The 57,671-nt window shown below is 62.5% G+C and carries 54 protein-coding genes (1 of these 54 running past the window's edge); 18 read left to right on the forward strand and 36 right to left on the reverse strand.

Features of this window, described 5'->3' with window-relative positions; translation table 11 throughout:
- Window positions 1–479: 479 nt before the first annotated feature.
- Window positions 480–1,757 carry a tyrosine--tRNA ligase gene (tyrS, locus tag ASU23_RS05595; protein WP_007736194.1) on the reverse strand — a complete coding sequence of 426 codons (1,278 nt, stop codon included), beginning with the start codon at window positions 1,755–1,757 and terminating at the stop codon, window positions 480–482.
- A gap of 19 nt (window positions 1,758–1,776) precedes the next feature.
- Window positions 1,777–2,385, reverse strand: a complete 609-nt coding sequence (locus tag ASU23_RS05600) for a DNA-3-methyladenine glycosylase (protein ID WP_003944023.1) — start codon at window positions 2,383–2,385, stop codon at window positions 1,777–1,779.
- An 86-nt stretch (window positions 2,386–2,471) separates the two neighbouring features.
- Here ASU23_RS05600 and ASU23_RS05605 point away from each other — a divergent pair, with 86 nt between their 5' ends.
- Genes ASU23_RS05605 through ASU23_RS05615 form a run of 3 tightly spaced genes read left to right on the forward strand, consistent with a single transcriptional unit; the run spans window position 2,472 to window position 4,572 of the window.
- A complete protein-coding gene (locus ASU23_RS05605; RefSeq protein ID WP_058037510.1) occupies window positions 2,472–3,206 on the forward strand; it encodes an ABC transporter ATP-binding protein in 735 nt (244 codons plus the stop codon).
- Window positions 3,203–3,958, forward strand: coding sequence for an ABC transporter permease (locus ASU23_RS05610; protein ID WP_003944033.1), 756 nt, complete (start codon window positions 3,203–3,205; stop codon window positions 3,956–3,958). The genes ASU23_RS05605 and ASU23_RS05610 overlap by 4 nt, the downstream gene beginning before the upstream one ends.
- On the forward strand, window positions 3,955–4,572 hold the full coding sequence (locus tag ASU23_RS05615; RefSeq protein ID WP_058037511.1) for a TetR family transcriptional regulator: 618 nt from the start codon (window positions 3,955–3,957) through the stop codon (window positions 4,570–4,572). Before ASU23_RS05610 ends, ASU23_RS05615 begins: the two co-directional genes overlap by 4 nt.
- On the opposite strand, the gene ASU23_RS05620 is transcribed toward ASU23_RS05615, so the two are convergent.
- From ASU23_RS05620 to ASU23_RS05685, 14 genes are all read right to left on the reverse strand, one after another.
- Complete coding sequence (locus tag ASU23_RS05620) at window positions 4,569–4,775, reverse strand: Trm112 family protein (RefSeq protein ID WP_003944045.1); 207 nt, start codon at window positions 4,773–4,775, stop codon at window positions 4,569–4,571. The genes ASU23_RS05615 and ASU23_RS05620 overlap by 4 nt on opposite strands.
- A 39-nt stretch (window positions 4,776–4,814) precedes the next feature.
- A complete protein-coding gene (locus ASU23_RS05625; protein ID WP_021334041.1) occupies window positions 4,815–7,796 on the reverse strand; it encodes an acyl-CoA synthetase in 2,982 nt (993 codons plus the stop codon).
- A 170-nt stretch (window positions 7,797–7,966) separates the two neighbouring features.
- Window positions 7,967–9,409, reverse strand: a complete 1,443-nt coding sequence (gene argH / locus ASU23_RS05630) for an argininosuccinate lyase (RefSeq protein ID WP_003944092.1) — start codon at window positions 9,407–9,409, stop codon at window positions 7,967–7,969.
- Window positions 9,410–9,412: 3 nt separating this feature from the next.
- The gene (locus ASU23_RS05635) at window positions 9,413–10,612 is read right to left on the reverse strand and encodes an argininosuccinate synthase (protein ID WP_007736221.1); all 1,200 of its coding nucleotides are present in this window, start codon (window positions 10,610–10,612) and stop codon (window positions 9,413–9,415) included.
- A gap of 47 nt (window positions 10,613–10,659) precedes the next feature.
- Window positions 10,660–11,139: an arginine repressor gene (locus tag ASU23_RS05640; RefSeq protein WP_007736224.1), complete on the reverse strand. Its 480-nt coding sequence runs from the start codon at window positions 11,137–11,139 to the stop codon at window positions 10,660–10,662.
- Window positions 11,136–12,086 carry an ornithine carbamoyltransferase gene (argF, locus tag ASU23_RS05645; RefSeq protein ID WP_021334039.1) on the reverse strand — a complete coding sequence of 317 codons (951 nt, stop codon included), beginning with the start codon at window positions 12,084–12,086 and terminating at the stop codon, window positions 11,136–11,138. The genes ASU23_RS05640 and argF overlap by 4 nt, the downstream gene beginning before the upstream one ends.
- Entirely contained in the window at window positions 12,083–13,282 is a 1,200-nt protein-coding gene (locus ASU23_RS05650; RefSeq protein WP_007736227.1) for an acetylornithine transaminase, read from the reverse strand. Before ASU23_RS05650 ends, argF begins: the two co-directional genes overlap by 4 nt.
- A complete protein-coding gene (gene argB, locus ASU23_RS05655; RefSeq protein ID WP_007736229.1) occupies window positions 13,279–14,202 on the reverse strand; it encodes an acetylglutamate kinase in 924 nt (307 codons plus the stop codon). Before argB ends, ASU23_RS05650 begins: the two co-directional genes overlap by 4 nt.
- Window positions 14,199–15,449, reverse strand: a complete 1,251-nt coding sequence (gene argJ, locus ASU23_RS05660; protein ID WP_058037535.1) for a bifunctional glutamate N-acetyltransferase/amino-acid acetyltransferase ArgJ — start codon at window positions 15,447–15,449, stop codon at window positions 14,199–14,201. The genes argB and argJ overlap by 4 nt, the downstream gene beginning before the upstream one ends.
- A gap of 20 nt (window positions 15,450–15,469) precedes the next feature.
- Window positions 15,470–16,540 carry an N-acetyl-gamma-glutamyl-phosphate reductase gene (gene argC / locus ASU23_RS05665; protein ID WP_058037512.1) on the reverse strand — a complete coding sequence of 357 codons (1,071 nt, stop codon included), beginning with the start codon at window positions 16,538–16,540 and terminating at the stop codon, window positions 15,470–15,472.
- Between the two features lie 38 nt (window positions 16,541–16,578).
- On the reverse strand, window positions 16,579–17,040 hold the full coding sequence (locus ASU23_RS05670) for a hypothetical protein (RefSeq protein ID WP_058037536.1): 462 nt from the start codon (window positions 17,038–17,040) through the stop codon (window positions 16,579–16,581).
- A 102-nt stretch (window positions 17,041–17,142) separates the two neighbouring features.
- Complete coding sequence (locus ASU23_RS05675; protein WP_054781544.1) at window positions 17,143–18,078, reverse strand: SDR family oxidoreductase; 936 nt, start codon at window positions 18,076–18,078, stop codon at window positions 17,143–17,145.
- Window positions 18,075–18,986: a bile acid:sodium symporter family protein gene (locus ASU23_RS05680; protein WP_058037537.1), complete on the reverse strand. Its 912-nt coding sequence runs from the start codon at window positions 18,984–18,986 to the stop codon at window positions 18,075–18,077. The genes ASU23_RS05675 and ASU23_RS05680 overlap by 4 nt, the downstream gene beginning before the upstream one ends.
- Window positions 18,986–20,305, reverse strand: coding sequence for an NAD(P)/FAD-dependent oxidoreductase (locus ASU23_RS05685; RefSeq protein WP_007736253.1), 1,320 nt, complete (start codon window positions 20,303–20,305; stop codon window positions 18,986–18,988). The genes ASU23_RS05680 and ASU23_RS05685 overlap by 1 nt, the downstream gene beginning before the upstream one ends.
- Before the next feature lie 56 nt (window positions 20,306–20,361).
- Here ASU23_RS05685 and ASU23_RS05690 point away from each other — a divergent pair, with 56 nt between their 5' ends.
- Window positions 20,362–21,423: an Lrp/AsnC family transcriptional regulator gene (locus tag ASU23_RS05690; RefSeq protein ID WP_058037513.1), complete on the forward strand. Its 1,062-nt coding sequence runs from the start codon at window positions 20,362–20,364 to the stop codon at window positions 21,421–21,423.
- Window positions 21,424–21,481: 58 nt separating this feature from the next.
- On the opposite strand, the gene pheT is transcribed toward ASU23_RS05690, so the two are convergent.
- The 6 genes from pheT to infC all read right to left on the reverse strand — a co-directional run bounded on the left by pheT (window position 21,482) and on the right by infC (window position 27,507).
- The gene (gene pheT / locus ASU23_RS05695) at window positions 21,482–23,968 is read right to left on the reverse strand and encodes a phenylalanine--tRNA ligase subunit beta (protein ID WP_003944026.1); all 2,487 of its coding nucleotides are present in this window, start codon (window positions 23,966–23,968) and stop codon (window positions 21,482–21,484) included.
- A 60-nt stretch (window positions 23,969–24,028) separates the two neighbouring features.
- On the reverse strand, window positions 24,029–25,099 hold the full coding sequence (pheS, locus tag ASU23_RS05700) for a phenylalanine--tRNA ligase subunit alpha (RefSeq protein WP_003944109.1): 1,071 nt from the start codon (window positions 25,097–25,099) through the stop codon (window positions 24,029–24,031).
- Between the two features lie 170 nt (window positions 25,100–25,269).
- Complete coding sequence (locus ASU23_RS05705) at window positions 25,270–26,100, reverse strand: RNA methyltransferase (RefSeq protein ID WP_058037514.1); 831 nt, start codon at window positions 26,098–26,100, stop codon at window positions 25,270–25,272.
- A 23-nt stretch (window positions 26,101–26,123) separates the two neighbouring features.
- Complete coding sequence (rplT, locus tag ASU23_RS05710) at window positions 26,124–26,513, reverse strand: 50S ribosomal protein L20 (RefSeq protein ID WP_003944011.1); 390 nt, start codon at window positions 26,511–26,513, stop codon at window positions 26,124–26,126.
- 63 nt (window positions 26,514–26,576) lie between these two features.
- Window positions 26,577–26,771: a 50S ribosomal protein L35 gene (gene rpmI, locus ASU23_RS05715; protein WP_003944043.1), complete on the reverse strand. Its 195-nt coding sequence runs from the start codon at window positions 26,769–26,771 to the stop codon at window positions 26,577–26,579.
- A gap of 43 nt (window positions 26,772–26,814) precedes the next feature.
- Window positions 26,815–27,507 (reverse strand): translation initiation factor IF-3, encoded by a 693-nt coding sequence (infC, locus tag ASU23_RS05720; RefSeq protein ID WP_003944008.1) that lies wholly within the window; start codon window positions 27,505–27,507, stop codon window positions 26,815–26,817.
- Between the two features lie 369 nt (window positions 27,508–27,876).
- Between infC and ASU23_RS05725 the strand changes: the two genes are divergently transcribed.
- Both ASU23_RS05725 and ASU23_RS05730 read left to right on the forward strand, forming a co-directional pair.
- The gene (locus ASU23_RS05725; protein ID WP_007736262.1) at window positions 27,877–28,245 is read left to right on the forward strand and encodes a DUF1844 domain-containing protein; all 369 of its coding nucleotides are present in this window, start codon (window positions 27,877–27,879) and stop codon (window positions 28,243–28,245) included.
- A gap of 1 nt (window position 28,246) precedes the next feature.
- Complete coding sequence (locus tag ASU23_RS05730; RefSeq protein ID WP_007736263.1) at window positions 28,247–28,663, forward strand: DUF1801 domain-containing protein; 417 nt, start codon at window positions 28,247–28,249, stop codon at window positions 28,661–28,663.
- 5 nt (window positions 28,664–28,668) lie between these two features.
- Here ASU23_RS05730 and ASU23_RS05735 read toward each other — a convergent pair whose 3' ends face one another.
- The gene (locus ASU23_RS05735) at window positions 28,669–29,379 is read right to left on the reverse strand and encodes a YafY family protein (RefSeq protein WP_058037515.1); all 711 of its coding nucleotides are present in this window, start codon (window positions 29,377–29,379) and stop codon (window positions 28,669–28,671) included.
- Window positions 29,380–29,459: 80 nt separating this feature from the next.
- On the opposite strand from ASU23_RS05735, the gene ASU23_RS05740 reads away from it, so the two are divergent.
- Window positions 29,460–30,167 (forward strand): alpha/beta fold hydrolase, encoded by a 708-nt coding sequence (locus ASU23_RS05740; RefSeq protein ID WP_030536734.1) that lies wholly within the window; start codon window positions 29,460–29,462, stop codon window positions 30,165–30,167.
- Window positions 30,168–30,238: 71 nt separating this feature from the next.
- Here ASU23_RS05740 and uvrA read toward each other — a convergent pair whose 3' ends face one another.
- Window positions 30,239–33,199, reverse strand: coding sequence for an excinuclease ABC subunit UvrA (gene uvrA / locus ASU23_RS05745; protein WP_024487477.1), 2,961 nt, complete (start codon window positions 33,197–33,199; stop codon window positions 30,239–30,241).
- 174 nt (window positions 33,200–33,373) lie between these two features.
- On the opposite strand from uvrA, the gene ASU23_RS05750 reads away from it, so the two are divergent.
- The gene (locus tag ASU23_RS05750; protein ID WP_054187410.1) at window positions 33,374–34,060 is read left to right on the forward strand and encodes an MBL fold metallo-hydrolase; all 687 of its coding nucleotides are present in this window, start codon (window positions 33,374–33,376) and stop codon (window positions 34,058–34,060) included.
- A gap of 28 nt (window positions 34,061–34,088) precedes the next feature.
- Here the strand turns inward: ASU23_RS05750 and ASU23_RS05755 are convergent, their stop codons facing one another.
- Complete coding sequence (locus ASU23_RS05755) at window positions 34,089–34,655, reverse strand: DUF2716 domain-containing protein (protein WP_230793111.1); 567 nt, start codon at window positions 34,653–34,655, stop codon at window positions 34,089–34,091.
- 245 nt (window positions 34,656–34,900) lie between these two features.
- On the opposite strand from ASU23_RS05755, the gene ASU23_RS05760 reads away from it, so the two are divergent.
- From ASU23_RS05760 to ASU23_RS05770, 3 genes are all read left to right on the forward strand, one after another.
- Window positions 34,901–35,833, forward strand: coding sequence for a DoxX family protein (locus ASU23_RS05760; protein WP_003944048.1), 933 nt, complete (start codon window positions 34,901–34,903; stop codon window positions 35,831–35,833).
- A gap of 132 nt (window positions 35,834–35,965) precedes the next feature.
- Window positions 35,966–38,248 (forward strand): ATP-binding domain-containing protein, encoded by a 2,283-nt coding sequence (locus ASU23_RS05765; protein WP_007728751.1) that lies wholly within the window; start codon window positions 35,966–35,968, stop codon window positions 38,246–38,248.
- Between the two features lie 83 nt (window positions 38,249–38,331).
- Window positions 38,332–38,793, forward strand: coding sequence for a DUF732 domain-containing protein (locus tag ASU23_RS05770; RefSeq protein ID WP_007728747.1), 462 nt, complete (start codon window positions 38,332–38,334; stop codon window positions 38,791–38,793).
- 1 nt (window position 38,794) lies between these two features.
- Here the strand turns inward: ASU23_RS05770 and ASU23_RS05775 are convergent, their stop codons facing one another.
- The 3 genes from ASU23_RS05775 to uvrB form a co-directional block, all read right to left on the reverse strand.
- Window positions 38,795–39,247, reverse strand: coding sequence for a universal stress protein (locus tag ASU23_RS05775; RefSeq protein WP_003944055.1), 453 nt, complete (start codon window positions 39,245–39,247; stop codon window positions 38,795–38,797).
- 188 nt (window positions 39,248–39,435) lie between these two features.
- Window positions 39,436–40,311 (reverse strand): hypothetical protein, encoded by an 876-nt coding sequence (locus ASU23_RS05780; protein ID WP_058037516.1) that lies wholly within the window; start codon window positions 40,309–40,311, stop codon window positions 39,436–39,438.
- A 45-nt stretch (window positions 40,312–40,356) separates the two neighbouring features.
- Window positions 40,357–42,519 carry an excinuclease ABC subunit UvrB gene (gene uvrB / locus ASU23_RS05785; RefSeq protein ID WP_007728743.1) on the reverse strand — a complete coding sequence of 721 codons (2,163 nt, stop codon included), beginning with the start codon at window positions 42,517–42,519 and terminating at the stop codon, window positions 40,357–40,359.
- 86 nt (window positions 42,520–42,605) lie between these two features.
- On the opposite strand from uvrB, the gene ASU23_RS05790 reads away from it, so the two are divergent.
- A complete protein-coding gene (locus ASU23_RS05790; RefSeq protein ID WP_054187412.1) occupies window positions 42,606–43,124 on the forward strand; it encodes a DUF402 domain-containing protein in 519 nt (172 codons plus the stop codon).
- A 4-nt stretch (window positions 43,125–43,128) separates the two neighbouring features.
- Here ASU23_RS05790 and coaE read toward each other — a convergent pair whose 3' ends face one another.
- Window positions 43,129–44,343: a dephospho-CoA kinase gene (gene coaE / locus ASU23_RS05795; protein ID WP_058037517.1), complete on the reverse strand. Its 1,215-nt coding sequence runs from the start codon at window positions 44,341–44,343 to the stop codon at window positions 43,129–43,131.
- Between the two features lie 159 nt (window positions 44,344–44,502).
- Here coaE and ASU23_RS05800 point away from each other — a divergent pair, with 159 nt between their 5' ends.
- Window positions 44,503–44,718 (forward strand): hypothetical protein, encoded by a 216-nt coding sequence (locus ASU23_RS05800; RefSeq protein WP_003944056.1) that lies wholly within the window; start codon window positions 44,503–44,505, stop codon window positions 44,716–44,718.
- A 179-nt stretch (window positions 44,719–44,897) separates the two neighbouring features.
- Here the strand turns inward: ASU23_RS05800 and rpsA are convergent, their stop codons facing one another.
- Window positions 44,898–46,385: a 30S ribosomal protein S1 gene (gene rpsA / locus ASU23_RS05805; protein ID WP_058037518.1), complete on the reverse strand. Its 1,488-nt coding sequence runs from the start codon at window positions 46,383–46,385 to the stop codon at window positions 44,898–44,900.
- 337 nt (window positions 46,386–46,722) lie between these two features.
- Between rpsA and ASU23_RS05810 the strand changes: the two genes are divergently transcribed.
- Window positions 46,723–47,568: a class I SAM-dependent methyltransferase gene (locus ASU23_RS05810; RefSeq protein WP_058037538.1), complete on the forward strand. Its 846-nt coding sequence runs from the start codon at window positions 46,723–46,725 to the stop codon at window positions 47,566–47,568.
- 3 nt (window positions 47,569–47,571) lie between these two features.
- Here ASU23_RS05810 and ASU23_RS05815 read toward each other — a convergent pair whose 3' ends face one another.
- The 4 genes from ASU23_RS05815 to ASU23_RS05830 all read right to left on the reverse strand — a co-directional run bounded on the left by ASU23_RS05815 (window position 47,572) and on the right by ASU23_RS05830 (window position 51,462).
- Window positions 47,572–48,333 carry an amino acid ABC transporter ATP-binding protein gene (locus tag ASU23_RS05815; protein WP_019748634.1) on the reverse strand — a complete coding sequence of 254 codons (762 nt, stop codon included), beginning with the start codon at window positions 48,331–48,333 and terminating at the stop codon, window positions 47,572–47,574.
- The gene (locus ASU23_RS05820) at window positions 48,330–49,286 is read right to left on the reverse strand and encodes an amino acid ABC transporter permease (RefSeq protein ID WP_019748635.1); all 957 of its coding nucleotides are present in this window, start codon (window positions 49,284–49,286) and stop codon (window positions 48,330–48,332) included. Before ASU23_RS05820 ends, ASU23_RS05815 begins: the two co-directional genes overlap by 4 nt.
- Entirely contained in the window at window positions 49,286–50,158 is an 873-nt protein-coding gene (locus tag ASU23_RS05825; RefSeq protein WP_156423106.1) for an ABC transporter substrate-binding protein, read from the reverse strand. Before ASU23_RS05825 ends, ASU23_RS05820 begins: the two co-directional genes overlap by 1 nt.
- 206 nt (window positions 50,159–50,364) lie before the next feature.
- The gene (locus ASU23_RS05830; RefSeq protein WP_039972997.1) at window positions 50,365–51,462 is read right to left on the reverse strand and encodes an isocitrate/isopropylmalate dehydrogenase family protein; all 1,098 of its coding nucleotides are present in this window, start codon (window positions 51,460–51,462) and stop codon (window positions 50,365–50,367) included.
- Here ASU23_RS05830 and ASU23_RS05835 point away from each other — a divergent pair.
- Window positions 51,428–52,003 carry a 2'-5' RNA ligase family protein gene (locus ASU23_RS05835; RefSeq protein WP_172827025.1) on the forward strand — a complete coding sequence of 192 codons (576 nt, stop codon included), beginning with the start codon at window positions 51,428–51,430 and terminating at the stop codon, window positions 52,001–52,003. The genes ASU23_RS05830 and ASU23_RS05835 overlap by 35 nt on opposite strands.
- Here the strand turns inward: ASU23_RS05835 and ASU23_RS05840 are convergent.
- The gene (locus ASU23_RS05840; RefSeq protein ID WP_058037521.1) at window positions 51,948–52,877 is read right to left on the reverse strand and encodes a DMT family transporter; all 930 of its coding nucleotides are present in this window, start codon (window positions 52,875–52,877) and stop codon (window positions 51,948–51,950) included. The two genes, ASU23_RS05835 and ASU23_RS05840, sit on opposite strands and share 56 nt — an antisense overlap.
- A 213-nt stretch (window positions 52,878–53,090) precedes the next feature.
- Between ASU23_RS05840 and ASU23_RS05850 the strand changes: the two genes are divergently transcribed.
- Complete coding sequence (locus ASU23_RS05850) at window positions 53,091–54,086, forward strand: helix-turn-helix domain-containing protein (protein ID WP_003944097.1); 996 nt, start codon at window positions 53,091–53,093, stop codon at window positions 54,084–54,086.
- A 74-nt stretch (window positions 54,087–54,160) separates the two neighbouring features.
- Window positions 54,161–54,532, forward strand: a complete 372-nt coding sequence (gene trxA / locus ASU23_RS05855) for a thioredoxin (RefSeq protein WP_003944106.1) — start codon at window positions 54,161–54,163, stop codon at window positions 54,530–54,532.
- Between the two features lie 58 nt (window positions 54,533–54,590).
- On the opposite strand, the gene polA is transcribed toward trxA, so the two are convergent.
- Complete coding sequence (polA, locus tag ASU23_RS05860) at window positions 54,591–57,338, reverse strand: DNA polymerase I (RefSeq protein WP_030536747.1); 2,748 nt, start codon at window positions 57,336–57,338, stop codon at window positions 54,591–54,593.
- A 303-nt stretch (window positions 57,339–57,641) separates the two neighbouring features.
- Between polA and ASU23_RS05865 the strand changes: the two genes are divergently transcribed.
- Window positions 57,642–57,671 carry the start of a branched-chain amino acid ABC transporter permease gene (locus ASU23_RS05865; protein ID WP_037126618.1) on the forward strand. It continues 1,281 nt past the right edge of the window, so 30 of the gene's 1,311 nt are visible here — the first part of the coding sequence; its start codon is at window positions 57,642–57,644; its stop codon lies beyond the right edge, outside the window.

The raw sequence follows: 57,671 nt of genomic DNA on the forward strand, positions 1-57,671 counted from the left end.
TGTCGGCAACCATTCAGACGGAAGAATGAACAATCACCGACGAAAAATACTCACACCACACACAAACCAACCAAACCCCAAGAGGCGGTTGATCATTCGCGGATGTGAAGTACCAAAAAAAATTTGGCACTGACATTCATCGACACACTGTTGAGTTCTCAAAGAACACGCACACACCATCACTTCAACCAGGTTGAAAGCTCCGGGGCAAGGGTTACAATCTTAGCTTGTTCGCTCCAAGGAAGCAAGTTCCCGCTGAGCGTGATTGTCTCCGACTTCGTCCAACCGCGTTTCCCCGGCCTGTCGGTCGGGGTTGGTGTCCATGTCGCTCTGACTTGGACAAAGTTACGCGAATGAAAACTGAGCGTCAAACGTGCAGGTCGCAGATGTTCGACAGGTTAAATCCGCTGGTAGCCCGCCCGGAGGCGGGCCACCAGCGGCCACAGGAGCCCCGCAAGACAACTGTGACCCCACACACGTCAGTTCGGAAGGATTCTCACGCCGGCGAAGTTGCGCTTTCCGCGCCGGACGACCAACCAGCTGCCGTGAAGCAGATCGGATGCGGTGGGCTCCCAGTCGTCGGCCGACACCTTCTGGTTGTTCACCGAAGCACCGCCCTCTTTCACGGCGCGTCGAGCGGCCCCCTTGCTCTCGCACAAGCCGCTCGTCACGAGCAGATCGATGATCGTGCGCGGCTCCCCCGGCGCCAATTCGCTGACCGATGCTTCTTTCAGCGCCGCGGCTAGCGTCGACTCGTCGAGTTCCGCCAGCTCCGCCTTGCCGAACAACGCCTGACTGGCGAGCTCGACAGCACGGGTGTTGTGTTCCCCGTGAACCAAGGTCGTCATCTCCGCGGCAAGTCGCTTCTGCGCTTCTCGCGCATGCGGCCGCTCCGCTGTTGCAGTCTCCAGCTCCGCGAGTTCGTCCGCAGTCAGGAAGGTGAACCAGCGCAGGTACTTGATCACGTCGGCGTCGCCAGTGTTCACGAAGTACTGGTACCAGGCGTACGGGCTGGTCATCTCGGGGTCGAGCCACAAACTTCCGCCACCGGTCGACTTTCCGAACTTTTTGCCATCGGCCGAGGTCACCAGCGGAACCGTCATTGCATGAACGCTTTCACCGTCGACACGACGGTTGAGTTCGACGCCGGCAATGATGTTGCCCCACTGATCGGACCCGCCGACCTGCAGAGTGCAGCCGAGATCGCGTCGCAAGTGCAGGTAGTCGTTGGCCTGGAGCAGCATGTAGCTGAACTCGGTGTACGACATCCCGTCCGACTCGAGACGACGCTTCACGGTGTCACGCGCAAGCATGACGTTCACGGAGAAGTGTTTACCGACATCACGCAGGAAGTCGATGGCCGACATCTTGCCGGTCCAGTTCATGTTGTTCTCGATGACCGCGCTCGTCGGCGAATCGTCGAAATCCACGAATCGTTCGAGCTGACCACGGATGCGACCTGCCCAGTCCGCGACGGTATCGGCGGAGTTCATCGTCCGTTCCCCGACGTCACGGGGGTCTCCGATCAGGCCCGTTGCACCGCCGGCAAGAACGATCGGGCGGTTGCCGGCGCGCTGAAACCGCTTGAGCGCGAGGAGCGGAACCAGGTGACCTGCGTGCAGGCTCGGTCCTGTCGGGTCGAAGCCCGCATACAACGTGACCGGTCCGGCCTCGAGATCTTTACGCAAAGCGTCGAGATCGGTTGATTGGGCGATCAGCCCGCGCCAGGTCAGTTCGTCGAGAATATTCTCAGTCACGGACTCGATCATCCCATCTTCACGAAATGACCGGCGCTCGCGGGCTTCGGCGATACGCGGACACCGCTCGCGAGTCCGGAATCCACAGGCGCCACGGAACCTCCGCCGCGGTACTGACCCCCACCCGCGGTCCACTGACCCATTCCTTCGACTCCCCCAATTCGAGCCGAATCCGAGAGGCAGGGTTGAACACGTCTGTTCCGTTGTCCGCCAACGTGATTGCGACAGAAGCACCGAGATTACCCGGCCCTCTGGCCCATTGGTGAGACGGCCGGTCCGGCGATCTCCGAGCAGACACCACATCGTGACCGGCCTCGATTTCGGCCGCTCGGAGCAGAACACCACCCGCGACACCATCCGGGCCGTACGAGATGTTCATACAAAAGTGCATTCCATAGCTGCGGTAGACGTAGAGACGCCCCGCCCGCCCGAACATCACGCTGTTCCGCGGCGTTCTCCCCCGATACGAATGTGCTGCCGGATCCGGCCATGGCCCGTCCTTCTCCCCTCCGTACGCCTCGACCTCGACGATCCTCAGCGAGATGTCGTCGACGGTCAGGGTCGAGCCGAGAATTGTCAGGCCCGCTTCCAACGGGTTCTCCACATTTTCCAAGGTCTCGATGCTCACCCTTCGATTGTGCCCACGCCGTTGACTCATCGGTCGGCCGAGTCGCATAATTCAACAAGTGATGAATTATTGAAACGAGGCGAACCGTGACCACAACGCCGGCAATAGACATCCGCGGACTACGAGTCATTCGCGGCAAGCACGAAGTTCTTCACTCGCTTGACCTGCAGGTATCAGCAGGATCGATCACCGGACTGCTCGGACCCTCCGGTTGCGGCAAGACAACCCTCATGCGCGCGATAGTCGGAACGCAGATCGTCGAAAGCGGTGAGGTGAGAGTCCTGGGAGATCGCGCCGGGTCCGTTGCCCTTCGCCGTCGGATCGGGTACGTCACCCAATCCCCCAGTGTGTACGGCGACCTGACGGTCACGCGAAATGTTCAGTATTTCGGCGCTCTGTACGGAAAATCCGGCGCAGACGTCGCAGCAGCGGTCGACGCCGTCGGATTGAGCCGATACGCCGACCAGACCGCCGCCGATCTGTCTGGTGGTCAACGCGGGCGAGTCTCGCTGGCTTGCGCGTTGGTGGCGTCACCTGATGTGTTGATCCTCGACGAACCGACCGTCGGCCTCGATCCGGTGCTTCGCGTCGAATTGTGGGAACGATTCGCTGACCTTGCTCGCAGCGGAACCACCCTGTTGGTCTCGAGCCACGTCATGGATGAGGCCGACCACTGCGCTGAGCTGATCCTGATGCGAGACGGGTACCTCCTCGCTCAACTCACACCCGATGAATTGCGCGCCAAAACCAGATGTGAACGGCTCGAGGACGCCTTTCTCGAGCTGATTCGGACTTCACCCGTCGGAGGTGAAATATCATGAGCATCAGGATCTTCGGCGCTACGACCGTACGCATTCTGCTTCAGCTCCGCCAGGACCATCGCACGGTGGCCATGATCTTGTTGGTCCCGTCGTTGTTGATGATTTTGCTGTATTTCCTCTACCAAGACGTCCCGACGCCACCCGGCCAGGTTTCGCTCTTCCAACGAGTGGCGATCACGATGTTGGGAATCTTGCCGTTTGTGGTGATGTTCCTGGTCACATCCATCGCCATGCAGCGCGAACGCAGTTCAGGAACCCTCGAACGCCTGCTCACCACACCGATGGGCAAACTCGACCTTCTCGCCGGATACGGGGCGGCATTTTCGCTCTCCGCCGCCGCTCAAGCAGCTCTCGCGTGCGCGGTTGCTTTCGGATTCCTCGGACTCACCATCGCCGGCAGTCTTGCCTGGGTCATCGTCATTGCAGTTCTCGGCGCAATACTGGGCGTTGCGCTAGGCCTGTTGGCCAGCGCATTCGCGAAGACCGAGTTCCAAGCGGTGCAATTCATGCCGGTAGTTGTGGTTCCACAGCTCTTCCTCTGCGGACTCCTGGTACCGCGCGACCAATTGCCGACCTGGCTCGAATGGATCAGCAACGTCCTCCCCTTGAGCTACGCCGTCGACGCACTTCAGCAAGTGTCGATGCATGCCGACGCGACGGGTCAGATGTGGCGTGATCTCGCCGTCATGGCGGGCTTCGCCGCCGCCGCACTCTCGCTGGCCGCGGCCACACTCGATCGCCGCACTCCATGACCGACAAGGACACGAGTCCTGCACCGATTCGTTCGGGGCGACGACCGGGCAAGTCGGAGACTCGCGCGCAGATCCTCGATTCGGCACGACGGGCGTTCTCCCAGAACGGTTTTCGACGAACAACCGTTCGATCGATAGCTGCGGCCGCTGACGTCGATCCGGCTATGATTCATCACCATTTCGGGAGCAAGGAGCAGTTGTTCACCGCTGCGATCGCGCTACCGATCGATCCAGCAAAGGTACTGGGACCGGTTCACACCTCCCCGACCGAAAACCTCGGCGAAAGCCTTCTCCGGGCGGTGATCGGGCTATGGGATTCGGAACATCAGCCGGCGATTCTGGCGGCTTTTCGATCAGCCATTTCCGGCGACGGATCGCAGCTGATCCAGAGCTTTCTGCTCGATGTCGTATTGCGCGACATCATTCCGCGGGTGGACACACCACCTGGTACCGGCTTGATCAGAGCGGAATTGGTGGCCTCTCAGATGGCCGGACTGCTTGTCACGCGATATGTGCTCGGACTCGAACCACTCGCATCATTGAGCTTTGACGCTTTGGTACCGCTGGTGGCTCCGAACCTCCAGCGGTACCTGACCGGTGAATTACCGATCTAGCCTTCAGCCCGCGCGAGCAACTTCTCGTGCTCGTCGTCCGCCACATCGCGTGCCTCGTCGATCAACAGAACGGGAATGCCGTTCTCGATCGGGTAGGCACGCCGCAGGCGCGGGTTGTAGAGCAACTCGTCCCCGACCAGCAACAGCGGGCCTTTGTCCTGGGGGCAGGCCAAAATGCTGAGCAACGTCGAATCAATAGCCACGTGAGTCCTCTCGAACCGATCAAACAGAATGTCCTCAGGCTACCGTGCTCCGGTGCTCACCCTCGTCGGCATCAACTGCGCGGCAATTGCCTTGGTCAGCCGCTTGTACGACTGCGACTCGGAATCGAGGAACCAGGTCCGTGGCCCCGGCGCCGGCAATCCGGCCGCAGCCAAAGCAGTGGAGCTCGGACGGTACGACGAACCCACCGGGATCTCGTCAACCACGTGCACGATATCCGGACGAGCGTCGAAAGCGATGCGCGAGAGGGCCTCTGCAAGCTCGGCAGAACGGAACTGCCGTCCCGGACGCCATGTCACGGCAGCGACCGCCAGCTGATGCGGCGCGTCACCGACTCCGTATGCGACGGCAAGATCCACCCGCGCCACACTCGACAACGCGTCGACGATCGGCTGGGTGAACACGGGACCGCGGAGCGTGGAAATGACCGTGTTCTTGTGGTCGATCAGCCAGTAGTCGCCGTCGGCGTCCCGGCGGAAGAGATTTTCGGTGGGAATCCACGAATCGCCGGCTTGGAAGAGACCTCGCATGGCTCCGCCCGAGAGATCGGCGGTGAATCCCGCGCGCCCGAGCAGCAATCCGACCTCGTCTTCGGCGCACTCACGGACAAATCCGTTTCCGTTCTCGAGGAGCCGACCACTCAGCGGGTCGTATGCCGCCAACCGCACCTGCGCACTACCCGGCAGTGGGCGCCCCTTGGAACCAACTTTGGAGCCTGCAACATTGGCAAGAATCACGTCGCCTTCGGTCGACGCATAGAACTCGAGTACCTGCGCGGGGTCGAACGCCTCCGTTGTCCGCTTCCACAGACCATGGGGCATGCCCGAACCGATGAACAGGCGGACCGGATGACTACCGTCGATGAGAAGAAGATCCTCGTCGAGTATCTCGCGCATCATCGACCACGTGTAACTCACGACCGTCACGCCGTAGCGGTGGATTTCCTCGACGAACCTCGCGGGGTTCAGTCCACGTGAGAGCGCAATGCGTGAGCCACCGGCCATGGCACCACCGATGGTCGCGAGCAGACTCGACGAATGATGGAGTGGTGCAAGGCAGTACACGGTGTCACCGCGATCGAGATCTGCCGCCGTGGCCGTGCCGAAGGCCGACAGTGCCCACCGGTAGTTGGTGATCTGCTTGGCCTCGAGCACACCGCCGGATTCCGCAAAGATGATGAAGGCGAGTTCGCGGGCGACACCGGGATCCGGTCGGTACCACCCGGGCAGATTGACCTTCGTCGGATCGATTTGTTCGAGATCGATCACGTCGTGTGACGGATCCACCTCGAGGCCACGGGCATCGCCGCCGCCGAGCACCAGTACCGGCCGACCGGTAACCACTGCAGCATCGACGTTTTCCGGATCGGTGATGATCCGATCGACCGACCCCAGCTTGACCGCCGCCGTTATGTCGGAGCCTGGCGGAAGCATGACCGCGACGGCACCAAGTCGCGACAGGGCCGCGATGGCCGCGAGTGCGCTGGGGCGGGTCTCCATCAGGACACCGACATGCGCTGCCGGACGCACTCCCACGGAGATCAATCCACGCACGACATTGTCGATACGCGCGTTGACCGCTTCATAGGTGTGCACGCGATTGTCGAAGAGGAAGCACTCGCCGTTCGGCGCCTTTCGACGCTGCTCCGCCAGCAACTGGCTCAGCGAGATCTTGGTGTGCGGCTGAATCTGGTTGAGTCGAGCCAGACGTGGCAACGCTCGTGCCGCTTCTCCCGACAATTCGAAAGTGCCGCGCAACGCACCGGCGGCAAGGTCACTGATTCCCTTGGTGACTCCTGCACCTACTTCAGCGACCGAGGCGACGGTGTGGATGATCCGATTGCTGATCGACACACCGGTCTGGTCTTCGAGGTCGGCGCCGTAGACCATGTTCGCGATACGGTCCGGGAGGGGTCCACCCGTCTCGGTCCACTGTACGAATTCACCGGTGGTCGGCCAGGTGTGATTGGCCGCAGTGGAACCGACAACCAAACCGAAATGGCCTGCACGCAAGGTAGATTCGTAGACCTTCGCCCGCGGAGCGGCTTGACTGATGCCTCGAACCGCTTGCGGCTGGCCGATGTCGTCGACCTCGCCGACGAATGCCAGGATGGGGCAGGTGATCTCGGCGAGCGAGACCAATTGATCCTTGATGACGAACCCACCGGTCATCATTCGGTTGTGCACGATGAACTGCTTGAGCAGTTCGGCTACCGCGGGCCCCGACCACGCGACCCAACCCTCGGTCGCGAGGAAGCGTCGTTGCTGCTCCCGCGGAAGCAACGCCTCCCGGTCGTGCAGTTGAAGCAGAAAGTCGACGCGCATCTTCAGCGTCTTCACGGGATCGAGCAACTGGAACCCGGTACGGGCCATCCACCCGGTGACCGCCAGGCGATTGAAGACGTGATCGGCGAGGAAATCTGCACCCTTGGTTGCCAATCCCGCCGGGATGCCGAAGGGTAGCGCGGCGAGTGTGTCGACCGGACTGCCGAAGGTGATGACGCTGGCGATGTTTCGACTACGCCGATACGCGGCAGCCTGATAGGCGAACATGCCACCCTGCGAATAACCGGAGATGTGAACATCTTTTCCGGTGTGACGGTGGATGTGATCGACGATGTCGCTGAGAGCGATGATGTGATCGGCGAGGTTACGATCCCAACCGCCCTCTTCGGAGTCGGGCGAACCGAAATCGACGACCCAGGGATCAAGGCCCATCTCGTGCAGAATTCCCACAGCGCCCTGGTCACGGGTCACGTCGTACACGTTCGCCGACATCATCATCGGCGGGATCAGCAAGATCGGTGCGCCGACGGTTTCCGGGTCACTGTCCGGGAAGTAGCGCCGTAGCCGATACATCGCTGCGCGTTCGACGATCTCGAACGGCGACGTGGTCGCATCCGTTTCCAGCCCACCCAACCGGACGACCTCGAGGCCGTTTTGTGCTGTCGCAACCACCCGACGAATCGGGCCCAGCACAGACTTGGAATTCAATCCCACCATTTCACTCCCAAGTTACTCACCATGTGACGTCAGTCTCATTTTTCCCGCGCGCGACAAGCCTACTGACGATGAATACGCGTACGCGGTCAGGGAGCAAATTCTGCTACCTGACCGCGTACGACCGAAGGACTACTGCCGAAAAGAGAGCGACAACACTCGTGACCGCGAGGTCACAGGGTCCATTCCCGCAGTGACTGCGCCACTGCTTTGACTCCGTCCAGCTGCTCGGCAACCCGCACCCCCGCAGTGCCGCCTCGCGCGTTGCGCGAAGCAATGGAACCCTCGACTGTCAGCACCTCACGAACAGCGGGTGTCAGCGCGCTGTCGACGCCGGCCAGCTCCTCGTCGGTGAGATCTTCGAGTCCGACCCCTCGTGCTTCGGCGACACGCACGCACGCTCCGGCAGCCTCGTGGGCAACCCGGAACGGCACGCCCTGACGCACCATCCACTCCGCGATGTCGGTGGCCAACGTGAACCCTGCCGGAGCTAGTTCCGCCATGCGCTCGGTGTGGAACTCGAGCGTCTGCACCAGACCGGTGATGGCCGGGAGCAGCATCTCGAGCTGCGCAACCGAGTCGAAAACCGGTTCCTTGTCCTCTTGCAGATCGCGGTTGTACGCCAGCGGCTGAGCCTTGAGCGTCGCCAACAATCCGGTCAGGTTGCCGATCAAACGACCCGACTTACCGCGCGTCAGTTCCGAGACATCCGGATTCTTCTTCTGCGGCATGATCGACGATCCCGTCGACCACGCGTCGGCAAGCGTGATGTAGCCGAACTCCGGTGTGCTCCAGATGATGATCTCTTCCGCCATACGGGAGAGATCGACACCGATCATTGCGAGCACGAACGCTGCCTCGGCCGCAAAATCACGCGAAGCCGTTGCGTCGATCGAGTTCTCGGCCGAGCTGTCGAACTTCAGTTCCGCCGCAATCGCTTCGGGATCGAGTCCGAGTGAGGAACCGGCCAGTGCACCGGAACCGTACGGGGACACCGCAGCTCGCACGTCGAAGTCGCGAAGGCGCTGCACGTCCCGCAACAGTGGATGTGCGTGAGCGAGCAGGTGATGCGCCAACAGGACCGGCTGAGCCGCCTGCAGGTGCGTCTTGCCCGGCATCACGGCATCCGGATGCGCCCCGGCCTGAGTCGCCAATGCGTCGACCACGTCGAGAACTCCGGTGGAGATGCGGCGGACTGCATCGCGAAGCCACATGCGGAACAGCGTGGCCACCTGGTCGTTTCGCGAACGTCCAGCACGCAGGCGCCCACCGACCTCAGGCCCGACACGCTCGATCAGACCACGCTCGAGTGCGCCGTGTACGTCCTCGTCCGACTCGCTGGGCCCGAAGGCGCCACTGGCAACATCTGCCGCCAGGCGGTCGAGACCGTCGAGCATTGTCACGAGGTCGGCTTCACTGAGCAGGCCTGCCTTGTTCAGCACACGCGCATGCGCCTGCGACGCCCGCACGTCGTACGGAGCGAGGACCCAGTCGAAGTGAGTCGACTTGCTCAGCGCCGCCATGGCAGCGGCCGGTCCGGACTCGAACCGCCCGCCCCACAGCGCACCTTCGTTGGTGCCGTGTTTTTGAGCGTCTCCGTCACCGTGAGCCGTCATGGCTCAGAGTCCCAGATCGCGCTTCGCGGCGACCTTCGACGACAGACCGTGGATCTCGACGAAGCCCTTCGATGCGGACTGGTCGAAGCTGTCGCCCTCGTCGTACGTCGCGAGGTTGAAGTCGTAGAGCGACTCCGGGCTACGACGACCGTTGACGGTGATGGCTCCACCGTGCAGGAAGAGACGAATGTCGCCGGTGACGCGTTCCTGCGTCTTGTTGACGAACGTGTCCAGTGCGTCCTTGAGGGGCGAGAACCAGAGGCCGTCGTAGACCAGCTCGGACCAACGCTGCTCCATCTGACGCTTGTAGCGACCGAGTTCGCGTTCGAGGGTGACGTGTTCGAGTTCCTGGTGCGCGGTGATGAGAACCATGGCGCCGGGAGCTTCGTAGATCTCACGGCTCTTGATGCCCACGAGACGGTCCTCGACGACGTCGAGACGGCCGACGCCCTGAGCGCCTGCGCGCTTGTTCAGTTCCTGAATGGCTTCGAGAACCGACACCGGGCGGCCGTCGATGGCGACCGGGCGGCCCTTGTCGAAGCTGATGATGAGCTCGTCGGGTGCGTTCCAGTTGACCGTCGGGTCCTGGGTGTAGTCGTAGACGTCCTTCGTCGGCGCGTTCCACAGATCCTCGAGGAATCCGGTCTCGACGGCGCGGCCCCAGACGTTCTGGTCGATCGAGAACGGCGACTTCTTGGAGACGTTGATCGGGATGTTGTTCTCTTCGGCGAAGGCGATGGCCTTCTCGCGGGTCCAGGCGTAGTCGCGGACCGGTGCGATGACCTGCAGGTCGGGTGCGAGGGCGCCGAATCCGACCTCGAAGCGAACCTGGTCGTTGCCCTTACCGGTGCAACCGTGCGAGACGATGGTGCCGCCGTGCGAGCGTGCAGCTTCGACGATGTGCTTGACGATCAGCGGACGGCTGATGGCCGAGACGAGCGGGTAGCGGTCCATGTACAGGGCGTTGGCCGCGATGGTCGGCAGGCAGTATTCGTCCGCGAACTCGTCGCGGGCGTCGACGACAACGGATTCGACTGCGCCGCAGTCGATCGCGCGCTGACGCACGACCTCCATGTCCTCGCCACCCTGCCCCAGATCGATGGCGACGGCGACAACTTCAGCGCCCGTCTCCTTACCGATCCAACTGATGGCAACAGAAGTGTCCAGCCCGCCCGAGTAGGCGAGTACGACGCGATCGGCCATGGTTTTTGTGCTCCTTCGGTTGAAAATCTCTATCAAAGAATAAGGGGTCAGGCGAGCGATTCGATCATGGCCGCGAGTTCCGCTCCGGAAAGCGGTTCCCGGGCCACTACGAAGATGGTGTCATCTCCGGCGATCGTGCCCACGATGTCCGGCATCGAGGACCGATCCAGTGCGCTCGCGAGGTAGTGCGCGGCTCCCGGCGGTGTCCGGAGGATCGCCATGTTGCCGCTGAAATCGGTGGAGACCAACAACTCACCCAACAGCCGTGAGAGGCGGTCGGTGCCGCCGGCCACACCGCGTACCGGGTTCCCGTCCTCCGGCACCACGTAAACACCGGCGCCGCCGTCGGCGGCACGCAGTTTCACCGCTCCCAGCTCTTCGAGGTCACGCGAGAGCGTCGCCTGCGTTGCTTCGATGCCCTCGGCACCGAGCAAGGCCGCCAGCTCCGTCTGACTTCGGACAGGGTGAGCCGCCAGAAGCGCGATGATGCGCGACTGGCGACCAGCCCGAGTGGGAGCGACGCTCACGCCGGGTCCAGTTGGGTTCGCTGTTCCAGCAGCCACACGAGCAATGCCTTCTGGGCGTGCAGACGGTTCTCCGCCTCGTCCCAGACAACACTCTGCGGCCCGTCGAGAACCTCGTCGGTGACTTCTTCGCCGCGATGCGCGGGCAGGCAGTGCAGGACGACGGCCTTCGGATCTGCCTTTGCGAGCAGCTCCTTGTTGATCTGGAACGGACGGAAAGGTCCGACCCGATCGAGTCCGTCGTTCTCCTGACCCATCGAGGTCCAGGTATCGGTGACCAACGCGTCGGCACCGACGACGCCGGCCTGTGGGTCCTGCGTCAGGGTGATGGTCGCGCCGGTTTCCTCGGCGCGTTTGCGTGCTGCTGCCACGACCCAGTCCGCCGGTTCGAAGCCGGCGGGGCTTGCGATGGTGACGTCGATGCCTGCGGTCACTCCGCCGAGCATCAGCGAGTGAGCCATGTTGTTGGCGCCGTCGCCCAGGTAGGTCAGCTTCAGCCCCTTGAGCTCACCCTTCTGTTCGATCAGCGTTTGCAGATCGGCCAGAACCTGACAGGGATGAAATTCGTCGGACAATGCATTGACGATGGGAATCGTTGCGCCCGTAGCCATTTGCTCCAGGCGCTTCTGGCCGAACGTGCGCCACACGACGGCGTCGACGTAGCGGGAGAGAACGCGTCCGGTGTCCGCCAAGGTCTCTTCACGACCGAGTTGAGTGCTGCGCCCGTCGACGACGACAGCGTGACCGCCCATCTGTGCGATGCCCATCTCGAACGAGAAACGTGTACGCGTCGAGTTCTTCTCGAAGATGACACCGACTCCGCGGGGACCCTCGAGCGGACGCCGAGCGAACGGGTCCTTCTTGAGAATCGCAGCGAGTTCCAGAACTTCGGCCTGCTGCGCAGGAGTCAGATCGTCGTCCCTGAGAAAGTGTTTCACCACGGTAGTCACTTCTCCCCCGGCTGGTCAGCCGATAGTGCACTGTCGAAGATGGCAGGTAGTGCTGCCACGAAGGTTTCGGCCTGCTCGTCCGTGAGGATGAGCGGCGGCGCCAACCGGATCACTCCGGGTTGCGCTGCATTCACAAGGTACCCGGCTTCGCGCGCTGCGTTTTCCACCGCCGGCGCGACGTCCTCGGTCAGCACGACACCCAGCAACAGTCCTGATCCCCGTACGTAGTCGACCAACGGATGGCCCAGATCTTCGATGCCCGCCGAGATCGACTTACCCAAGCTGTCGGCGCGTGAGATCAGGTCTTCCGCTGCAATGGTTTTCAGCACGGCAAGTGCCGCCGCAGCACACACCGGATTGCCACCGAACGTCGTACCGTGCTTACCCGGTCCGAACAACTCGGCCGTTGCCCCGGTCGCGATGCAGGCGCCGATCGGCATTCCGCCACCGAGTCCCTTCGCAAGAGTGATGACGTCCGGAACGATGCCGACTGCCTGATGGGCGTAGAACCAGCCGGTCCGGCCGATGCCGGTCTGCACTTCGTCGAGCACGAGAAGTGCACCGCGCTCGGCGGTGATCCGCCGAGCCTCGACGAGGTATCCCTCGGGTGGCACCACGACGCCGCCCTCACCCATGATCGGTTCGAGGAACACAGCGGCGGTGTCGGAATCGACGGCCTGCTCGAGTGCCTCGACGTCGCCGTACGGCACGAACTCGACACCGGCGGGCATCGGTTCGAACGGCGCCCGCTTGGCCGGCTGACCCGTCAGAGCGAGTGCCCCCATCGTGCGACCGTGGAAGGAGCCTTCGGCTGCGATGATCTTCTTCCGGCCGGTGGCGCGAGCGAGCTTGAAGGCAGCCTCGTTCGCCTCGGTACCGGAGTTGCAGAAGAACGCGCGCCCGGTGACGTTGCCGAGATGAGCGAGCAACTGCTCCGCCAACTCGACGACCGGCTCGCTGGCGTACAGGTTGGAAACATGGCCGAGTGTCGACAACTGAGTAGTGACGGCTTCGACGACGGCCGGATGTCCGTGTCCGAGGATGTTGACGGCGATTCCTGCCAGGAAGTCGACGTACTGCTTGCCGTCGGCGTCGGTGAGTACGGCGCCGTCACCGCGGACGAGAGCAACCCGGGGTACGCCGTAATTGTTCATCAGCGAAGCGGACCACCGCTGCTGCAGATCGATCGTGCTCATGAGATAGCTCCCTGCTGGGGACCGGCGACCGAGGAACCCGGCACGACCATCGTGCCGATTCCTTCACCGGTGAAAAGTTCGAGTAGGACTGAATGTTCGAGCCGACCGTCGATCACGTGCGCCGACGGCACACCTCCGCGCACCGCGCGAAGGCAGGCCTCCATCTTGGGCACCATGCCGGCGTCGAGACTCGGCAACAACTGGGCCAGGGCGTCGGTGTCGATTTCGGTGGCCAGTGAGGCTCGGTCCGGCCAATCGGTGTACAGGCCCTCGACGTCGGTGAGGACAACGAGCTTCTCGGCACCGATCGCCTCGGCCAGTGCTGCAGCAGCGGTATCGGCGTTGATGTTGTGGACGACACCGTCGGCGTCGGGTGCGATGGTCGAGACGACCGGAATACGTCCTGCCGCAATGAGATCGAGTACCGCGTCTGGGTTCACGGTGGTGACGTCCCCGACCAGCCCGATGTCGGTCTGCTCCCCCTCGACCGCAACAGTGCGTCGAGTAGCGGTGAACAGGTGCGCATCTTCACCGGAGATACCGACCGCGTAAGGACCGTGCGCGTTGATCAAGCCGACGAGTTCACGGCCGACCTGACCGAAAAGCACCATCCGCACGACGTCCATCACCTCGGGCGTCGTGACCCGGAAACCACCGCGGAACTCACCCTTCATGCCAAGGCGTGCCAGCATCGCGTTGATCTGCGGGCCACCGCCGTGCACGACGACGGGATGGATGCCGACAGTCCTCAGGAACGCCATGTCGGCGGCAAATGCCGTTTTGAGCGTCTCGTCGATCATGGCGTTTCCGCCGTACTTGACCACGACCACCTTGTCGCGGAATCGCTGCAGCCACGGCAGCGCGTCGGCAAGGACATGCGCTTTCTGATGCTCGCTGATCACGGGATACGTCTCGGTCATGACGAATACGCCGAGTTCTCTTCGACGTAAGCATGCGAGAGGTCCGTGGTGCGAATGCTCACGGACTCGTTGCCGATTCCCAGATCGATGTCGAGTTCGATGTCGATCCCACTCAGGTCCACCTCACGCGCCCCCGGAGCACCGACGCCGTCGATGCAGACGGGACTCCCGTTGAAGGACACACTGATTCGATCGGGATCGAGCTCGATGGGAGCGATACCCACTGCGGCGAGAACGCGACCCCAATTGGGATCGGAACCGAAAAGCGCTGTCTTGACCAGGCTGTCGCGGGCGATGGTCCGGGCGCCGATCAACGCATCGGACTCGGACGCCGCGCCGCGAACCGTCACCTTGACCCGCTTGGTGACACCCTCGGCGTCTGCCATCAACTGATCCGCGAGATCATCACACACGGCCAGCACTGCGGCGTTCAGTTCGTCCTGCGTCGGCGTGACACCGCTGGCGCCGGAGGCCAACAGGAGCACTGTGTCGTTGGTGGACGTGGCGCCGTCGACGTCGAGGCGATCGAAGCTCAGGTGGGTGGCGGCGCGCAGAGCGGTATCGAGCTGCTCGGCCGTTGCGACAGCATCGGTCGTGACGACGCACAGCATCGTGGCCAGCGCAGGCGCGAGCATGCCTGCGCCCTTGGCCATTCCGCCGACGTTCCATTTGTTCGCGTGGTGCAGCGACGCCTGCTTCGGCACGGTATCGGTGGTCATGATCGCGTATGCCGCGTCGGTGCCTCCGGAGATTCCGCCGGCCAGTTCGTGCACTACCTCGGTGACACCGGGGATCAGCTTGTCCATGGGCAAGCGGTCACCGATAAGTCCGGTCGAACAGACAGCGACCTCGATCGCGCCCGTCTCGGTGCCCCAATTACTCAGTGCCGAAGCAACTTCCTCGGCAGTCTTGTGTGCATCCTGGAATCCACCCGCGCCCGTGCAGGCGTTCGCGCCGCCCGAGTTGAGCACCACCGCGCGCAGCTTGCCCGTCGTCAGGACCTGCTGAGACCAGAGCACCGGAGCTGCCTTGACCTTGTTCAGGGTGAAGACGCCGGCAGCGGCCAGATCGGGTCCCTCGTTGAGCACCAATGCGAGGTCCGACTTGCCACTCTTCTTGATACCGGCAGCAATTCCGGCACCGCGGAATCCGGCAGGTGCGGTGACGCCCTGCGTGCGGAGCAGACGTCCCTCGGCGACGTGAACCACGTCTGCAACGGTCGCGTCAGGCTCGGTTGCGTTGTCGATCTGCTGCGGATTGTCGGTGCTCACGGAGCTACTCCCACGGTAGAGAGACCTGCGGTCTCGGGTAGGCCAAGGGCGAGATTCATCGATTGCACCGCGCCACCGGCGGTGCCCTTGGTGAGATTGTCGATTGCCGAGATGACAACGAGCTGACCGGCGTCGGCGTCAACGGTGACCCCGATCTGTACGGCATTGGATCCGATCACGGCACCGGTCTGCGGGAAGGCTCCGGCAGGCAGTACGTGGATGAACGGCTCGTCGTTGTATGCCTTGTCGTAGATTTCGCGCGCTTGCTCTTCGGTGGCCGTGGTGGCTGCCGTGCAGGTCGCGAGGATGCCGCGCGGCATGGGCGCGAGGACTGGAGTGAAGGAGACACTGATGTCCTTGCCGCCTGCGGCCGAGAGATTCTGAATGATCTCAGGGGTGTGGCGATGGACGCCGCCGACGCCGTACGCACGGACGGAGCCCATGACCTCGGAACCCAGCAGATCAGCCTTCGGTGCCCGGCCGGCGCCCGAAGTGCCACTGACCGCAACCACGTTCACGTGTGAGTCCACGATCCCCGCGGCAACGGCGGGGGCCAGCGCGAGGCTCGCTGCCGTCGGGTAGCAGCCCGGAACGGCGATGCGGGTTGCGCCTACCAATTTCTCACGGGCACCGGGCAATTCAGGAAGACCGTAGGGCCAGGTGCCGGCATGAGCGCTCTTGTAGTACTTCTCCCAGGCTGCGGGATCCTGCAGCCGGAAGTCCGCGCCGCAGTCAATGATGACCGTCGACTCGGGCAGCAACTTGGCGTACTGAGCCGAATTTCCGTGTGGGAGACCGAGGAAGACGACGTCGTGACCCGAGAGGATCTCGACGGTGGTCTCTTCGAGTACCCGCGACGAGAGTGGAAGCAAGTGCGGATGATGCTCACCGAGCGTCGAACCGGCGTTGCCACCGGCGGTCAGCGAACCGATCACCAGGCTGCCGTCGACATAGGAGGGGTGCCCGAGAAGCAGACGCAGAACCTCACCACCGGCGTACCCACTGGCGCCGGCAACGGCGACTCTGATCGGCTTGCGTGCGTTCTCGGTCGTACCACCTTCAGTCATGTCACACAGTATGCATCATTGTGCATCGGAATGCATAATTACTTACCCATGGATCGCCGGATCTCCTCGAGCTTGGCCTTTGCGGCCTTCTGGCGCTCGTCCCACTGCTCGTCGACGGACTTTCCGACAGGACTCTCGTGCGCCAGTTCGGACGAACCTATTGAAGTACCGAAGCGCCCCTCTATCTTCTCCCGAACGCGGTCGAAAGTGGGCACTCCCCCTTCGGTGTAGTCGGGTTCGGGAATTCTCGGATCGGTCGCAAGTACCACCGGGACGTCGATGATCTCGTCGACCTCCACAACGGTGTCGGGCAGTTCGACTTCTTCGGCGTCGGTGATCTCGTTCTCGTCCTCGACGCGGTTCGGCTCGAGGCTCGCGGCAGCGGTGTCCACCACGGAAAGAAGGACCGACAAACTCGGACGACGCTCGACCACTGCGCGGACGACCGCGAGGAAGTCCTTGTCGTCGAGTGCACTGGCGGCCTCGACTACCTGGTGCACGGACCCATCATGTTCGGACCCATCATTTCGTGACACTGTCAGTCCCTTCTCGAAAACGCCGACGGACAATTCCGATCCTTCCACGACCGTCCGTCGAAGGGGTCAGCGTGACGCGAGATACGCGGCAAACGCTTCCTCGCTCGAATATTCGGGGACGTATCCGAACTGTTCCTTGAGCCGCCGATTGTCGAGAACCGGTCGGTACTGGAGAAATCCGACGCGCTCCGGACCGTGTTCCGTTACACCCAATCGCCGTCCGACGCGTAGAACGCCTCGCAACAACCATGCAGGAAGCGTCACCGTGCTCTTGCCCATCCGGGAAGCCAACTCGTCGACGGTCAGCACGCCGTCGCCCGCGACATTGAAGATGCCCACTTGGTTTCCGGTCACGGCCTCCGCAAAAGCGCCCGCGACATCGGTGTGCCAGACGAAGACGAAGGGGCTGTCGCTCCCGGCAACCTTGAGCAGCTTGCGGCGATCGAACAACGCGGTGATCTGATTGTCGACGCTCTCGCCCAAGATCGTGCCGATCCGGAAGACAACTTGTTCCAACTCCGGGTGTTCGACGCGATATTCGGCGAGCATCTCCTCGACCAGGCGTTTGTGGCGACTGTATGTGAATTCGTCGTTGCCTCGGACAGGTACGTCCTCGGTGATCCACGGTGGGTTGTCGGAGTGGTAGCCGTACGCCGCTCCGGACGAAGACACGACGACCCGTCCAACCCCGTGTTCGACGCAGGCCGCGAGCACGTTTCGTGTCCCGTCGACGTCGACGCGGTACTCCTGCTCTGCTGTCGTTTTCTTGCCGGGATTCACGATGGACGCAAGGTGGATCACGACGTTCGGTCGGTACTGACCGAACACCCGCCCCAATTCTGTGGGGTCGCAGACGTCCGCCCTGACGCGGCGGATGCGATCGTCCGGCGTGTCCTTGACCGTGAGGTCGACACAGACGACGGTGATGCCCTGCGCGATCAGTGCGTCGATGACAGCGGTACCCAGGAACCCGTTTCCGCCCGTGACGAGTGCGACGGTCATGCCGGTACCGCCTTTCGGGCGCGTCGCTTGGACCAGATCGTCGCCAGAGCCAACCCGGCGATGATGTCCCAGATCCCCCACCAGCCGGCCACGACGGCCATGCCACCGAGACCGTCGAAGAACGTGAACACCAGGCCAAGCCCCAGCCCCGCATTGCGGATGCCGACCTCGAAAGAGACGGCGCGACGGCTGTATTCGTTCAACCCGGTGACGGCGCCGCAGAAGTATCCCAGTGCGAGGGCAACCGTGTCGTGCAGGAAGACCGCGAGCAGTACCACCCCGATGTAGTCGACGAAGTACGACGCATTCCCCGACACCCCCGCGACGATGAAGATCAACAACGCCACCAACGAACCGTTTTTCAGCCAAGGCTGCGCTTTCGCGGCGATCTCCGGAAACCTTCGTGCCGCCCAGATGCCGAGAACGAACGGCACACCGATGATCAGGGCGATTTGCGCGACCATCTCGAGCGCATTCAGGTTCACGGACTGCAACAGAGCGTCGGTCTCCGGGCGTCGGCTCCCCCAGAACGCAAGATTGAGCGGCATGAGGAAGATCGCGAGGACGTTCGACACCGCCGTCATGGACACCGAGAGTGCGACGTCGCCGCCCGCCCGGTGAGTCAGGACGTTCGAGATGTTCCCTGGCGGGCAGCACGCCACCAGGATCATGCCGAGTGCTACCGACGGAGCCGGCGAGAGAATCAGCGTCAGGAGAAAAGTCACTGCCGGCAACAGCAGGAACTGCGCAGCAATACCCACCGCCATCGCCTTGGGTTTGGTGAGCGCACGACGAAAGTCGTCGACCGAGGTGTCGAGGGCGATCCCCAGCATGATCGTGGCCAGCACCACGTTGAGGATCATCAACGATCCCGGGTTGAAGTTGAGCACCACGTCGTCGATCGGCATCACTGTCCTCCCTTCGTCAGAGCGGCATCAAGCAGTCCGATGTGTCGCTTGATCGCCGATCGGTAGGCGTCCTTGTTCACGTAGTAGGCCATTCGTCCCAACTTCAGGTACTTGTATCCCCCGGACAGATCGGGAGGAGGACCGGCCGCCGCCGCCGAGAATTCCCGCGCCGCGGCGGGGGCTTCGGTACGTGCGGTGATCAGTTTGGCCACCAACTCGGCCTGCTCGAAACGGCCCTGCCACCCGAGACCGGATGCTTCGACCATGCCGAGAACAAAGAGATTGTCGTGGCGGCGACTCGCGACGTTGAGGAACAGGTCCGGGGCAGCGCCCGACCAGTCCAAGTCCTCGCGCGCGATGAAGGGATAGTCGAGGTGATACCCCGTGGCGCAGAGAACGAGGTCGTAGTCGGCAGACGATCCGTCGACAAACCGCACCGTCTTCCCCTCGAACCGGTCGACGTCGGCGCGCACGTGCACATCACCGTGCCCGATGTGGTGCAGGATCAACGAGTTCACGACCGGATGCGATTCGTAGATCTTGTAGTCCGGTGCCGGAAATCCGAACCGCACCGGATCACCCGTGAACTGCTTGAGTACCAAGGTGTCGACGCGTTGTTTGATCCACGGCGGCAATGGCTTTCCCTGATTCAAGGTGTCCGAGGGTCGGCCGAACAGATACTTGGGAACGAAGTAGTAGCCTCGCCGAACGCTCAAGTCGACGCACTCGGCCTGGTGGACGGCATCGACGGCGATGTCGCATCCACTGTTGCCCGCTCCGATGACCAGTACCTTCTTCCCACGGAAGATCTCGGCGCTGCGGTACTGGCTCGTGTGCATCAACGTGCCGGTGAAGTCGCCCCGGAAAGTCGGCATGTTCGGCTTCGACAGCGTTCCGTTCGCGATGATCACGCCTCGATACCGCGCGACTGTTGTCTCACCGCTGCGACTGCGCGTGGTGACCTGCCACAGCGAATCGACCGGCGAAACGTCGACGACGGTAATGCCGAAGGCAAAGTGCCTGCGAAGATCGTGAGTATCGGCGTAGTCGCGGAAATAATCGGCAAGTTCGACGTGGCTCGGGTAGTCGGCCACCGAATCCGCCATCGGGAACTCCGCGAATGCGGTGGTGCCCTTCGAAGAGATGAGGTGCGCCGACTCGTAGACGGTGCTGTGCGGGTTGTCGATGTCCCAGAGCCCACCGACGTCGTCGTGGCTCTCGAAGCCGTCGAACGCTATCCCGGCCCGATCGAGGTTTCGCGCGCCGGCCAATCCAGACGGGCCCGCTCCGATCAGCGCGTACTTCTCCTCTGTGATCATCCGTCGAGCGTCGCAGATAGTCCGAATCTTGCAGCAATATGCCGGATAATGACGTTATGAGCGCACCAGATGCCGGCAACGGTCGCAGGATAGATGAAATCGATCTGAGGATAATCAATGCGCTCCAGCTCGCACCGCGATCGAAGTGGCTTTCGTTGGCCGGACCACTCGAACTCGACGCCGCGACTCTCGCCCGTCGTTGGAATCGACTCTCCGAATCGTCGTTGGCCTGGGTCACGGTCACTCCAGGGCCACAGGTGCTGGGCAGCATCGTCACAGCGATCATCGAAATCGATTGCTCACCTGCTCCTCTCGACACCATCGCGGCACGGCTGACTCGCTCGGCCCACGCCGTGACCATCGAAGCATCAACGGGCAGAGCAGATCTGCTCGTCACAGCCGGTACCGCGGATCTGGCGTCGATGTCGCGCTTCATCTCGGAAGACGTCGCAACGATCGACGGTGTACTGGCGACACGAACCTCGATCATCACACGCTGGTTCACCGAAGGTGGGCGATGGAGACTCAATGCGCTGGCACCGTCCGAGAAGGGTGTGCTGACCACCAGCGAAAACCGTCCTGCCGTGCGCGCTCGGCCGACCGGGATATCCGAACAGGATCGCAAGGTTCTGACGAAGCTCGCTTACGACGGGCGCACTCCCATGAAGGAGTTGGCCGACGCGATCGGTGTCAGTCCCGCTGCGTGCAAACGCCAGATCGACCGGCTCACGTCTTCGGGGTTGGTGGCGCTGCGGTGTGAATTCGCGCGGCCGCTGGCCGGCCTTCCCGTGCTCGCCACACTGTGGTGCCGCGTCGAACCCGAGCTTCTCGATACGGCAGGACGAGTGCTGAGTCGGGCGTCGGAAGTTCGAAACTGCTTCGCTGTAGTCGGCCCCGACAACCTGGTGGTTCAGTTGTGGCTGCATTCTCCTGCAGAACTCGATGCATTCGAAACTCGTCTGCGCAAGGAGATTCCGGGTCTTTGCGTCACGGAACGATCCATCGTGCTGTATCTGCGCAAACTGCTTGGCCACGTGCTCGACCAGCAAGGGCGACGGACGGACACCGTTGCGCCAGATGTGTGGCTTTCCGATTCACCTCAGTCGAAAAGCCGATAACACGACAGAGCCCACGACCACCTGGGATGGACGTGGGCTCTGTGATCAGTTGAGGAAATCAGCCGCGCATCTGCGCACCGACGGCCTTGGAGGCAGCCTCGACCGCTGCATCGCGCGCGGCACTGGCCTCGTCCTCGGTCAGCGTCCGGTCGACACCACGGAATCGCAATGCGAACGCGAGCGACTTGCGGCCTTCACCGACCTGCTCGCCCTCGAAGACGTCGAAGAGGCGGATGTCTTCGAGAAGCTCGCCGCCGCCGGAACGCAGAGCTTCCTGGACCTTCGCCGCAGGAATATCGCGATCGACAACAACCGCCACGTCCTGGAGCACTGCGGGGAAGGGCGAAATGCGCGGCGCCGGCAGGTTCTCGACCAACGGCAAAGCGTCGAGGTCGATCTCCAGTGCACAAGTGCGCGCAGGCAATCCCGCACGCTCGAGAACAGCCGGATGCAGTTCGCCCGCATGACCGACTACGTTGCCGTCAACGACAACCTCGGCGCAACGGCCGGGATGCCACGGCAGGTACTGCGCCGCACGCAGTTCCACCTCGACGCCTGCTGCAGCTGCAATGACCCGCACGGCTGCAAAAGTGTCCGAAGCCTCGGCCTGACGGCCAGGACCCCAGGGGCCGCTCGGCTCACGCAAACCACTCAACACTGCAGCGATGTGCACCGGCTGTGCCGGCAACGACGCGATCAGGTTCGCGATCTGCTCGTCCGTCGGGCGACGATCCACCGGCAATGCATCCACCGGCTTGGTGTCGGGGCCAGGCAGGACGACCTGCGCGATGCCGTACAGCGACAGATCACGCTGACCGCGAGAAGCGTTGCGAGCCAAAATCTCCAGCAGACCCGGGAGCAGCGTGGTCGCCAACTCCGGACGATCGGCTTCGAGCGGGTTGAGGACCTTGCTGGTGTTGCGGCGCGGATCATCCGCGTCGAGGCCCCAGACGTCGAAGACGTTCGTCGGCAGGAAGACCGGAGGAAGGACCTCGACGTAACCGGCGTGAGCCACGGCCTTCGAGACCGTGCGCTTTCGCCGCTGCGACGGAGTCAACCCACGTCCGGCCGGAGCGGCGGGAAGAACAGACGGGATCTGCTCGAGACCTTCGAGGCGAAGAACTTCCTCGACGAGGTCCGCAGGCTGCACCAGGTCCGGACGCCACGACGGCGGCGTCGCGACCAACTGGCCGTGTCCTTCTTCGCTGACGCCGACCTCGACGTTGCAGCCAACCTGGGTGAGGCGGCGAGCTGCGGTGCCGTTGGGGTACGTGACTCCGGCGACACGGTCGGGCAGGTCGATATCCATGCGAATGGCAGCGCGAGGGGCAACATCGCCCACGTCGGTCAGGACCGGTTCGATCCGTCCGCCGGCAATCTCGACCAGCAGAGCGGCTGCGCGGTCGACGGCCGCGAGCGGAATTGCCGGATCGACGACGCGCTCGAAACGCTTGCTCGCCTCACTCGGCAGCTTGTGCCGGCGCGCCGTCTTGAAGACTGCGAGCGGATCCCAAGTAGCTCCTTCGAGGAGGATGTCCGTCGTTGCCGTTCCCACCTCGGTGGTTGCGCCGCCCATGACGGCAGCCAGCGAGATGACTCCGGAATCGTCGGCGATGACAACGTCTTCGGGATCGAGCGTGCGTTCGACGTCGTCGAGCGTCGTCAGCTTCTCCCCCGCCTTGGCGCGACGGACCACCAGGTCGCCCTGCACTGCGGTCGCATCGAACGCGTGCAGAGGCTGACCGAGTTCGAGCATCACATAGTTGGTGACGTCGACGGCCGGCGAGATCGGGCGAACACCCGAGAGCAGCAGTCGACGCTGCAGCCACCACGGGCTCACTGCCTGCGGATCGATACCCGTGATCTTCCGCATCACGAAACGCGAAGCCTTGGACTCCGGTTCGAGGCGCACCGGCCAGGCTTCACCCTCAGCCGGGTGAGCGGGAACCGAAGCGGGATCGGCGTATTCGAGATCGAAGCCGCACGCGAGTTCTCGCGTGAGACCGCGGACCGAGAAGCAGTAGCCACGGTCCGGGGTGATGTTCAGTTCGATGATCGTGTCACCGAGACCGAGCAACTCGTTGCCGTCCGCGCCGGGTTCGGCGGTACCGGGCTCGAGCACCAAGATGCCCGAATGGTCTTTGCCGATACCGAGTTCCGAGACGGAGCAGATCATGCCGTCGGACACCTGGCCGTACGTCTTGCGAGTGGCGATTTCGAATCCGCCGGGCAGCACCGCGCCGGGCAACGCAACGACGACGAGGTCACCCTCGTTGAAATTACGCGCGCCACAGACGATGCCGCGAGGCTCGGGTTCGCCAACCTCGACCTGGCAGAAGCGGATCGGCTTCTTGAACTCGGTCAGTTCGGTGATGGAGACGACCTTGCCGACGACCAACGGGCCGTCGATCGCCTCGAGTGTGTCGAGTTCCTCGACTTCGAGTCCCACCCGGACGAACCCGGCGTCCAGCTCTTCCGGGGTCACCTCCCAGTCCGGAGTTGCCCGCTGCAGGATCTCGGTCAGCCAGGATTGCGCTACTCGCACGTCTGCTCAGCTCTCTCGTTTGTCGATAAGTCTTTGTGAAGGTTCCGCGGACCGGATCGGTCAGCCTGCGACACCGAAGGGCAGCGTGAAACGCACGTCACCCTCGACGATGTCGCGCATGTCCGGGATACCGTTGCGGAACTGCAGGGTCCGCTCGAGGCCCATGCCGAATGCGAAACCCGAGTACTCGTCGGGATCGATACCGCTGGCGCGCAGAACGTTCGGGTTGACCATGCCGCAGCCGCCCCACTCGACCCAGCCTGCGCCGCCCTTCTTGTTCGCGAACCAGACATCGACCTCGGCCGACGGTTCCGTGAACGGGAAGTAGTTGGGGCGCATACGGGTACGCGTCTCGGGGCCGAAAAGGGCACGAGCGAACGCGTCGAGAGTCCCGCGCAGGTTGGCCATGGTCAGGCCCTTGTCGACGGCCAGGCCTTCGACCTGCGAGAAGACAGGCGTGTGGGTCGCATCGAGTTCGTCGGTGCGGAACGTGCGGCCCGGGCACACCACGTAGATCGGTACCTCACGCGAGAGCATCGTGCGGACCTGCACCGGCGAGGTGTGGGTACGCAGCACCTGGCGAGAGTTCTCGGGTGCCAGGTGGAAGGTGTCCTGCATCGTGCGGGCAGGGTGATCCGGCAAGAAGTTGAGCGCGTCGAAGTTGAAGTGCTCGGTCTCCACCTCCGGACCCTCGGCAACTTCCCAACCCATCGCGACGAATACGTCGGCGACCTGCTCGGAAATCAGGCTGATCGGGTGACGCGCCCCGACGGGGTGGCGATCGGAGGGCAGAGTGACATCGATTGCCTCGGCAACCAACACCGCGGCGTCACGCTCGGCGAGGAGGACCTCACGACGAGCGTCGTACGCGTTGTTGATCCGAGTGCGGAAGATGTTGACGCGCTTACCGGCGTCCGCCTTTTCCTTGCCCGGAAGGCTGCCGAGTCCCCGGCGAGCGAGGGCGATCGGGGACTTGTCCCCCAGGTGCTCCACCTTGACGTGCGCCAGCGCATCCAGGTCAGCGGCGTCCGCCAGCGCCTTCTCGGCGTTCTCAGCCGCAGCGGTCAACGCCTCTTCGGTGAGTACACTCGCGTCGACCTCCGGCGGTGTCGCGCCCTCATTTTTGGCCACGGCTGTGACGCTCCTGTCGCTTCTCGGTTTACTTCTCGTACTGCGTGCTTCTTGTACTGCTTACTTCTTGTACTGCGAGCGAGCATTCGAACTCGCTCGAGCATTGTCTCTGCTCTTGTATTGTCTCAGGCTTCCGCAAATGGGATTCCGTGAGGTCTTCGCGTGCGTTTTCAGCCGTGATCGGTGGCGCGGTTTTGCACCCGCGCGCTTGCGTACAGGCAAATTGCCGCCGCTGTCGCGAGGTTCAAGCTTTCGGCGCGGCCATGGATCGGAATCCTGACCCGATGATCAGCCTGCGCGGCGATCGCCGGATCGAGACCGTGAGCTTCGTTACCGAACAGCCAGGCCGTCGGCTTGCTCAGCAACTCGTCGGCCTCGTCGAGATCGACCTCGCCGTCAGCCGCAGTCGCGAGAATCTGAATGCCGGCTGCGCGAATCTGCTCGATCACCGACACCGTGTCTCGATCGCGGACGACTGGCAGGTGAAAGAGGCTGCCCGCCGACGAACGAACGACCTTGCCGTTGTGCGGATCGACGCTGTCGCCGGCGAGGATTGCCGCATCGGCACCCACTGCGTCGGCGATGCGAATGACGGTGCCCGCGTTACCTGGTTCGTTGACCGCGACCGGCACTGCGAGCAGGCGGGTCTCCTGATGGACGGCTGCGCTCAGCGGTACATCCAGTAGATCGCTGACGGCAACGAGACCGGGCGGCGTGACGGTATCGCTCAGAGCTTTGATTGCTCGATCGGTCACAAGAGCAACACGAACTCCAGCGGTCAGCGCCCGATCGATGACGTGCTGATAGCGCTCGGCTGCGTCCTCGGTGTAGAAGAGGTCGTGTACCGGGCGGGCCTCGCCATTCGAGAGTGCACCGTTCAACAGTTCGGTGACCGAGTTCTCGCCCTCGACGAGGAAACGTCCTGCTTTGCGTCGTTCTGCTGTGCGCAGGAGCTTGACAGCAGAAACGACCCGCGGAGTCCGCTCGGTGAGCGGGTCCACGGGCCGTTGCTGTGATGCGTGAATCAGGCTGCTTCTCCGGCAGGAGCGTTCACGTCAGCCGGCAGAGCGGCCTTCGCGAGTGCGACCAGGCCGGCAAAGGCCTCGGCATCGGAGACAGCGAGCTCGGCCAGGATCTTGCGGTCGACGTCGACCTCTGCCAGACGCAGGCCCTGGATGAGGCGGTTGTACGTGATGTCGTTTGCACGAGCTGCAGCGTTGATACGCGTGATCCACAGCTTGCGGAACTCGCCCTTGCGCGCACGACGGTCGCGGTACGCGTAGGTGAGCGAGTGGAGCTGCTGCTCCTTGGCCTTGGTGTACAGACGCGAACGCTGTCCACGGTAGCCGCTGGATGCAGCAAGAATTGAACGACGCTTCTTCTGGGCGTTGACCGCCCTCTTTACGCGTGCCACTTGAAAAATCCTGTCAATCTAGGGGCTGAAAGTACGGCCCCGGGTGGTCAGTAAGGGGGCGACTCAGATGCCGAGCATGCGCTTGATGCGCGGAGCGTCGTCAGGGCTGACAACAGCGACACCGTCGAGACGACGGGTAACCCTGCTGGACTTGTGCTCGAGAAGGTGGCGACGGCCGGCCTTCTGGCGCATGAGCTTTCCGCTGCCGGACACCTTGAATCGCTTCGAGGCGCCGCTGTGGCTCTTCATCTTGGGCATGGAGTCCTCAGTTCTTGTTACGTGGTGGATCTTGGGAAATCGACTAGCTGGCCGGAGCCTCGGGAGCGGCATCGCCGGTCGCCGGTGCTTCCGGAGCTGCTTCACTGGAAGCCGGTGCGGCCGGAGCCGGACGCGGAGCAGCCTGAGCCACTGGCGCCTGAGCGCTCTCCTGCGCCTTGACACGAGTCTTGGCGCCCTTGTGCGGTGCCAGGACCATCGTCATGTTTCGGCCGTCCTGCTTTGCCGAGGTTTCGACGAATCCGAGATCTGCGACGTCTGCTCCCAGACGCTGCAGAAGGCGGTAGCCGAGTTCGGGGCGTGACTGCTCACGTCCGCGGAACATGATCGTGACCTTGACCTTGGAACCGGCTTCGAGGAAGCGAACGACGTTGCGCTTCTTGGTCTCGTAGTCGTGGTCGTCGATCTTGGGTCGGAGCTTCTGCTCCTTGATGACCGTCAGCTGCTGGTTCTTACGTGACTCACGTGCCTTCTGTGCAGCCTCGTACTTGAACTTGCCGTAGTCCATGATCTTGCAGACCGGTGGACGGGCGTCAGGAGCTACCTCGACCAGGTCGAGGTCGGCCTCAAGGGCCAAGCGGAGTGCATCTTCAACACGCACGATGCCTACCTGTTCGCCGCCAGGTCCGACCAAACGAACCTCGGGAACGCGGATACGATCGTTGATGCGGGTCTCAGTGCTGATGGGGCCTCCTAGGTTGAACGGTGCGGTCTTCATGACCGCACGCAGCCCGTACCGCCCGCACCCCAACAAAAAAGCCCCGCTGTGATGATTGCTCATCCGCGGGGCCCGATGTCGACCGATCACATAGGATCCAGCTCACGCCGAAACCTATCTCCTCGACTGAGCGAGGAACCTGACGAAGAATGATCTCCGATAACAGGTGACCGGAACCACTGAACTGCAGTTTCACCTGCCGTGCAGAGGTGGGAGTCGGACTCCACTTGCTGCCCCCGAACAAGTCGGAGGCGGTCGTTGCAACAAGAGTAACAGGTCGCCACAGATGAAAGAAATCGGTGCCGCTCCCAGTGCTGCCGGGAGAGGCCCGATTCAACACCGTCACGGCCTGATGGAATCCTTACATCCATGAGTGAGAACTTCGAGGCAGAACAGAACACCGACGGCGCGAACCCCGACGTCCGCGAACTCTCCGAAGTTCCCGCGGTCGAGGTCATCAGCCGCGCTGCAGTGATGCTGATGAGTTCGGCTGCCGAAAAACTCGGCCTCTCCGACGCCGATCCGTCTTCCAGCCCCTACCTGGACCTCGACGAAGCGCGTCGCGTCATCACGGCACTTGCCGGACTCGTGACTGCGTCGGTCGAATACCTCGGCCCTCATGCCGGACCCATCCGTGAAGGCCTCCAAGCCCTGCAGCGCGCATTCCGTGAGGCGTCCTCGCACCCGGACGAGCCAGGAAAGGGACCGGGCGAGAAGTTCACCGGTCCGGTCTACTGAGTTGGCAACCGCCAACAAGACTCAACCGACGCCCGAGGACGTCGACGCATTCATTTCACGCGTCGACGACCGCAAACGCGCCGACGCCGTGGAGCTGATCTCCCTGCTGTCGGCCGCAACCGGCGAGCCTGCTGTCATGTGGGGCTCGAGCATCATCGGATTCGGGGCACGGCACTACCGATATGCGAGTGGCCACGAAGGTGACACCCCACTGATCGGGTTCTCCCCCAGGGCCACCGCGCTCACGTTGTACTTGTCGCTGAACTTCGACGACTACACCGACACGCTCGCTCGCCTCGGCAAGCACAAAATCGGCAAGGGCTGCCTGTACGTCAAACGGCTGAGCGACGTCGATATGACGACCCTGACCGAACTGATCACGGATTCCGTTGCCGCAGCCCGCAACATGATCGACTGAGTCACTCACCTACGGGGAGATACAGGCCGAGCGTCTTCGGGCGGTTGCCCGAAGACGGTCGAATCGCGTGGTGTGAAGCGATCGTTCGTCAGCGTGGCCCGACGCATTCGATCGAGTCGAAACCACCGCACGGCGTCGCGCTCGCGACACCAGCCGATGAGAAACCACTGACCACGGTCCTGCGCCAGAATGTGCGGCTCAACTGCCCGCACCGTCTCCGCACCGTCCCCATCCACGTAGTGCAACGACACGACTCGACTCTGTTCGAGACCCTGCTCGACGGCCTGCCGGTTCGCGCGCGAATCCGTCAGAGCCCCGCCGTCACCGCGAATCCACACGCGGCCACCGAGCTCGGCGACCTTGCGACGACTCTCCTCGTCCATCACATCGAGCAGTTTCGCCAGCGCTGCTCGCCCATCCGGCGCAAACGGAGCATCACCCATCGCCGTCAAGGCCAACGCGATCGAAACTGCCTGCGGAACAGTGAAATTCACCGGCGGCAGCGTGGCGCGACCCACGAGTCGGTATCCACCTCCGGGACCTGAGCGCGCTTCGATCGCCGCACCCGACATCATCAGCGTCTCGATATCCCTCTTGATCGTCCGGGTGGTGACACCGAATTCCTCGGACAATCGGGAGCACGTAGTCCCTCGATCGCCCTGTCGCCGAAGTTCCTCGACGAGAGCATGCAATCTCGCAGCTCGATTCACGTTCACCAGTGTCTCAGATTCCGATACCAAACGGTGACATAATTGGTGACACTCTGTTGTCACCAACTCGGGTGCACTGTAAGTACATGAAAACTCACATCGTTCTTGTTCCCGGATTCTGGCTCGGTTCATGGGCTTGGGATGCAGTACTCCCCCACCTCGAGCGTTCCGACACCCGCGTGACCAGCCTGACACTGCCCGGGCTCGACGCAGTAGACACAGATCGATCAGCGGTCACCTTCGACGCTCACGTCCGTGCAGTCGTCGACGCCGTATCGGACTCCGACGAGCGCACGGTCTTGGTCGTACACAGCGGCGCCGGCCCGGTGGGGTACGCCGTCACCGATCGCATCCCGGATCGCGTCGCTCGGATCGTCTACGTCGACTCGGGCCCCATGCCCGACGGCGCAGCGCTGCGACCGGATCTGGCCTCCGATGTCATCGAGATTCCGCTCCCCACGTGGGCAGAGCTCGAAGCGGACGGCAGCAGCCTCGAAGGACTCGACGAGAAAGCTCTGGAGACGTTCCGCGCCAACGCGGTACCCGAACCGGCTGGGCCCGCGCGTGAGCCGATTGTCCTGACGAACGAAAAGCGCTACCAGGTGCCGTCAACCGTCGTTTGCAGCACGTTCCCCTCCGCGGTGATCGCCCAGATGGCCGACGGAGGTCATCCGATGGCCGCCGAACTGGCGAAACTCCCCGTGACGTACGTCGACCTCCCGACCGGCCATTGGCCGATGTGGTCGCGCCCCGAAGAGGTCGCCAACGTAATTCTCGAGACCAGCACTTCCTGATCGACAAAGCAGTGATGCCGGGTCGATTCCGACCCGGCATCACTGACCGATTTCTACTTGCTCACGTTCTACTAGCTCACGGAAGCGGCTTTCTTCCGTGGCGCGGCCTTCTTTGCGGCAACTGCCTTCGTCGCACGCTTCTTGGTGATCGGCTTGGCCTTGACCGGCGCGTGCTGTGCGGTGAGAACCTCACTGAGGAACTTGCCCGTGTAGCTCTCGGGGACCGCGGCAACGTCTTCCGGCGTACCTTGCGCCACAACGGTTCCGCCGCCGGATCCACCCTCGGGTCCCATGTCGACGACCCAGTCCGACGTCTTGATCACGTCGAGATTGTGCTCGATCACGATCACGCTGTTGCCCTTGTCCACCAGACCGTTGATCACGATCAGGAGCTTGCGGATGTCCTCGAAATGCAGACCCGTGGTGGGCTCGTCGAGGATGTACACCGTGCGACCGGTGGACCGCTTCTGCAATTCGGCGGCGAGCTTGACGCGCTGCGCTTCACCACCGGACAGAGTCGGAGCCGGCTGACCCAGTCGGACATAGCCCAGGCCGACGTCGACCAGCGTCTTGAGGTACCGGTGAATTGAGGTGACCGGCTGGAAGAACTCGGCTGCTTCCTCGATAGGCATGTCGAGTACCTCGGCGATCGACTTGCCCTTGTAGTGGACCTCGAGCGTTTCGCGGTTGTACCGGGCGCCGTGGCACACCTCGCAGGGCACGTACACATCCGGCAGGAAGTTCATCTCGATCTTCAGCGTTCCGTCGCCGGAGCACGCCTCGCAGCGTCCGCCCTTGACGTTGAACGAGAATCGGCCGGGCTGGTAACCGCGGACTTTCGCTTCCGTGGTGGCCGCGAACAGGGTTCGGATCTTGTCGAACACGCCGGTGTACGTCGCCGCGTTCGATCGTGGAGTCCGGCCGATCGGAGACTGATCGACCTGCACGAGCTTGTCCAGCTGATCGAGACCGTTGATTCGTGTGTGACGCCCAGGTACCTGGCGTGCACCGTTGAGCTTGTTCGCCATGACGGTCGCGAGAATGTCGTTGACCAACGTCGACTTGCCCGAACCGGAGACACCGGTGACAGCGGTGAGAACACCCAGCGGGAAACTCACGTCGATGCCGTCGAGATTGTGCTCGCGAGCTCCGACGACCGTGACCTGGCGTTTGCGGTCCACCGGTCGACGAATGGCCGGAACCTCGATGAAGCTACGACCTGACAGGTAGGCGCCGGTCAGAGATTCTTCACACGTCAGCAGTTCTTCGTATGGCCCGCTGTGGACGACCTTGCCGCCGTGCTCGCCGGCGTACGGTCCGATGTCGACTACCCAGTCGGACGTGCGGATAGTGTCTTCGTCGTGCTCGACGACGATCAGCGTGTTGCCGAGGTCGCGCAAGCGCGTCAGGGTTTCGATCAGTCGTCGATTGTCACGCTGATGCAGGCCGATGGACGGCTCGTCGAGTACATACAGCACGCCGACGAGTCCGGAACCGATCTGCGTTGCCAAGCGGATTCGCTGGGCCTCGCCACCGGACAACGTGCCAGCGGCACGCGAGAGGGAAAGGTATTCCAAGCCGACGTCGAGCAGGAACCCGAGTCGTGCCTGAACTTCCTTGAGGACCTGACCCGCAATCGCCTCTTCGCGCGAACCGAGAGTGAGGCTGTTCAAGAAGTCCGCGCAATCGGAGATCGACAGTTCACAGACCTCGGCGATGGACTTACTGCCGAAGTCTCCAGCCGCGATAGTTACCGACAGGATTTCCGGGCGCAGGCGAGCACCACCACACGCCGGGCACGGCGTGTCGCGCATGTACCCGTCGTACCGTTCCTTCATCTGATCCGATTCGGTCTGCTCGAGCCGGCGATGCAGGAACGGCATCACACCTTCGAACTCCGCGTAGTAAGAACGGGTACGGCCGTACCGATTCTTGTACCGGACGTGAACCTGCTCCTCGCTGCCTTCGAGGATTGCTTTGCGGGCCTTCGCCGGCAACTTGTTCCACGGCGTCTTCATGTCGAAACCGAGGATGTCGCCGAGGCCGGAGAGCAACCGTCCGAAGTACTCCGAACTCTGGCCCATCGACCACGGCGCGATCGCTCCGTCTTCGAGACTCAGGTCGGGATCGGGAACCACCAGATCCGGGTCGACCTCCTTGCGGATACCGAGGCCGGTGCATTCCGGGCAGGCGCCGTAGGGCGAGTTGAAGGAGAACGAGCGCGGTTCGAGATCGTCGATCGCGAGTGCGTGGCCATTCGGGCAGGCCAACTTCTCGGAGAAACGACGCTCACGATCAGGTGCATTTTCTTCACGGTCGACGAAGTCGAGGACCACGATGCCTTCAGCCAAGCGAAGTGCGGTCTCGACCGAGTCGGTCAGGCGCTGCTTCGAACTCGCCTTGACCTGCAATCGGTCGACCACTACTTCGATGTCGTGCTTTTCCTGCTTCTTGAGCTTCGGCGGATCCGCCAGCGAATGGACGACACCGTCGACGCGCACTCGCGAGTAGCCCTGGGTATTGAGCTGATCGAAAAGGTCGACGAACTCGCCCTTACGAGTACGGACTACCGGTGCGAGGACCTGGAACTTGATGCCCTCTTCCATCTCGAGCACCTGGTCGACGATCTGCTGGGGCGTCTGACGTGCGATCTTCTCACCACACACCGGGCAGTGCGCCGAACCCGCGCGGGCATAGAGAAGTCGGAGGTAGTCGTAGACCTCGGTAATGGTGCCCACCGTCGAACGGGGGTTGCGGTTGGTCGACTTCTGGTCGATCGACACCGCAGGAGACAATCCCTCGATGAAGTCCACATCCGGCTTGTCCATCTGGCCGAGGAACTGACGCGCGTATGCCGAGAGCGACTCGACGTAGCGGCGCTGACCTTCGGCGAAGATCGTGTCGAACGCGAGGCTGGACTTGCCGGAGCCGGACAACCCGGTGAAGACGATCAGGCTGTCTCGCGGGAGGTCGAGATCGACTCCTCGCAGATTGTGCTCACGCGCACCCCGCACGATCAGGCGATCCGCCACACCAATTCCCTTCATTGTCAATCGTCCGGGGCCGTCCCCCCGGAGAAGTCTCGAGTGGCCTCGCAAACGCGAGTCCTCGAGCGATCGTCATCGTAGGCCGAGCCACCGACACGTTTTTCTCACCAGGCGAGCCCATCGCTCTACCTGCCCCTATTCGAAGGTAGCCTGCGTTTCATGACGAATCAGCCCATCGTGATCGACGACTCCTACACCGGTCAGGTCTCCCCCGATTCTGCCCCTCAGCGGCGCACAGTCGAAGGCGCCGTCATCACGAAGATGTCGGTCGGCCCCATGGACAACAACACTTACCTCGTCGCCTGTTCCACGACCGGGAAATCTCTCCTGATCGATGCGGCCAACGAAGCCGAGAAGATCATCGCGCTCATCGAACAGGAAGCACCTGTTTTCGATTCCATCGTCACCACCCACCAGCACGGCGATCACTGGTTGGCCCTCGAAGACGTTCACGCCGCAACCAAGGTGCCGACCGCCGCGCACCCCCTCGACGCAGAGGTCCTTCCCGTCACCCCGGACGTGCTCCTCGAAGACGGCGACAAGGTGACCGTTGGCAACTTGAGCCTCGACGTCATTCACCTGTCCGGCCACACGCCCGGCTCCATCGCGCTGGCTCTCACCGAACCGAGCGGACAGGTTCACCTCTTCACCGGCGACTCACTCTTCCCCGGCGGAGTAGGCAAGACCGCCGACCCCGAGAAGTTCACTTCTCTGCTCGACGACGTGGAAAACAAGCTGTTCGGAAGGTACGACGACGCGACTGTCGTCTACCCCGGGCATGGCAAGGACACGACGCTCGGCGCCGAGCGCCCGCACCTGGCGGAGTGGCGCGAACGCGGTTGGTGACGTTTCACCTGTTCCGTACTGGACCCCGCTAACCGACTTGGCTGTCGACCTGTTCACCGTTGACTCGAAGTCGCGGAAGCCAGGTCGACAGAGTCCGGCCCAGTCCTTCGACCATCCGTTCCCCGAACACACACAGCGTGCGTTCCCACGGATGGCCGAAGGTCCCTTCCGTGAAGTCGTCCCGACTGAATATGTAGTAGTCACCGTTCGGATAGACCGGGACACGCCACTCCGCAAGCTCCTTCGCAGCAGCGTGTGCCTCCGCGTCGAAGGTGTAGCCCGGATGCTGCCAATCCAGAACGACGAAGTTGGGATCGTCGTTCCAATCGGTGACAAAACAGCGCAACGCTTCGGCGTTGATCGCATCCACGCGAGCGGCCCACGCCCCTGGAGTCGCAGCTGGCGCCGCACCCAAATCGAAGACCACGGACGGGATGGGCTCGGCGATGGCGGGCCAAGACCGTGCGTCGATGCCGGGCGTGAACCCAAAGCGGTCACGAAAGATCGCCCAGTTTCTCTCGTTCTCCTCGTCCGACAGCTGTCCCCAGCCGGTGGGAAGGGTCGAGCCGAAGTTCTGAGTCATCTTGGTGGTCACAACACCATCGTGCTCGAACGGTGCGCATACTGTGACACCTTCGAACACGCCGTATGCGGATACGCGGTAACGGATACTTCAGAACGGTGTGTCCGGATCAGTGGAGAAGTCATCGTCGCAGTACAACGCGCTTCGGCGACCAGGAATCCGGCGACCGGGTCAGGCGTGCCGGGATCGCCGAACCGGACCAATTCCTTGTGAGATCGCTAGGGTGGAAAACGAACCTACATCGGGAGGCTTGAAACATGCTGGTACGTCGAATTGCTCGTCCACTGCTTTCCACGATCTTCATCGCCGGGGGAATCGATGCTTTGCGCAACCCCGCTCAGCGAGCAGCCAAAGCGTCACCGCTGATCGACAAATCCGTCGAGACGCTGCCAGGAGCAGTGACGCAGAAGGTGCCTGCTGATCCGGAAACACTCGTCAAGATCAACGCCGCCGTCCAGATCGGCGGCGGTGCCCTGCTGGCCACCGGCAAGGCGCCGCGGCTCGCGTCGTTGGTGCTCGCGGGGAGCCTGGTACCGACCACGCTTGCCGGTCACGACTTCTGGAACGAAACCGATCCGTCACTGCGAGCGATGCAGCGCACAAACTTCATCAAGAACGTCAGCTTGCTCGGCGGACTGATGATCGCCTCCGTCGACACCGAGGGCAAGCCGTCGCTCGGCTGGCGTGGCCGCCGCGCCGCGAAGAAGGCCCAGGCGTCTATCGCCGCAGCACTTCCATTGGTCGCATCGCAGACCGATCACACGAGCGATCGCGTCGAACACGCTCTGTCGGTGGCGTCCGAACGCGGTTCCGAACTTGCCGAAACCGCGAAGGCACACGGCACGGATTGGCTCGAACTTGCCAAGGAGCGCAGCTCCGAGTTCGCGGAGATCGCGAGCAAGCGAGCCGCGGAATTCGGAGAGGTCGCCAAGGAACGCGGCCCGGACATCCTCGAAGTCGCGCAGAAGCGCGGCTCCGAACTGGCCGAGACCGCACGCGAGCGCAGCGCCGAACTGGCAGAGCTGGCGAGCAAGCGCAGCTCGGAGTTCGCCGAACTCGCCCTCGAGAAGAGCAACGAGTGGGCCGAAACGGCGTCGGAGCAGACCGAGGTGCTGGGTAAGCGTGCTCGCAAGCGCGCAGAGAAGGCGCTCGAAAAGGCTCGCGCCAAGAAGGACGAATTGACGCACTGAGTGCACCGAAAGACACGGTCAGGCCACCTTCGGGTGGCCTGACCTGTATCTATGCGGCAGTTCATCTGGGGGAACTAGACTGTCTTGGCGCTTTTGCAGCGCGTGAATTTCTCATCAAGCCTAGGAGATCCTTTGCCCGACGCGGACCCGTCACTGAACGAGCAAGAGCTCGAGCAGCAGTACGTGACGATGTTGTACTCCCGTCTCGACGATCTTCGAAAGTATGCCCAAACTCGCTTGAGCACGGTCCTCCTCGAGACCGGCGGAACCCCGCAAGCACGCAGCGAACGCGAATCCTTCAACGCCATGTACACCGAGGATCTCGCCAAGTACGACGCAGCCGAGAACGGAATGTGTTTCGGACGCATCGACTTCGACGACGAGCGACGCTACGTCGGCCGACTGGGAATCCTGGACACCGACAACGACTACGAAACGCTGCTCCTCGACTGGCGAGCTCCGATGGCACGCCCGTTCTATCTGGCGACGCCCGCGGCACCTGAGGGCGTGAAGCGGCGACGCCATATTCGCAGTCGGAGCCGCACAGTCACCGGCATCAACGACGAATACCTGGACCTCGACGCGGCCCGCGCCGCAGGCGTGGTGACCGAAGCCGGCGGCGTCGCCGGTGAGAGCGCTCTCCTGGACGCTCTGAACGCAGCGCGTACGGGTCAGATGAACGACATCGTCGAGACCATTCAGAGTGAGCAGGATGCCATCATCCGCTCCGAGCACAAGAGCGTTTTGGTCGTCCAGGGCGGTCCGGGTACCGGCAAAACCGCAGTCGCCCTTCACCGTGCCGCCTTCTTGCTCTACACCTACCGCCAGCAACTGGCCAAGGCCGGTGTTCTCATCATCGGGCCGAACGCGACGTTCCTCGACTACATCAGCCAGGTCCTTCCTTCACTCGGTGAGACCGGAGTTCTACTCTCGACGATCGGGGACCTGTACCCCGGAGTGCGTGCGACTCGTACGGATTCCCTCGCCGCCGGTGAGATCAAGGGTTCCCTCGCGATCCTCGACGTGCTCAAGAACGCCGTCCGGGATCGGCAGGAAGTTCCGTCGAAGCCGATTACCCTTCGATTCGACACGTACGACTTGAAGCTGGATCGAAAGACTGTCACGAAGGCGCGCGGGCGTGCTCGGTCGTCGCGTCGCCCACACAACCTGGCGCGCCCGATCTTCGTGGCAGCAGTCATCGAGGCGTTGGCACTGCAGATGGCCGAACTCATCGGCGGAAACCTCGTCGACGGTGGGTCACTCCTCAGTCGGGACGACATCGCCGACATTCGCGACGAGATGCGTGAGGACCCTGACATCATGTCCGCCATCGGAAAGCTGTGGCCCGAATTGTCGCCGCAGCAAATCCTCGCGGAACTGTGGACGTCGCCGGCGAGGTTGGCCAAGGCAGCGCCGCAACTCGACGACGCCCAACGCGACGAGCTTCTGCAGAGCGTCGGACCGGGTTTCAGTGCGGCCGATGCTCCCCTGCTCGACGAACTGGCCGAGATTCTCGGCGTCGACGACGCCGCCGAACGCGAACGCGCACAACGTGAATGGCGCGCGCAGATCGCCGACGCCCAGGGCGCCCTCGACATCCTCACCGGGTCTGCACCACAGGATCTCGAAGACGAGATGGATCCCGAGATCTTGATGGCGTACGACTTGATCGACGCCAGCCAACTCGCCCAACGCCACGATCAGGGCCAGCGCCAGACCACGGCAGAACGCGCTGCCGGCGACCGAACCTGGACCTACGGTCACGTGATCGTCGACGAAGCCCAAGAGCTCTCCGAAATGGCGTGGCGAATGCTGATGCGGCGCATACCGAATCGCTGGATGACGTTGGTCGGCGATACAGCTCAGACCGGTGATCCCGCGGGAACTTCGTCCTGGCAGAAGATTCTCGAGCCTTACGTCGCCAAGCGCTGGAAGCTCACCGAACTGACCGTCAACTACCGAACTCCCTCGGAGATCATGGATGTCGCGCACCGTGTGCTCGAAGAGATCGACCCGGAGCAATCCGTGCCCCGGTCGGTACGCGACAGCGGATTCGCGCCGTGGGCGCTCAAGACCACGGCCGAAGAATTGGAATCGACCGTGCGCCGTTGCATCGAGTCCGAGTCGCATCCCGGTATCACCGCAGTGATCGCCGGTTCCGAGGTCGTTGCCGATCTGGCGGGCATTGCGAGTGACACCGTAAGCGTCCTGTCCGTCAAGGACGTCAAGGGACTCGAGTTCGACACAGTGTTGATCGTCGAACCTGCCGACATTCTCGACGAGTCACCACGCGGAATGAACGACCTCTACGTCGCATTGACCCGCGCTACCCAGAGGCTCGGCATCATTCACGTCGAGTCGCTCCCCTCGGTTCTCGACGGCGTCGAAGCAGCAGAGTTGGCCTTCGATTCGTGAGCATCACGGAGTAGGTTCGTGCGTGACACCACGAATGGTGGTGTCACTCCAATTTGTGTCGACGACTGAAGGAATGACCCCTCGTGCTTGGCCTGCCCGCAAGTTCCGCCGCACCCATCCGCAAGATCGCTCGCGTGGTGATCGGCGTCGGGATGCTTGCGGCGGTGACAGCCGGTTGCTCAGAGGATGATTCGAGTTCGACGGCTGCTGCCGGCAGCGACGACATCGCTGCTGTTGCTGCCGCACCGACAGAAAAACCGGTAGACGAGGCAGATCGGCTGCGGGCGGCGCTTGCGTCTACCGGGGTCACGCCCGCCTTCTCCGACGACATGTTGCAGGCGCTCGGTGACGGCGTCTGCCAGCAGCTCGCGGCCGGAACGGATCGAGCGATGATCATCGCGAATCTGCGGGCGGTATCGCTGAACGGAGCAAGCGAACCAATGGTCACCTCCGGAAACGGCTCGGCCGCATCGACAACACCCCCCAGCGCCGATCAGCTGGCTGAAGTGTTCGTCGATGCGGCCGAGGCCGACTACTGCCGGTAGTTCAGCGAACGGTGTGCACGATCAGGACATCGGACGTCGCCTTGCGAGCGGCATCGGAAGGCACCGATCCGAGTAGACGCCCGGTCAACGTGTTCAATCCGCGATTTCCGACGACCAGCAAGTCGCCCTTCACCTCGTCGAGCAAAGCGAGAAGCGATTCGACGGGAGCGCCGACGACGGCGCGCTCGACAACATCTTTTGCCCCCTGGGCATGTGCGCGCTCACGAGCGGTGCGAAGGATCTCGTAGGTCGGAGCGGAACCGGTGACCTGGTAGGCCTCGTTACCCAACGCATCAGCGGCAGCGCTCACGTCCTTGGGATCAGCCGGGTAGTACGCACACGCGATGACGAGCTGAGCGTCCGAGCCACTGGCAATGGCGGCAGCTCTGTCGACTGCCTTCAGTGACGACTCGGAGCCATCGGTTCCTACGACAACGGTCCGGTAGGCACTCATTCATTCCTCCATGGTTACGGGACGGACGGTACGGCCGGCACCGGGCGCAACGCTGTTGCGCCCGCTCGACAACCGCTGCGCTGACATTAGCGGGATTGTGCCGCGGATAGTGTTATTTGCAGTACACGCCACAAGCCCACAGTGAATGTGATTCTTCGTCACAGACACATTTGTTCGGTGGTGACCACTCAGCGAAGTTTGCCGAAGCGGGGCCCGAACAGCGCCGCCGGAAATACTTCCTGCTCGACCAGGGCGGTACGCCACGGCGTCGCCAATTCCAGCAACCGCTTGGCACCCTCCTCACCCAGCGCATCCCACGGAGCCAAAGCGAGGTCGTCCGTCAGGTCTTCGACGACGTCACGCAAGTCCTGCCCGTCCTCGGTCAGCGCACCGGACGAACGATCCAGCAGTTCGCGGTCCTTCAAACTCTCGACGGCCTCGTCCCACTGTTCCTGCGACCATCCGCGACGAGTCTGCGCGAATTTGCGCTGAAACCCGATTCCCGTCGCGGTGTGCGTGATCAACGCGTCCAGGCCGTTCAATCCCGCGGTCTGAAGGGCCGCAATGTGGCCGTCACCGCGATACTCACGCAGCAGTGTCAGCGCGTGCCAGAAACGCAGGTGCGGCTCGGCCGGCCAGTCGAGCGACGCCCAACCCGCGTACAGAGGGCGGCCGTCCACTCCAGGAATGTTCTGGGCAGCGATCGACACGAGTTCGGCGGCCTCGGCCATGTCCGCCGATCCTGTCACGTCTGCACCGAACAGGCGGACGTACGCCGCGTCGATTGCCCGATACCGCGCGGCGACAACCTCTGTGTGCCTTGCCAATTCCCAGGCACGTGGGATGACACTGGCGATCAATTCAGGATTGAAGTTGAAGAAGGTGGCCGTGACGACAGTCGCGGGTGGAGCGCCGAGCGGAGCTGATCGCCCGGCAAAGTACACCATTCGGCCAGGCTCCAACCCGACGCCGACAAGTTCCTTCTCCGTCTCCGGGACGAAGTACGCCAAGGAATGGAGAAGTTCGAGAGTCCGCGCGGTCTTGCCTGCAGTCTGTGCATCCATACCTGAAACCGTAGCGGTCGAAAGCACGAACGCACGCGAGGCGACCTACTTGAGACCCGCGGCGTCCATTCCTCGAAGCTCCTTCTTCAAATCCGAGATTTCGTCTCGCAATCGCCCAGCCAACTCGAACTGAAGGTCACGTGCAGCGTTCATCATCTGATCGGTGAGTTCCTTGACCAGATCTGCCAATTCGGCCCGAGGCATCGATTTGGTGTCGCGCCCCTCGTACACACCCGCACTGACCGCACGACCGGCCTCACCCTGCGCACGCCGACCACGCGTCGCATTGCGACCCGAACCACCGACGTCCACGGACGCCGCAGTGTCCTCTGCCTCCTCGTACACCTGATCGAGAATGTCCGCGATCTTCTTGCGTAGAGGTTGTGGGTCGACGCCCATCTTCTCGTTGTAGGCGACCTGCTTCTCGCGTCGTCGCTCGGTTTCCTCGATGGCCTGCGCCATGGAAGCGGTGATCTTGTCCGCATACATGTGCACTTGACCGGATACATTTCGAGCCGCTCGGCCGATCGTCTGAATGAGGCTGGTGGAGCTACGTAGGAAACCTTCTTTGTCGGCATCGAGAATCGCGACCAGCGACACCTCGGGAAGGTCGAGTCCCTCACGCAGGAGGTTGATGCCGACCAGCACGTCGTACTCCCCCAGGCGGAGCTGACGGAGCAACTCGACTCGCCGGAGCGTATCGATATCCGAGTGCAGGTAGCGGACGCGAATACCGAGTTCGAGCAGGTAATCGGTCAGATCTTCCGACATCTTCTTGGTCAACGTCGTGACCAGCACACGCTCGTCACGTTCCGCTCGCTCGCGGATTTCGTGAACGAGATCGTCGATCTGTCCCTTGGTGGGTTTGACGATGACCTCGGGATCGATCAATCCGGTCGGGCGGATCACCTGCTCGACGAACTCACCGCCGGACTGACCCAACTCGTACTTACCTGGTGTCGCCGACAAGTAGACGGTCTGACCGATCCGCTGACTGAATTCTTCCCAAGTCAGAGGGCGGTTGTCTGTTGCCGACGGTAGCCGGAATCCGAACTCGACCAGGTTTCGCTTGCGCGACATATCGCCCTCGTACATGGCGCCGATCTGAGGAACCGTCACGTGCGACTCGTCGATGACCAGAAGGAAATCTTCCGGGAAGTAGTCGATCAAGGTTGCGGGGGCAGTTCCAGGGCCACGGCCGTCGATGTGGCGCGAGTAGTTCTCGATGCCGGAGCAGAATCCGACCTGTTTGATCATCTCGAGGTCGTACTGCGTACGCATGCGCAGACGCTGAGCCTCGAGGAGCTTGCCCTTGCCTTCGAGCTCGGCGAGTCGCTCTTCGAGTTCCGCCTCGATGTCCTTGGCGGCACGCTCCATGCGTTCAGGGCCGGCGACGTAGTGCGTCGCCGGGAAGATACGAACCGTGTCGACCTGGCGAACGATGTCACCAGTCAGTGGATGGAGGTAGTACAGTGCCTCGATCTCGTCACCGAAGAATTCGATGCGGACCGCCAGCTCTTCGTACGACGGAATGATCTCGACCGTGTCGCCGCGCACGCGGAACGAACCTCGCGTGAACGCCATGTCGTTGCGGTTGTACTGAACGTCGACGAGCAGACGCAGGAACGCATCCCGCGGCACCTCCACACCGACGTCCAGCTGAATTGAGCGATCGAGGTACGACTGCGGTGTACCGAGGCCGTAGATGCACGACACCGAGGCCACCACGACCACGTCCCGTCGTGACAGAAGGCTGGACGTCGCCGAGTGGCGCAGCCGCTCGACATCGTCGTTGACGGACGAATCCTTCTCGATGTAGGTGTCCGTCTGGGCGATGTACGCCTCGGGTTGGTAGTAGTCGTAGTACGAGACGAAGTACTCGACCGCGTTGTTGGGTAGCATTTCCCGAAGCTCGTTCGCGAGCTGAGCCGCCAAAGTCTTGTTCGGAGCCATCACCAGAGCCGGGCGCTGCAGCTTCTCGATCAACCACGCAGTCGTGGCCGACTTACCGGTACCGGTCGCACCGAGGAGGACTACGTCCTTCTCCCCCTCGTTGATCCGTTTCTCCAGCTCGGCGATAGCTGCCGGCTGATCGCCTGCCGGTTCGTACGGGCTGACGACCTCGAAGCGCGCGTCTGAGCGCTCGATGTCACCAACCGGCCGAAACTCGGAATGCGCGACCACGGGATGTTCGGAAGCAAACGCCATGAAACCAGGGTAAGCGCACCTACCGACACAATGCCCGCTCGTCCGCGTTCAGCCGAAAATGCAGTTCGGCGGTAGGTTCTTCGACCATGAGCGAGGAACGTCCCCACATTCACCGGCCGAAGGTCGAAACCTTCGACATCGCAGCTCGCACCAACGTCGATCCCAAGGGCTTCGTTCGCCCGGTCGAGCACTACCGCGAAGAACCGTGGGGGCTGTACATGGCGCGCCACGCCGACCATCCCCGGTTTCACTACCTGGAGTCCTGGATTATTCCCGAACTCGGAATTCGGGCGTCGATCCTGCACTTCACCCCGGAACACATCCGAGACTGGGATTTCTATGTCGACATCGGCGACTTCATCCGCGGCGACCAGGTCTGGACGTCCGAGGACCACTACCTCGACCTGATCGTGCAGACCGGACGCAGCGTCGAATTGCTCGACGTCGACGAATTGCTCGAGGCGAACACCGCCGGGATTCTCGACCCGAAGACGTCAGAGCGTGCGATGCTGAACGCGGCCCGCGCTATCGACGGCATCGCCGCCCACGGTCACGATCTCGACGCCTGGCTCACCTCGGTGGGCATGCCGGTCACGTGGCGCTGAGTGGTTAGAGGGACCAGCCTGATTTCTCGGCCCACTCCCATGCCCGGTGGAAAGCGGCGTCGAACCACGGCGTCTTGACTCCCAGGTAGGCGTCGATCGCAGCGGCGTAGTCGTCGATGCCGGCGGCACTCTCGGCTGCCTTGACCTTGAGTTCGGCATATTCGGCACGCGCCGACGCATCGGAGCGAAGCCAGTCGCGGAAGAGGATCGCGAACTGCTGACCTGGCCAACCGTCCACCCGAATGTGAATGTTCGCGCGGCGCCCTGGATCGGCACTCCCGTGGATCCGCTTCGCCCACACCGCCGGATCGGTCTCGCCACCGAGGTACGACGGTTTCGGGTCGTCGGCGACGATGTGCTCGATCCGGGGGAACCCGGCAGCGGCCAGATCTTCCGCGAGGTCGTCGGCAACGCCGAGGTGCTCGACAGTGATCTGAATGTCGATCACGTCCTTGGCATCGAGACCAGGCACTGCGGTCGATCCGATGTGATCGATACGGCGCGCGCGGTCACCGGACGCCAACGACAACCGGCCGATGATTCGTTCGGCCTGCGCCGGCCACGACGGGTCGGCTGGAGTCAGCTCGGGCAGTGCGCGCACTACCGTGCCCTCGCGGAGGTTCTTCTCGAAGGGAACAAGTCGATTCGCCCACAAGTCGCGGACCACGTCGTCGAGTGAACCCGGCTCTCCGCTGTTGTCGAGCCACACGTCGGCAACAGCACGACGCTGATCGTCATTTGCCTGCGCTGCGATGCGCGCACGAGCGTCGGATTCAGGCATGCCGCGCGAGCCCACCAAGCGTCGAACTCGTTCCTCCTCGTCGACGTAAACGATGACGACCAGATTGAATGCCGGCGCCATCGAACCCTCGACCAACAGCGGAATATCTTGAACGAGCACTGCATCCGACGGCGCAGACGAAATCTGCTCCATCGTCCGCGCACCGATCAGTGGGTGGAGGATGCCGTTGAGAGTTCCGCGTGACGTGTCGTCGGCAAACGCCAACGACGCCAGCGCGGGTCGGTTGAGGCTGCCGTCCTCGGACAGAATCCCGTCGCCGAATGCATCGACCAGAGCGGCAAGTCCCGGAGTACCGGGCTCGACCACTTCTCGGGCGATCAGGTCAGCGTCGACGATGACGGCTCCCAGTTCGCTGAGGATTTTCGACACTGTCGACTTACCGGCTCCGATGCCTCCAGTGAGGCCAACTCTCAACACACTCGACAGTCTCTCATCTCCGCGCCCGAGAGATTCAGACACGCCTACTGATCGAACACGCCGGGGCGTTCGAGGCTCAAATACCACAATTTTGGTGACCGTGCGGTTATGTTCTAGCGAACGCACCTGTACCTGCACCTTCTCGAGAAAGTGGACGCCATGCGAGCAGATCGCGACCATCACGGTCAGCACCGCCTCGGAATGCCGAACGGCGTGCACTGCATAGAGTTTCCCGAAGTTGCTTTTGCCCTGGCAGAGCACCGTCGTACGTGGTTCACGATGCTCGTGAGCCAAGGCCGACACAGCTTCGCGTCGATGCGTAAGCGCACAGCCGAAGCGACCGCCACCTACTGGGTGCCTGCTCCCGCAAACTGAGTTCTCTTCACAAAGTACAAAATGACCGGCAACCCTACGGTGCCGGTCATTTTTGTGTTCACTCACTGAATTGATTCTTCGCTCGCAAGTGACACCTGGCAGAGAGAAGAACCCCGCCCCTGCACGTGCAGGGGCGGGGTTCTTCACAGATCTCGCCTGATCAGATCAAGCGGTAATCCTTATGCGTTGCCCGACAGCTTCTCGCGAAGTGCGGCGAGCTGTGCATCGCTGGCAAGCGATCCGCCAGCGGACTCGGCCGGAGCGGAGCCGGCAGCAGCCGGAGCCTCGGCGTCCTCTGCAGCAGCCGTCTCCGAGGAGTAGCCGGCAGCAGCGGTGGCAGCCTCAGCGGCCTCGTCTGCAGCGGTCTTCTCCATCTGAGCGGTGTGCATCTTGTGGCGACGCTCAGCCTCGGCGTAGCGGTTCTCCCACTCTTCACGCTGCTTGTCGAAGCCCTCGAGCCATTCGTTGGTCTCGGGATCGAAGCCCTCGGGGAAGATGTAGTTGCCCTGCTCGTCGTACGAGTCGGCCATGCCGTACTTGGACGGATCGAACTCGGCGTTGTAATCCTCGTTGGCCTGCTTCAGCGACAGCGAGATACGACGACGCTCGAGGTCGATGTCGATGACCTTGACGAGTGCATCGTCGCCGACGCCGACAACCTGGTCCGGAACCTCGACGTGGCGCTCAGCGAGCTCCGAGATGTGAACGAGGCCTTCGATTCCCTCTTCGACGCGCACGAATGCACCGAACGGAACCAGCTTCGTGACCTTGCCGGGCACGATCTGGCCGATGGCGTGCGTGCGGGCGAACTGACGCCACGGATCTTCCTGCGTTGCCTTGAGCGACAGGGAGACGCGCTCGCGGTCCAGGTCGACGTCGAGAACCTCGACGGTGACCTCGGTGCCGACCTCGACAACCTCGGACGGGTGATCGATGTGCTTCCAAGACAGCTCGGAAACGTGAACCAGACCGTCTACGCCGCCCAGGTCCACGAATGCACCGAAGTTGACGATGGAGGACACGACGCCCTTGCGGACCTGGCCCTTCTGGAGCTGGTGCAGGAATTCGCTGCGAACCTCGGACTGAGTCTGCTCGAGCCATGCGCGGCGCGACAGGACCACGTTGTTGCGGTTCTTGTCGAGCTCGATGATCTTGGCCTCGATCTCCTTGCCGACGTACGGCTGGAGGTCGCGGACGCGACGCATTTCGACGAGCGAAGCGGGGAGGAAGCCACGAAGACCGATGTCAAGGATGAGGCCGCCCTTGACGACCTCGATGACGGTGCCCTTGACGGCCTCGTCCTTCTCCTTGAGCTCCTCGATGGTGCCCCAGGCACGCTCGTACTGAGCGCGCTTCTTCGACAGGATCAGTCGACCTTCTTTGTCCTCCTTGGTGAGGACGAGAGCCTCGACCGCATCTCCCACGGAGACGACCTCATTGGGGTCGACGTCGTGCTTGATGGAGAGCTCACGAGAAGGGATGACGCCTTCGGTCTTGTAACCGATGTCGAGCAGAACCTCGTCGCGGTCGACCTTGACGATGGTTCCTTCGACGATGTCGCCATCGTTGAAGTACTTGATCGTGGCATCGATGGCGGCGAGGAAGTCCTCGGCGGAGCCAATGTCGTTAATGGCAACCTGCGGCGAGGTGACGGTTGTGGAGGGCATATGTTGAATTGCTCCGGACGAGTTGTGGTCGGTTGATGGATTTTGTCGGACGAGATGCGCAACTGTGGCGTACAAATGTTGGAAGTACTTTGTGAAGTACTAGATCGAAGTACCCAGCTGCATCAATAACGAACAACCGAATACCGGATCACATTCCACACCGCGGAAGCGCACCGCGAGCTCCCTCGGTCCGACCGATTCCGAGACCTTGGTAAAGATCTCGTATAGACAATCGGTCGGATGACAGACACTCGCGTGAGTAAGACTACGCGTCGGCTATCTTGCCGGGCAAACCCGGGTACCCTGCGCCCGCATCACCCGTTCTACTGTGTTGTTCATGTCTGACGAGCGCCATGCCGCTGCCAATTCCATTCTCGGTACCAGCGGCGTCGGCCGAGTCCGTGTCGATTCGAGTTCCAGCGACCGCGCCAGCCGTGCGTGGTGGGACGCCGACGCCGACGATTACCACCGAACCCACGGCGAGTTTCTGGGCGTGAACAGCGCGGAAGGTGAATTCGTCTGGTGCCCCGAAGGGCTGCACGAGGGCGATCACCACTTGCTCGGCGACATAGTCGACAAAGACATATTGGAAGTGGGTTGCGGCTCGGCGCCGTGTGCCCGATGGCTCGCCGGACATGGTGCTCGGGCCGTCGGTCTCGACATCTCGATGGGGATGCTCGCCCGCGGGCAGGACGCGATGAATGCCGGCGGACCGGCCGTCCCGTTGATTCAGGCAAGTGCGGAACTCCTGCCGTTTGCCGACGAGAGTTTCGACATCGTTTGTTCTGCGTTCGGCGCCGTCCCGTTCGTTGCCGATTCGCAGCGAGTGATGAACGAAGTCGCCCGGGTTCTGCGTCCCGGCGGATCGTGGGTCTTTGCCGTCAACCATCCGATTCGATGGATCTTCCCCGACGATCCCGGGCCGAAGGGCTTGACCGCGACCCTCCCCTACTTCGACCGCACCCCGTATGTCGAGGTCGATGACAACGGAGTCCCCACCTACGTCGAGCATCACCGCACCATCGGCGACCGGGTTCGTGAGATCGTCGCGGCCGGACTTCAGGTGCGCGACATCATCGAGCCCGAATGGCCGGAGTGGTTGGACCGCGAATGGGGACAGTGGAGTCCCCTGCGCGGCCAACTCTTTCCGGGCACTGCAATTTTCAGCGCCGTCAAACCCTGACGGCTACAGCAGCTTCGACAGGAAAGCCTTGGTCCGGTCGTGCTGAGGATTGGCCAGGAGTTCCCGCGGCTCGCCTGCCTCGACCACAACTCCCCCGTCCATGAAGACCAACTGGTCGGCGACCTCGCGGGCGAAACCCATCTCGTGGGTGACGACCACCATCGTCATGCCTTCTTTGGCCAACTGCTTCATCACGGTGAGAACTTCACCGACCAGTTCGGGGTCGAGCGCGGACGTCGGCTCGTCGAACAGCATGAGCTTCGGGTCCATCGCGAGAGCGCGGGCGATGGCAACTCTTTGCTGCTGACCACCCGACAACTGGGCCGGGTAGGCGTTGGCTTTGGCGCTCAACCCGACCTGATCGAGGAGGTCCTTCGCTCGTTCGACAGCCTTCTTCTTACTGACGCGCTTCACCTGCGTCGGCGCTTCGATGATGTTCTCGAGAGCGGTGCGGTGCGGGAACAGATTGAAGTGCTGAAACACCATCCCGATGTCGCGGCGTTGTTTGGCCGCTGCTCGCGGGTGAAGTTCGTACAGTTTTCCGTTCTTCTCCGAGTAGCCCACCAGGTCGCCGTCGACGTACAGTCGGCCGGCGTTGACCTGCTCGAGGTGATTGATGCAGCGCAAGAACGTCGACTTGCCCGACCCGGACGGCCCGACGAGACACAGGACCTGACCGGGGTCGATTTCGAGCGAAATCCCTTTCAGGACCTCCAATGCGCCGAAGTTCTTACAAACTCGGTCTGCTTTCACCATGGGGGTCATTTGCGTTCTCCTCCGGGGGTATCCGGAAGCGTTTCCACTACCGTAGCTTTTCCTTGCGCGTCGGCCAGTGCCTGAAGTTGGCGTGTGGTCAGTGCTCGGGTTGCGCCCTTCGAATAGTGACGCTCGACGTAGTACTGCCCGATCATGAGCAGACTCGTGATTGCGAGGTACCACGTCGCCGCCACCATCAACAGGGGAATCGGCTCGAAGTTGGCGCCCGAGATATCGCGCGCTCGACCGTACAACTCGAAGCTGTAAGGGACCGCCGTCACGAGCGAGGTGGTCTTGAGCATGCTGATGACCTCGTTACCGGTCGGCGGAATGATGACGCGCATCGCCTGCGGTAGAACGGTTCGTCGCATCGTCTGACTCCACGTCATACCCAATGCAACAGATGCTTCGGTCTGGCCCTCGTTGACCGAACTCACGCCGGCGCGGACGATCTCGGCCATGTAGGCGGCCTCGTTCAATGCCAAACCGATCACGGCAAACAGAAACGCTGCCTGCAAGTCCTGGAGATTGATGTGCGCAAACTGATGTACGAAGGGAATACCGAGATCGATGCTCTTGTAAATCGACGGGAACAGGCCCCAGAAGACCAACTGCACGTAGACAGGTGTTCCTCGAAAGATCCACAGATAGCCCCAAGCCGCGGCGCGAAGCACCGGGTTGGGAGAGAGTCGCATGACTGCCAGAATCACACCGAGGACGATCGCGATCACCATTGCCAGCACCGTCAGCTGGATCGTTGTCCACGCACCAGCGGAGATGCGTTTGTCGAACAGATACTGACCGTAAGTCCCCCATGCAAAGGCTTCGTTGGTCGCCGCGCCGTAAACGAACAGTCCGAAGAGGACCACGACGACGACCGCGGCAATCCAACGACCAGGTCTGCGTAGTGGAATCGCCTTGATCGGCACCGGATCGCCGGTCTCAGTTGTTGTCATGTTCATCAGCTTTCCGCGCCGTTGATCTTGGATACTTCGATGACGCCGGCCTCGACACTCCAGGTCTGCGCGATCTGTTGATAGACACCGTTGTTGATCAGGTACTGCATTGCCTGCTGCAGGGCGGGACCGAGGGCGGAGCCCTTCACGATCGGCCAGCCGTAAGGCGCCGAATCGAAGGGTTCTCCCGCAGCTTCCATCCGGCCCTTGCTCCGTTTGATCGCATAGCCGGTCACTGGTGAATCAGCGGACAGCGCGTCGACTCGACCGAGAATGAGCGCGTTGGCCGCGTCGTCCTGGCTGTCGTACTTGATCTTGTCGATCGGGGGTTTGCCCTCGGCCACGCAGGCCTCGCTCTTGGCAGGCACCTCGTCGATGTCCTCGGTGGTCGTGGTCTGCACCGCCACCCGAAGCCCGCACGCATTGTTCGGATCGACTGGCTTGTCCGGCCGCTGGGCCCACTGGATACCCGCGCTGTAGTACGTGACGAAGTCGACCGTCTTCTCGCGCTCCTTGGAGTCGGTGAACGAAGACATGCCGAGGTCGTAGCTTCCCGACTGAATAGCGGGGATGATCTTGTCAAAGTCGGCTTGGTTGAAGACAGCTTCGACCCCGAGCACGGCGGCAACGGCATTCATCAGGTCGACGTCGAAACCGACGATGTTGCCGTCCGCGTCCTTGAATTCGTTTGGCGCGTAAGGAATGTTGACCCCGACCTGCAGTTTGCCCGAATCCGTGACCTTGGACGGCAGAAGTGCGGCGATCTCGGGCACCTTCTGGACATCAAGTGGCGGCCCTTCCGGAACGAGACCCTCGTTGTTGGTGACACATCCGCCGCACAATGCGATGATCAAGCCCACCAACAGGACTCGCACCACGTTGGCGCGGATACGCCCGCCACTGCTCGAGCCATAACTCACGCCACGTGGCCTTGGTGCCCGTGCGTTTTCATCGACCACGACTCTGCTCTCCACTCGTCGATCGCCGCACTTGCAACGTCCATCCGAAATTCAGTCGAACGGTAGGTTACGGCAGGAGTTCCACCGTCGCCGACTTCGCAAGATTCCGGCCTGTCGTACAAGAATCAGCGACGCAGAGTGTGTGCGTACACGACTTCGGAAAATTCGCTGGTCGATGCCAAACCGCCGAGGTCGGCGGTCGCGATGCCCGACGCGATGGTCGTGCGAACCGCGTCTGAAATGCGGCGTGCTGCCGCAGACAACAACCGATCGCCACGCGCATCACCGAGCCAGTCGAGCATCATTGCACTCGAGAGGAACAGTGCCGTCGGGTTCGCCCGATTCTTCCCGGCGATGTCGGGTGCTGCACCGTGCGCAGCCTGAGCCATGACCTGCGTCTCGGAAGCGTTGATCGACGGCGCGGTTCCGAGTGAACCGGACAGCTCGCCCGCCAGATCCGACAAAATGTCGCCGAACATGTTTTCGGTCACCACGACATCGAAGTCGCCGCCGCGCCGAACCAGGTGCGCCGCCATCGCGTCGACGTGCTCGTCGTCGACGACTACGTGTGGGTACTCCGCAGCGACGGTTCGGCAGGCGTCACGGAACAGGCCGGTGGTCAGTGTGAGGACGTTGGCTTTGTGGACGATCGTGACGTGATTGCGCCGTCGCGACGCCAACGCGAAGGCAGTGCGTGCGATCCGTTCACACGCAGCGCGGGTGAACACACCGACGGCCAGCGCGATGTCGGGCGTCGGCATGAACTCGCCGCTGCCGACTGCCATGTTCCGATCCGCGTACAACCCCTCGGTGTTCTCGCGGACGATCACCAGATCCATGTCGGGGACCATTGCCTTGACACCGGGGAACGCCGCTGCCGGCCGAATGTTCGCGAACAGCTCGAACTTCTTCCGGATGACGCCGCCGGGTGTGAGTTGTCCGCGAAACCTCTCCGGATAGGACGCACTGTCGTGGGGTCCGAGAATCCAACCCTGCAGCTGCCCCAACCCATCGATGGTCTCGTCGGGAATCGGCGTGCCGTGGCTGTCGATGGCCGTACTCCCGAGCGGAAGCTCGACCCACTCGACGGGCGGAGCATGAACCGCTGACAACGCCGCATCCACGATCTGCCGTGTCGCCGGGACGATTTCGTGGCCGATTCCGTCGCCGTGCATGAGCCCCAGCCGCATGGCCGAAGTACCGATTGCGCTCGCACCTGTCATCAGGCAATCATTGCTCACCATGGTCCAGTCGGTGGAATTGCTCCTCGATCCAGTGAGTGAGTCGGCAGTGCGAGCACAATGGCAGCTACTCGCCGACGCCGGTTTACCGAGTCAGGCCTCTCATCACAGCCCGTCCAACCGTCCGCACATCACGCTGTTCGTCGCCCGTGAGATCCCCGCGGAGATCGACGAACTGTTGAAGCGGCGCTTCTCGGCCCCGGACTTCGAGGTCCGACTCGGTGGCTACGTCGTGTTCGGCGGCAAGCAGATGGTCTTGGCGCGCTCGGTCATTCCTTCGCGCGCACTCCTTCACCTGCACCGAGAAATAGCCGAGTCAACAGTTGACTCGACGGCACTTCCCGCCCACGTCGAGCCCGGCGCGTGGACGCCTCATGTAACGCTCGCCCGACGCGTCGAACCTGCACGTCTGGGTGAAGCCATCGCCCTGCTGGGCACCGACGTGATTCAAGGGCGCTGCGGCGCGATCAGGCGCTGGGACGGCGAACAGAAGACGGAGTGGTTACTGACGCCGCCGCTGTGACAGATCGGGTTGCACGTCGGGTCACCAGGATTCCCGCGATCACCGCGAGTGCACCAACCGGCTGATTCCAGCCAACGCTTTCGTTCAAGACTATTGCGCCGAGAGCGACGCCCACCACTGGACTGAGGTAAGTGACGGTGGACGCCGCAGTCGGCCCCCACCCCTGAACGACATTGGTGTTCCAGATGAATGCGAGCCCGGTCCCCAGTGCGCCCAGAGCGATCATCGACAGGACAACTGCCGGCGTCAGGTGCATCGGTGTATTCGCGATGACCGGTGAGGCCAGAACCATCACGAATGCACCGATACTGATCTGCAATAACGCGACCGTGCGGGTGTCGACGCCGAGAGGAAGCACGAAACGTCTGAGGTAGACAAACGAAATCCCGTACGAGGCAGTCGCTCCCAGGCAAGCGACCTGAGAACTGACACTTCCGCCGACGCCGAGATTCCACGGCGCCAATACGATCAGCACCCCCCCGAATCCGAGAAGCAACCCCAGCGATTTGTATCGCGTCAGCGTCGCCCCCGGCAGAAAGGCAAGGGAGACAGCCATAGTCATCAGTGGCGTGGTGGCGTTGTAGATGCTCGCGAGTCCCGAGGACATGTTTTGCTCCGCCCAACTGAACAGCAGCCACGGCACGATGCATTGTGTCGCTGCGAGAAAAGCCATGTGTTTCCAGACGCGAAAGTCCCTCGGTAGGCCGATCCGGCTGACCGCTGACACGAGAACCAGCGCGAGCGCACCGAAGACCAAGCGCCACAGAACTACCTGCGTGAAGGACAGACCTTCGAGCCCGATCTTCATGAAGAGGAAACTGGCTCCCCACACCACCGCAGCTGCGGTGTATTGAAAGGCCAGACTTGCCCTCAAAGGGTGAAGTCTCCGTGCGGACTGACGTCGTGACGAGTGTCGGGCGTTCGGCCGGCAAGAGCTAGTACGTTCAGGACCAGTAGGACCAAGACGCTGACGACGATGATTGCCATGTGTCCAGCCTGACGGAATGTCCCACGTGGCAGTAGTGGCAGAAAAGCCAGACTTGGACGATTTTCTGCCACTTTCCTGTTTTTCTGTCACACTCGAAAGATGCTCGCGAAAGTGGTGGTCCCACTGATGCCGATGACCGAGGCGTTCGAACTCGGCGTGGCATGTGAAGTCTTCGGCTTCGACCGATCCGACGACGGCCTCCCCACGTACGACTTCTCTCTGATCGCCGCAGTTCCGGGTCCGATCCGAACGCGGTTCGGGTACAACATCGATGTTCCGTACAACCTCGATTCTCTCGACGACGCCGATCTCATCGTCGTGTCCGCCGGCGGAACCTACGACGCCGGCGACGCGTACATGTGCTCACCGAGTCCCGACTCGAGTGTCGATCCCCTGTTGGTCAAACTCAACGAGGCCGTAGCCCGGGGCGCCAAGGTGGCGAGTCTGTGCACCGGAGCGTTTGTCCTCGGGGCGGCTGGACTACTGGACGGAAGGCGATGCACGACGCATTGGCGGCATGCAGAGAGGCTTGCCCAGACGTATCCGGAAGCCAAGGTCGATCCGGACGTGTTGTACGTGGACGAAGATCCGGTGTTCACCAGCGCAGGCACCGCGGCAGGAATTGACCTGTGCCTGCACATCGTCCGAAAAGAACAGGGTTCTCGCGTTGCCAATGGCATCGCGAGAAGGATGGTGGTGCCGCCCCATCGTGACGGTGGGCAAGCCCAGTACGTTGCCACTCCCCTCGCCTCGACGCCGAGTGCAACCCTTGCCCCGCTCCTCGACTGGATGACGGAGAACCTCGCCCTCGACCTCACTGTGGGCATGGTCGCAGCCCGCGCGAACATGTCCGCGCGCACGTTCGCGCGCCGTTTCCAAGCGGAAACGGGAACAACCCCCGCCCGCTGGCTCAGCGATCAGCGAGTACTGGCCGCCCAACATCTCCTCGAGAATTCCGACCTCTCCGTCGACGTCATCGCAGAACGCGTCGGATTCGGCGGCGGTGCCGTGCTTCGCCAGCACTTCATTCGTCTGCGTTGCACCACGCCGCAGGCCTACCGCCGGACGTTTCGGGCGACCGAGAACGCAAGCTGAAATCGGCTCAGGGAAGAATCAGCGGTTCCGGGGCGTTGCACACACCAACAGCCCGCACAATGGAAAGGACCCCTGTGGCCACCCAGACACTCACCCAGCAGAACTTCGACGAAACGATAAACGGCAGCGACGTCGTCCTCGTGGACTTCTGGGCCTCCTGGTGCGGCCCGTGCCGCCAGTTCGCACCGACGTTCGAAGCCTCTTCGGAGAAGCATGCCGACGTCGTTCACGCCAAGGTCGACACCGAGGCCGAGCAGGGAATCGCAGCGGCCGCCAACATCCGCTCCATCCCCACGATCATGGCCTTCCGCGAAGGCGTACTCGTGTTCAACCAGGCCGGCGCGCTTCCCGCCGCTCAGCTCGAGGAGCTCGTCACTCAGGTCAAGGCACTCGACATGGACGAGGTCCGCAAGCAGATCGCAGAGCAGACCGCATCTGCTGAATAGCGTGAAAAGGCTGGGCCGGAATCGAAGTCGATTCCGGCCCAGCCTTTTTCGTTGCTGCCTAGTGAGCCGCGCTGTCCCAGCTTCGACCGGTTCCCACCGAAACATCCAGAGGTACCGACAGCTCGATGGCTGTGGCCATCTTGTCCTTGACCAGCGCGGTGACCTCCTCCAACTCGGAGGCAACCACTTCGAGCACCAATTCGTCGTGCACCTGCAACAGCATGCGCGACTTCAATCCGGCGTCAGCGAGAGCCTTCTGCACGTTGATCATCGCCACCTTGATGATGTCGGCCGCAGTGCCCTGGATCGGCGCATTGAGGGCAGCACGTTCGGCAACCTCACGACGCTGACGGTTGTCGCTGTTGAGGTCCGGCAGGTAGCGACGACGACCGTAGAGCGTCGAGGTGTAGCCGTCCTTACGTGCCTGCTCGACCACCGCGTGGAGGTAATCCCGCACGCCGCCGAAACGAGCGAAGTACGCATCCATCTGCTGCTTCGCTTCTTCGGTCGAAATCTTCAGCTGCGACGCCAATCCGTAGGCACTGAGCCCGTAGGCCAGACCGTACGACATCGCCTTGACCCGGCGCCGCAGTTCTGGAGTCACCTCTTCGATCGGTACACCGAATGCGCGCGAGCCGACAAAGCTGTGCAGGTCCTCACCGGTGTTGAATGCCTCGATCAGTCCCTCGTCGCCTGACACGTGCGCCATGATGCGCATTTCGATCTGGCTGTAGTCGGCAGTGAGTAGAACGTCGAACCCTTGCCCGACTACGAATCCGTCGCGAATCTCGCGCCCCGCGTCGTTTCGCACCGGGATGTTCTGCAAGTTCGGATCGGTCGACGACAGACGTCCGGTCGCGGCAACCGTCTGGTTGAACGTCGTGTGAATGCGTCCGTCTTCGGCTACGGCCTTGAGAAGACCGTCGACGGTCACCTTCATACGCGTCGCATCACGGTGCGCGAGAAGGTGTTCGAGGAACGGGTGTCCTGTCTTGTCGAACAGACCCTGCAACGCCTCGGCGTCGGTGGTGTAGCCCGTCTTCGTCTTCTTCGTCTTGGGCATGTCGAGTTCTTCGAACAAGACCACCTGCAGCTGCTTCGGCGAACCCAGGTTGATCTGCTTGTCGATCACCTCGTAGGCCGAGTTTGCTGCGTCGGCGACCTGGGAGGCGAAACGGCTCTGAAGATCGTGCAGATGCGCGCTGTCGACGGCGATGCCGGTGGCCTCGATCTGAGCGAGCTCGATCGTCAACGGCAGTTCCATGTCGGAGAGGAGCGACTTGGATTCGATCGACTCCAACTCGGTGTCCAGTGCAGCTGCCAAGTCGAGAACGGCCTGAGCGCTGAGCATCGCGGTCTCGGCCGCTTCGGCATCGAGCTGCTCGGTGTCGTCGAGCAGTGAAAGCTGTTCCTGGCCGGATGTTTCGGCGCGCAGTTCACGCTTGAGGTAGCGGAGCGAGAGGTCGTCGAGATTGAAGCTGCGCTGGCCCGGCCGGACGAGGTACGCGGCCAGAGCAGTGTCGCTGGTCAGTCCACCGAGCGTCCAACCACGCCCACGCAGAGCATGGATCGCCCACTTGGCTTCGTGCAGCGCCTTCGGCTGCGATGCGTCGGCGAGCCAATCACCGAGAGCTGCTTCGTCTTCCGGTGTTGCCGTCGACGCCGCGATGTATGCACATTCACCGTCGGAGGCCGCGATCGCGAGTGCAGTGACGTCGCCGGCGAACGGAGTTCTGGTTCCGAGCACCGTCACGCCGTGACGCTCACCGGTTCGTGCGTGGGCGTCGAGCCACGCGGCAACCGCACCCGGGGCGAGTGCGTCGCCGCTGACCTCGAACCCTTCCTCTGCTTCGGGCTCGGACGACGACAGGGTCGCGAACAGTCGATCGCGGAGAACCTTGAACTCGAGATCGTCGAACAACGCATGAATCTTCTCGCGGTCCCACGGGGCCAACACCAACTGCTCGGGCGTGTACGGCAAGGGAACGTCGCGAACCATTTCGGTGAGCTGACGATTGAGCAGGACGTTCGCGAGGTTCTCCCGCAGTGAGTCGCCCACCTTGCCGCGGACCTTGTCCACGTTGTCGACCAGTCCCTGCAGGTCGCCGTACTCACGGATCCACTTGGTGGCGGTCTTCTCGCCGACGCCGGGGATGCCGGGGAGGTTGTCACTCGGGTCGCCGCGCAGGGCAGCAAAATCGGGATACTGCGCCGGGCTGAGGCTGTACTTCTCCTCTACGGCCGTCGGCGTGAATCGGGTGAGCTCCGAGACACCCTTCTTCGGGTAGAGCACAGTGACGTTGTCGGTCACCAGTTGCAGCGAGTCACGGTCACCGGTCACGACGAGAACCCGGTATCCGAGTGCCTCCGCCTGCGTGGTCAAGGTGGCGATCACGTCGTCGGCTTCGAAACCTTCCTCGGCCATGACCGGGATGCCCAGCGCGCCGAGAACGTCCTTGGTGATGTCGATCTGGCCCTTGAATTCGTCCGGAGCCTTCGCGCGCTGCGCCTTGTATTCGGGGAACAGGTCGGCGCGAAACGTCTGACGCGACACGTCGAAGGCCGCGGCCAGGTGGGTGGGCTGCTCGTCACGAAGAAGGTTGATCAACATCGACGTGAAGCCGTACACCGCGTTGGTGGCCTGCCCACTGTGTGTCTTGAAGTTCTCTGCAGGCAGCGCATAGAAGGCGCGAAATGCCAACGAATGCCCGTCGAGAAGCATCAGAAGAGGGCGATCGTCCGCCTTGCCGGTGGTGCCGGCTGAAGCGGTGGACGTGCTGGACCGAGTTGTGGTTGCGGGGCTCACGGTTCATCAGTCTAGGGATCGCGACCGACATCGACGCCTTCGCCGTTGTTTACGCAGGAACAGACACAAGAATCGGACAATTGATGCAGCCTTCGGCCTTCGATACGGAACCGAAACATCCCGGAAATCTCAGAACCCCATCTGAAGCGAACGGAGCCGTTAGAGTCCGGAAATCGCAGCAACGAAACAATCCCTGTGCTGCGCGGCACCTTTGTCCAGACGCGCTATTCCCGACCCGCTCGGAGGACGTACGTGGCCCCACCCGTAGTGAAACGGCAGACCCTCGCGACACTCAGCCGACTACTGGCCTTTGCATTACTGACGTTCTTCGCA

This window comes from Rhodococcus sp. KB6, assembly GCF_001445685.1.
Taxonomy (GTDB): Bacteria; Actinomycetota; Actinomycetes; order Mycobacteriales; family Mycobacteriaceae; genus Rhodococcus_F; species Rhodococcus_F qingshengii.

Coding starts and splice junctions, on each gene's coding strand:
- ASU23_RS05610 (WP_003944033.1), top strand. CDS start 3,203: ATGAGCATCAGGATCTTCGGCGCTACGACCGTACGCATTCTGCTTCAG.
- ASU23_RS05615 (WP_058037511.1), top strand. CDS start 3,955: ATGACCGACAAGGACACGAGTCCTGCACCGATTCGTTCGGGGCGACGA.
- ASU23_RS05625 (WP_021334041.1), bottom strand. CDS start 7,796: ATGGTGGGATTGAATTCCAAGTCTGTGCTGGGCCCGATTCGTCGGGTG.
- argH (WP_003944092.1), bottom strand. CDS start 9,409: ATGACGGCTCACGGTGACGGAGACGCTCAAAAACACGGCACCAACGAA.
- ASU23_RS05635 (WP_007736221.1), bottom strand. CDS start 10,612: ATGGCCGATCGCGTCGTACTCGCCTACTCGGGCGGGCTGGACACTTCT.
- ASU23_RS05650 (WP_007736227.1), bottom strand. CDS start 13,282: ATGAGCACGATCGATCTGCAGCAGCGGTGGTCCGCTTCGCTGATGAAC.
- argB (WP_007736229.1), bottom strand. CDS start 14,202: ATGACCGAGACGTATCCCGTGATCAGCGAGCATCAGAAAGCGCATGTC.
- argC (WP_058037512.1), bottom strand. CDS start 16,540: ATGACTGAAGGTGGTACGACCGAGAACGCACGCAAGCCGATCAGAGTC.
- ASU23_RS05675 (WP_054781544.1), bottom strand. CDS start 18,078: ATGACCGTCGCACTCGTCACGGGCGGAAACGGGTTCCTGGGTACCGCT.
- ASU23_RS05680 (WP_058037537.1), bottom strand. CDS start 18,986: ATGCCGATCGACGACGTGGTGCTCAACTTCAACCCGGGATCGTTGATG.
- ASU23_RS05685 (WP_007736253.1), bottom strand. CDS start 20,305: ATGATCACAGAGGAGAAGTACGCGCTGATCGGAGCGGGCCCGTCTGGA.
- ASU23_RS05690 (WP_058037513.1), top strand. CDS start 20,362: ATGAGCGCACCAGATGCCGGCAACGGTCGCAGGATAGATGAAATCGAT.
- rpmI (WP_003944043.1), bottom strand. CDS start 26,771: ATGCCCAAGATGAAGAGCCACAGCGGCGCCTCGAAGCGATTCAAGGTG.
- infC (WP_003944008.1), bottom strand. CDS start 27,507: ATGAAGACCGCACCGTTCAACCTAGGAGGCCCCATCAGCACTGAGACC.
- ASU23_RS05725 (WP_007736262.1), top strand. CDS start 27,877: ATGAGTGAGAACTTCGAGGCAGAACAGAACACCGACGGCGCGAACCCC.
- ASU23_RS05740 (WP_030536734.1), top strand. CDS start 29,460: ATGAAAACTCACATCGTTCTTGTTCCCGGATTCTGGCTCGGTTCATGG.
- ASU23_RS05750 (WP_054187410.1), top strand. CDS start 33,374: ATGACGAATCAGCCCATCGTGATCGACGACTCCTACACCGGTCAGGTC.
- ASU23_RS05760 (WP_003944048.1), top strand. CDS start 34,901: ATGCTGGTACGTCGAATTGCTCGTCCACTGCTTTCCACGATCTTCATC.
- ASU23_RS05775 (WP_003944055.1), bottom strand. CDS start 39,247: ATGAGTGCCTACCGGACCGTTGTCGTAGGAACCGATGGCTCCGAGTCG.
- ASU23_RS05780 (WP_058037516.1), bottom strand. CDS start 40,311: ATGGATGCACAGACTGCAGGCAAGACCGCGCGGACTCTCGAACTTCTC.
- uvrB (WP_007728743.1), bottom strand. CDS start 42,519: ATGGCGTTTGCTTCCGAACATCCCGTGGTCGCGCATTCCGAGTTTCGG.
- ASU23_RS05790 (WP_054187412.1), top strand. CDS start 42,606: ATGAGCGAGGAACGTCCCCACATTCACCGGCCGAAGGTCGAAACCTTC.
- ASU23_RS05800 (WP_003944056.1), top strand. CDS start 44,503: ATGCGAGCAGATCGCGACCATCACGGTCAGCACCGCCTCGGAATGCCG.
- rpsA (WP_058037518.1), bottom strand. CDS start 46,385: ATGCCCTCCACAACCGTCACCTCGCCGCAGGTTGCCATTAACGACATT.
- ASU23_RS05810 (WP_058037538.1), top strand. CDS start 46,723: ATGTCTGACGAGCGCCATGCCGCTGCCAATTCCATTCTCGGTACCAGC.
- ASU23_RS05815 (WP_019748634.1), bottom strand. CDS start 48,333: ATGACCCCCATGGTGAAAGCAGACCGAGTTTGTAAGAACTTCGGCGCA.
- ASU23_RS05820 (WP_019748635.1), bottom strand. CDS start 49,286: ATGAACATGACAACAACTGAGACCGGCGATCCGGTGCCGATCAAGGCG.
- ASU23_RS05835 (WP_172827025.1), top strand. CDS start 51,428: ATGGCCGAAGTACCGATTGCGCTCGCACCTGTCATCAGGCAATCATTG.
- ASU23_RS05830 (WP_039972997.1), bottom strand. CDS start 51,462: ATGACAGGTGCGAGCGCAATCGGTACTTCGGCCATGCGGCTGGGGCTC.
- ASU23_RS05850 (WP_003944097.1), top strand. CDS start 53,091: ATGCTCGCGAAAGTGGTGGTCCCACTGATGCCGATGACCGAGGCGTTC.